Raw genomic sequence first — 55,105 nt, forward strand, 5'->3', positions numbered from 1 at the left:
GCACGACCTGGCTGCTGCGCTCCCCGCCGGGCTTGAGCAGCACGGGGTTCATGTGCGCGCTCGGCTCCACCCGGCAGGCCTGGGCCTGCATGGCCTGCGCCCGCCCGATCTCGGCGCCGTCCCGGGTCACGAAGGAGTTGAGCGACATGTTCTGCGCCTTGAAGGGCGCCACCTTGACGCCCTGGCGGACCAGCCAGCGGCAGATCCCGGCGGTGACGACGCTCTTGCCGGCGTCGGAGGTGGTACCGGCGACGAGGAGGCCACCGTTCATGAGGTACGTCCCTTCGTGACACCCGGGTTCTTGGCGGTGGCCCGGCGCGCGAGCAGCCGCGCGCCCGCGCACACGCCCAGCGCCAGCCAGCCCACGCGCCGGGACAGCCGTACCGCACGGTCGATGTCGCCGGAACCGGCCCGTACGGCGCGTCCCGCGGCGCCGTTGAGGACGGGCCGGTGCTCGACCCGCCCGCCGTAGGAGAGCGTGCCGCCGAGCCGCACGCCGAGGGCGCCCGCGAAGGAGGCCTCCACGGGCCCGGCGTTGGGGCTCGGGTGCCGTGCGGCGTCCGCCCGCCAGGCCCGTACGGCGCCGCGCGGGTCGCCGCCCGCCACGGTGGTCAGCACGGCGGTGAGCCGGGCGCCCGGCCAGCCCGCGAGGTCGTCGAGGCGGGCCGAGGCCCAGCCGTAGCGGCGGTACCTGGGCGACTTGTGGCCGACCATCGCGTCCAGCGTGTTCACGGCCCGGAAGCCGAGCAGCCCGGGCACCCCGGCCACCGCGCCCCAGACCAGGGCGCCCACCACCGCGTCCGAGGTGTTCTCGGCGACGGACTCCACGACGGCCCGGGCGATCCCGTCGGCGTCCAGCGCCTGCGGGTCCCGCCCGCACAGGTGCGGCAGCCGCGCCCGCGCCGCCTCGACGTCCCCGGCGTCCAGGGCACGGCCGACGGCGGTGGCCTCGCGGGCCAGCGAGGTGCCGCCGACGACCGACCAGGTGGCCGCGGCGGTCAGCGCGACGGAGGCGGCGGGGGAGCGGCGTACGGCGTGCGCGGCGGCCGAGCCGAGGACGACGGCGCCGCCGGCGCACACGACGGTGTGCAGGGCGCCCCGGCCCCGGTGGTCCCGCCACAGCACCTGTTCCACGGCGCCCGCGGCACGGCCGAACGCGGCGACCGGGTGTCCGCGGCGAGGATCGCCGAGGAGGAGGTCACCGAGGAGGCCGGCGGCGGCGCCGTACGCGAAGACGCGTCCGGCACGCACGGCTCAGCCGGCCGTGGGAAGGGGAAGTCGAAGCGTGTCGCTGGTGAGCCCGGAACGGCAGCCGCGCATGGCGATAGGTCCTCACTCAGGGTGTCCGCGCCCTGGTTCGAAGAGCACGGCGGCGAGAGTTCCTGGCTCCCGGGGATCCTGTCCCCGGTCACAGTGGCGGGACCGCGCCGGATTCGCACCGGGCTTCCTCTTCTGCCGCCGTAGATGGCCCCGGAAGTCCACCACGGCCCGCGAACACCCGTCAACCTGGCGTTGACCTGCGACGGGGGAGTGTGCGAAGGCCCACACCCGAGTGGTGTGCGCCGGCACGCGAAGAGGCGGGGCGCGGAACGGTTCGAGTCCGTCCCGCACCCCGCCCCGGGGGCGTGCGCCCGTGAGACGGGCGACGCTCAGGCGACGATCAGATAGATCCCGTACGCCACCGCCGCCGTGCAGGCCGCGAAGCACGCGTAGGCGCCGGTGACCGCGAGGGTCGCGGAGCCGCCCCGGGCGGTGGCCCGCTCCTGGCGGGAGAGGCCGACGATGCCGAGGGTGAACAGGCCCACCAGGGCCACCGTGACCACGAGGCTGACGCCGAAGACGGAGCCGAGGGCTGCCCAGTCGATGCTCATGGAGGTTCGCTTCCTTCGTACCCGGCAGGCGGGTTCAGACGGTGGTGGCGGCCGACGGGGCCTTGGGGTCGGGGGCGGCGGCCGGGGACGGGACGGTGGCCGCCAGTTCCTCGGTCGCGCCCGTCGGGGGCGGCGACACGGCGGCCATCGCCGTGGTGACCACACCGGCGGGCTCGGGCTGCCCCGGCCCCTCGGTGTCCACCGGGCCGCCGTCGACGACGTTGGTGTGGTCGACGACCTCGCGGCGGGAGATCCGCCAGATCGCGAAGCTGGAGGCGATCAGGAACACCGCGACGAGGGCGGTGCCCCAGTCGCCGGCGCGGCAGACCCATTCGGCGAGCGCGGCGACCAGGGCCGCGGCGGGCAGCGTCAGGCCCCAGGCGACGAACATCCGGGTGGCCGTGGACCAGCGGACCACGCCGCCCTTGCGGCCGAGGCCCGCGCCCATCACCGCACCGGAGACCGAGTGCGTGGTGGACAGCGAGAAGCCGAGGTGGGAGGAGGCCAGGATGACCGTGGCGGCGCTGGTCTGGGCGGCGAAGCCCTGCTGCGGCTGGAGGTCGGTCAGGCCCTTGCCCATGGTGCGGATGATGCGCCAGCCGCCCAGGTAGGTGCCGAGCGCGATGGCCAGACCCGCGCTGAGGATGACCCACACCGGCGGGTCGGAGTCGGGGGCGAGCGAGCCGCCGGCGATCAGGGCGAGGGTGATGATGCCCATGGTCTTCTGGGCGTCGTTGGTGCCGTGCGCCAGCGAGACCAGACCGGCGGAGGCGATCTGCCCGGCGCGGTAGCCCTTCGCGGCGGCCTTGCCGTCGGCCTTGCGGCCCAGCGAGTACGTCAACCGGGACGCGAGCAGCGCCGCGAGGCCGGCCACGATCGGGGCGGCGATCGCGGGCAGCAGCACCTTGGTGACGAGCACGTCGCCGTTGACCGCGCCGATGCCGGCCGAGGCGACGGCGGCACCGATCAGGCCGCCCATCAGGGCGTGCGAGGAGCTGGACGGGAGCCCGACCAGCCAGGTCAGGAGGTTCCAGAGGATCGCGCCGACCAGGGCGGCGAAGATGACCTCGGGACGGATGCCGGTCTCGTCGACGAGACCCTTGGAGATCGTGTTGGCGACCTCCACGGAGAGGAAGGCGCCTACAAGGTTGAGGACGGCGGACATCGCCACCGCCACCTTGGGCTTGAGCGCACCGGTCGAAATGGTCGTCGCCATCGCGTTCGCGGTGTCGTGGAAACCGTTCGTGAAATCAAACGCGAGTGCGGTTACCACCACAATCGCGAGGATCAGCGAGAAGCTTTCCATTTACCCAGGCAATCGTTCGAGGTCGTTGGCGCGACGAACGTAGGTAACCAGGGTGAACGGAAGATGAACTGGGCAGGGCGTCACGGTGACCGGAAGCGGTGTCACGGCCTCCCTCTGCGTGCCCGCCCCGCTGCTCTCCGGAGACGTCCCTGGCAGGATCACCGCGAGGGCGTTCGGCGACGGGACGTGAGGGGCGCGCGGGCGCCCGGGAGGAGACGGTGACTGTGACGCGATCGCGCGAGGAAGACGCCTGGGCGGAACTCGTCGCGGCGGCCCGCCGGACGGTCTCGGACGGGCTGGTGGTCGGCACCTCCGGCAACGTGTCGGTGCGCGTCGGCGACACGGTCCTGGTCACCCCGTCGGGCGTCCCCTACGACCGGCTCACTCCGGACCACGCGACCGGCGTCGACCTGGACGGACGGCAGGTGCTCGGCACCCTCGTCCCCACCAGCGAACTGCCCATGCACCTCGCCGTGTACCGCGCCGACCCCGGCGCCCGGGCCGTCGTCCACACCCACGCCGTGCACGCGACGGCGGTCTCGCTGCTCGTCCCCGAACTCCCGCCGGTGCACTACATGACCGCCGCCCTCGGCGGCCCCGTCCGGGTCGCCCCCTACGCGGCCTACGGCACCGCCGAACTCGCCCGCGGCATGCTCGAAGCCCTCGCCGACCGCACCGGCTGCCTGCTCCGCAACCACGGCACGATCACCTACGGCACCTCCCTCGACCAGGCCTACGACCGCACCGCCCAGCTCGAGTGGATGTGCCGCCTGTGGCTGACCGCGTCCTCGGTGCCGGGCCACTCGCCGTCCCTGCTGACGCCGGCCCAGCTCGCCGAGGTGACCGAACGCCTCCGGGGGTACGGGCAGCGAAGCTGACGCGCGGTGCGTGCCGGGCGGCTGCGCGGGTACCGGCTACGGGAACGAAGACCCCCGTCACCCACTGTCACGCGTCCACTGGCCGCCCGAGGACTCCACCAGGAGACTGGCCCCATGCGCACTGTCACCGCAACGGCAGCCGCCGTCACCGCAGCACTGGCGACCGGGGTGGCGAGCGTCGCCGCCGGCCGGCTCGCCAGCGACGCCGCGCTCAAGGCGCCCCCCGGCCGGCCGCTGCCCACCGAGCCACGGCTCACCGTGCACGGGACCGCCGCCGGGCAGATCACCCTCACCCGGCACCTGGCCGCCCTGCGCCCCGGCCGGTACGGGCTCGCCGGCGACGGCTCCCACGCCGTCCTCGGCCCCGTCCTGGACACCGCCGAGCACGGCGCCGACACCGTCGTACGCCGCCTCGAACGCGTCACGCACGGCACCCTCGCGACCGGCGACCGGGCCTGGTTCACCCCCAACCTGTACGTCGGGAACCCGGGCACGGCCCTCGACCTCGAGTACGCCGACGTCGAGGTCCCGGGGGAACTGGGGCCGCTCCCGGCCTGGTTCCTGCCCGGGGCCCGGCCGACCTGGATCGTCGCCGTGCACGGCCTGGCCGCCACCCGCGAACACGCGCTGAACCTGATCGCCCCCCTGCACCGCCGCAACGTCCCGGTGCTCGCCCTCGCCTACCGCGGCGACGTCGGCGCACCGCCCTCGCCCGACGGCCTGCACCACTTCGGCGAGACCGAATGGCGCGACCTGGACGCGGCCGTCCGCTACGCCCTCGACCACGGCGCCCGCCAGGTCGTCCTGCTCGGCTGGTCCACCGGCGCCACCATGGCGCTGCGCACCGCCGCGCTCTCGGGCGTGCGCGACCGGATCGCGGGGCTCGTCCTGGACTCCCCTGTGCTCAGCTGGGAGACCACCCTGCGCGCCCTGGCCGCCGCCCGCCGCACCCCCGGCGCACTCCTGCCGCTCGCCGTCCGGGCCGCGCAGGGCCGCGCCGGGCTGCACGCCGACCGGGACACCGGTACGGCGGGTCTGCACCGCCCGGCCGTGCCCACCCTGATCTTCCACGGCCCCGGCGACGAAGTGGCCCCCTGGCGCCTCTCCCGCCGCCTCGCCGACACGCACCCGCGCCTGGTCGCCCTCCACACCGTCCGGGACGCCCCGCACGGCGCCATGTGGAACGCCGACCCCGCGGACTACGAGGAGACCCTCCGCCGCTTCATGACCCCACTGGTATGACCCCCCGCCACGCCCCCTCCGCGCGACCCCCGACGGCCCCACGCCACGCCGCCTCCGCGCGACCCCCGACGGCCCCACGCCCCCTCAGCGCCACAGCCGCCGGCTCCACGCCCCACCCACCGTTCCCGCCCGTTCCCGCGCGCGTCGCTCCGGTTCCGTTCAGCGCCGTACCACTGGCCTGATCCGATGCCCGGACGCTGCGCCGGGCCCCCGCGTCCGCCGTCCCGGGAGGCCGCCGGGGCATTCCGTTTGGGTTTTCGGACCGTCAACCGGAAGACTGCACCCGTGACGTCCCGTATCCCGCGCGACTCCAGGCTTCGACTCGTCCGCCCGCGACCCCTGGCCGCCGCCCCCCAAGCGATGAATCAGCGGCGTCCGCGCCGCCCCGCGCCGCGCCCCCCGGAAGGCACACCGGCCCGCTCGGAGCTGGCCGGAATGGCGCGCTCCGGTCTTGCCGACGCGGCCCGTGTCGCCCGCTGGGCCGACTCCGCGCTCGGCCCCGGCCGCGGCAGCGCGACCGCCGACGGCAAGGCCACCCTGTCCGACGCCACCGCCGACCACGCGGCCCGCGAGCTGGGCCTGCCCGTGGCCAAGGTCCGCGCCGACTGGGACACCGCCCGTCTCGCCGGACTGGTCGAGGTGCACGGCGACACCGCCCGCCCCGGCTGGCGGCTGCGCGCCTGGAACCGCGACGACAGCGCCGTGCTGCGTGGCTGGGTCGCCCTGTTCGACGCCTGGTCGCTCGCCCACCCCGAGCCCGCCGGACAGGAGCCCGGCGCGGTCGCCGAGGTCGTCTCCGCGATGCCCCAGGTGCTCTCCTTCCTCCAGCTGTCCGCCGGACCCGTCCCCGTGGCACAGCTCCTGGACCTGCTGGAGCAGCGCGTCACCGAACTGCGCACCGAACGCTGCGAGGTGCCCTACGGTCCCCGGCTCGAACCCGGCACCCCGGGCGCCGAGCCGGACCCGGCCCCGGCCACCGACACCCCGCTCGCCCCCCTCCTGGACTGGGCCCTGCACGCCCTCGCCTCCGTCGGCGCCCTCACCTGCGGCGACGGACACGCCACGCTCACCCCGCTCGGCAGCTGGGCGGTCTGGGTCAAGCTGGAGCAGATCTGCGTCGCCGCGCAGAGCCCGGCCGGCAACATCGAGCAGTCGGCCGAGGGCATGCTCCGCGGCTGCGCACAGCTCCGCCCCAACGCCGCCCGCGCCGAGTACCGCGCCTGGCTCGCCGCCCGCCCCGTCGGCAGCGCCGTCGCCGAGCTGCTCGAGGCCGCCCGCGGCGAGGACGCCCTGCTGCGCGGCCTCGCCTTCGAGGCGCTGCGCGTCGTCGGGGCCCCCGCCGAGCCCGACGTCCGCGGCGTCGTCGACGAGTCGACGCTCAGGCCCTACGCCCTGCTGTGGCTGGCCGAGCACGACGGCGCCGACCCCGAGGACGCCCACGAGGTCCTCACCCGCCGGGAGGCCACCTGGCTGTGGGTCGACACCGCGGCGGCCGTTGCCGACCACGGGGAGGCCCCGCTGCTGGTGCGGCACCTGGAGTCGGCCGTGCAGGCCACCGTCCCGGCGCTGCTCGACGAGGTCCGCGCGGTCGGCCACCCCCGCACCGTGCAGGTCCTGGTGGCGCTGGCCGCCGCGCACCCCGACCCCGCCCTGGCCAAGGCCGTACGCCGGGCGGCCTTCCAGGTCCACACCGGGGGCAGCTGACCGGCCGGCCCCGACGGGCGAACCGCCGGAGGCTACCCGCGTACCTCCGGCGCGTACGTCCCGAAGCTCCAGACGTTGCCCTCCAGGTCGCGGGCCATGTAGTCCCGCGAGCCGTAGTCCTGGTCGGTCGGGGGCATCAGGATCTCCGCGCCGTGCTCCACCGCCCGCCGGTGATGGGCGTCGACGTCCGCCACCACGACGTACACCCCCGTGGGGCCGCCGCCCTTCATCGCCTCGTCGAAGCGGCTGCCGCTGCCCTTCGAGCCGAGCATGACCGCGCCGTTGCCCTGGGCCAGCTCGGCGTGGGCCACCGAGCCGTCCTCGCCCTCGTACACCGCGAGTTCGGTGAAGCCGAAGGCCTCGGTGAGCTGCCGGATCGCCGCCCTGGCGTCCGCGTACCGGAGTGTCGGGCAGATGCTGGGGCTGCCACCCGCGTTGCCTGTCATGCCGATCACTTCCCTGTGAGCCGGTGGTCCGTCCTGACTGGCCGGGTCCATGGCCCGAAGGCCGGTTTGGACTCGTTCGCCCAGTCTTGCACCGGCCACTGACAACGCTCGCGGGGAAAACCGGTTGCACCGCCCCGTTAGACTGGCCCTCATGGCCATTCTCCTCGTGCATTAGAGCGGCGGGAACCTCCACAGCCGCCCATCCCCGCCAACCACCCGCCCAGGAGTCTGACCGTGATCTCCGCCTCCGGCATCGAGCTGCGCGCCGGTGCCCGTGTCCTCATCGAGAGCGCCACCTTCCGCGTCGCCAAGGGCGACCGCATCGGCCTGGTCGGCCGCAACGGCGCCGGCAAGACCACCCTCACCAAGGTCCTGGCCGGCGAGGGCCAGCCCGCCGCGGGTGCCGTCACCCGCTCCGGCGAGGTCGGCTACCTCCCGCAGGACCCGCGTACCGGCGACCTCGACGTGCTCGCCCGCGACCGCATCCTCTCCGCCCGCGGCCTGGACACCCTGATCCGCAAGATGCGCGACAACGAGCAGCGCATCGCCAACGGCCAGGGCGCCACCCGCGAGAAGGCGCTCAAGCAGTACGAGCGCCAGGAGACCGAGTTCCTCACCAAGGGCGGATACGCCGCCGAGGCCGAGGCCGCCACCATCGCCGCCGCGCTCAACCTGCCCGACCGGGTGCTCGGCCAGCCCCTGCACACGCTCTCCGGCGGTCAGCGCCGCCGTATCGAGCTGGCCAGGATCCTGTTCTCGGACGCCGACACCCTGCTGCTCGACGAGCCGACCAACCACCTCGACGCCGACTCGATCATCTGGCTGCGCGACTACCTGAAGACCTACCGCGGCGGCTTCATCGTGATCTCCCACGACGTCGACCTGGTCGAGACGGTCGTCAACAAGGTGTTCTACCTGGACGCCAACCGCTCCCAGATCGACGTCTACAACATGGGCTGGAAGCTCTACCAGCAGCAGCGCGAGGCCGACGAGAAGCGCCGCAAGCGCGAGCGCCAGAACGCCGAGAAGAAGGCGTCCGCGCTGCACTCGCAGGCCGACAAGATGCGCGCCAAGGCCACCAAGACCGTCGCCGCGCAGAACATGGCCCGCCGGGCCGACAAGCTGCTGGCAGGCCTGGAGGCCGAGCGGAAGTCCGACAAGGTCGCCAAGCTCCGCTTCCCCGAGCCTGCACCCTGCGGCAAGACCCCGCTGACCGCCGAGGGCCTGTCCAAGTCGTACGGCTCCCTGGAGATCTTCACCGACGTCGACCTGGCCATCGACAAGGGCTCCCGGGTCGTCATCCTCGGACTCAACGGCGCCGGCAAGACCACGCTGCTGCGCCTGCTCGGCGGCGTGGAGAAGCCCGACACCGGCGAGGTGGTCGAGGGGCACGGGCTCAAGCTCGGCTACTACGCGCAGGAGCACGAGACCCTCGACCCCGAGCGCACCGTCCTGGAGAACATGCGCTCGGCCAACCCCGACCTCGATCTCGTCGACGTCCGCAAGACGCTGGGTTCGTTCCTGTTCTCCGGCGACGACGTCGACAAGCCCGCCGGTGTCCTCTCCGGCGGCGAGAAGACCCGCCTCGCCCTGGCCACCCTCGTGGTCTCCTCGGCGAACGTGCTGCTCCTCGACGAGCCCACCAACAACCTCGACCCGGCCAGCCGCGAGGAGATCCTCGGCGCGCTGCGCACCTACAAGGGCGCCGTCGTCCTCGTCACCCACGACGAGGGCGCCGTCGAGGCGCTCCAGCCGGAACGGATCATTCTGCTTCCGGACGGCGTCGAGGACCTGTGGGGCGCCGACTACGCGGATCTCGTCGCCCTCGCTTGATCGAATGGATGATCCACTGGTGATGGATCATTCGGCCGATCCGTGATCCGCCATCTGTGTGAGATCTCCTCATCAAGAGGTGTGTCCTACATCGAATTCACGGCCGGACCCCCATCCACCGGGGGTCCGGCTGTGGCGCCTTTCTGACCTGGAATTTCGCGGAGAAACTCGTTCGGCGGAACGGTCCCGTTTCTCTGGAATCAGGGATTCCGTATGTGGGGACACGCTCCTGTCGTCACAACCTTGTCTCATCAGCCTTGCCGAATGGGTGGCCATGAGCGCCTGGAGGGGTGATCATGAGGAGAACCAGAGCGCACTTCCCATGAGGAGGCACGGGTGGCCGAGACTCTGAAGAAGGGCAGCCGGGTTACCGGCGCCGCGCGCGACAAGCTCGCGGCAGACCTGAAGAAGAAGTACGACGCCGGTGCGAGCATCCGGGCGTTGGCCGAGGAAACCGGCCGCTCGTATGGCTTTGTGCACCGCATGCTCAGCGAGTCGGGCGTCACGCTCCGAGGGCGTGGCGGGGCTACCCGGGGCAAGAAGGCCACTTCGGCCTGACGTCCCGGGCGGCCCCCGACTCCGAAAGTGACGGTGGCCACCCGGTCGGTCGTCCGACCGTCCGGGTGGTTACTGTGCAGTCACTTAGCCCTGCCGTCGCACGGCGCACCGTCCGGCGCGCGGCGGGGACGACGACCGCACCTTTCGGAGGCGCCCCATGGCTTCGCCCGCCCACGACCCCGGTCCCGCACTCGACCAGGACGGCGTGCGGCTCACCGTCGACGACGCGATCGCCACGGTGACGCTGACCAACCCGGCCAAGCGCAACGCGCAGAGCCCCGCTCTGTGGCGGGCGCTCGCCGAGGCCGGCCGGCTGCTGCCGGGCTCCGTCCGCGCCGTGGTGCTGCGGGCCGAGGGCAAGTCCTTCTCGGCCGGGCTCGACCGGCAGGCGTTCACGCCCGAGGGCTTCGACGGCGAACCGTCGTTCATCGACCTGGCGCGGGGCGGCGACGCCGAGCTGGACGCGGCCATCGCCGAGTACCAGGAGGCGTTCACCTGGTGGCGGCGCAGCGACCTCGTGTCGGTCGCCGCCGTGCAGGGGCACGCCATCGGGGCCGGTTTCCAGCTGGCCCTCGCCTGCGACCTGCGGGTCGTCGCGGACGACGTGCAGTTCGCCATGCGTGAGACCAGCCTGGGCCTGGTGCCGGACCTGACGGGCACGCATCCCCTGGTGTCCCTGGTCGGGTACGCCCGCGCGCTGGAGATCTGCGCCACCGGGCGCTTCGTCGCGGCCGAGGAGGCCGTGAGCACCGGCCTGGCCAACCTCGCCGTGCCCGCGGACCAGCTCGACCCCGCCGTGCACGACCTGCTGTCCGCGATCCTGGCCGCACCGCGCGACGCGGTCGTCGAGACCAAGGCGCTGCTCCAGGGCGCCCGGACGCGGGACTACGAGGCCCAGCGCACCGCCGAACGGGCCGCGCAGGGACGCCGGCTGCGCGACCTGGCGGGCCTCGGGGAGTAGGGGCGCCGAGGCGCGGCTTCTCAGCCGACGTCCGTCCGTGTCACCACCACCGCCACCGACGGACGGTCCGCCACCGCCTCGGACACCGCCGCGCGGACCCGCCGGGCCACCTCGACGGCCCGGTGGTCCGCCCGCACCGCCAGCTCCACCCGGACGTGGCGGCGCGGCAGGGCACCCTCCTGCGGTGGCGGCTCGGTGAGGTGCACCGGACGGCCCAGTACGCCCGTCAGCCGCACCACGCCCGGCACCGCCAGCGCGGCCCGGGCGACGCGCCCCTCGTCCCCGCTCGCTTCGCTTCCGCCGTCGCCGTCGGTTTCGGTGTCGGCCATGCCGGCCGCGTCGGCCGTGTCGACGGGTCCCGGCTCGGGCCCGGCCTCCGGACCCGCCTCCGGCGTTTCGTCGAGCAGGCCGGTCACCCGCAGGTCCACGTCCACCGCCACGAGACCGAGCCGCGCGGCCGCCGCCTCCGCCAGCGCGGCCCGCAGGCGCGCGGCCGTCGCCGGCAGGGGCTCCGCGGCCGCCGCCGTCTGCCCCACGACCGCCGCGAAGTCGGCCGTCACCCGCAGCGGACCGGGCGGCAGCGCACCCGGCGGAAGCGGTACGGCGGGCTCGCGCACGTCGTCCGGGTCCGCGAGCCCGACCCGCAGGTCACCCGGACGCACCCCCGCCACTCCCCGGGCCGCCGCCAGCAGCACCTCCCGTGCCGCCCGCTCGGCGATCCAGGCACCGTCCCCCGGGCCGCCCAGGGGCAGCAGCCTGCCGAGACCCAACTGCTCCCGCACCGCCCGAGTCCACCGGTCTGCCGTAGTCATTGCCCCAGCCTGCCGCATCCGTGGCGCGAGTCGCCGCAACCCCGCCTAACGTGGGCAGAGGACTACGACCGGAAGGGACGTACGGCGATGAGCGACATGGAGAGCCACCGGAGCGGGCAGGACACGATCGAGACCCCCGGTACGGCCAAGGGCCAGACGATTCGGCGCGGCGGCGGAGACCCCGGCACCCGGGGACGCACCACCATCGCCGACGGTGTCGTCGAGAAGATCACCGGAATGGCGGCACGCGACGTCTCCGGTGTGCACGCGATGGGCAGCGGGATGTCGCGCACCTTCGGCGCCGTGCGCGACCGGGTGCCCGGCGGGACCAAGTCCGGCGTGACGCGCGGGGTGAAGGCCGAGGTCGGCGAGAAGCAGACCGCCCTCGATCTGGAGATCGTCGTCGAGTACGGCGTGTCGATCGCGGACGTGGCGCGGGACGTGCGGGAGAACGTGGTGGCGGCGGTGGAGCGGATGACCGGTCTGGAGGTCGTCGAGGTCAACATCGCGGTGAGCGACGTGAAGCTGCCCGACGAGGAGGACGAGGAACCGGAGCCCCGGATCAGGTGACACGGACGCTGACGGAACGCTGACTGAACGGTGAGTGAATCGGTGAATGAGGGGAGCGCACCATGAGCATGGCGGTGGTCGGCATGATCGCCGGCATGGCACTGGGCTTCGCCGGATACTTCGGCGGGTTCGGTGCCTTCCTGCTGGTGGCGGCCCTGGGGGCCGTCGGGTTCGTCGTCGGCCGCTTCGTGGAGGGGGACATGGACCTCGGTGACTTCTTCCGTACCCGCGACGACCGGCGGCGGTGACCGGCGTGAGCGATGGGGCCGGTGAGCTCCTCGAACCCCTGGCCCGCGTGGCACCGGGCGAGCGCGGCGCCACGCGGATCGCCGACCGGGTCGTCGCCAAGGTCGCCGCCCGGGCGGCGCGCGAGGCGCTCGGCCCGCTCCACCCGGACGCCGCACGGCCGTACGCGACCGTCGACGTCCACCACGACACCGCACACGTCCGGGTCCACCTCGAACTCGACTACCCCTGCGACATCGGCGCCCGCTGCGGCCAGGTGCGTCACCAAGTCGTCCAGCGGGTACGTGCGTTGGTGGGCATGGCGGTGCCGGAGGTCGCCGTCCAGGTGGAGCGGCTCCACCTGGCGGCTCAGTACGGCGCGAGGCACGGGAGGACGCGATGAGCGAGCCGCAGGGCTCCGGGACGGGAGAAGGCAGCACCCAGCGCCTGCCCGTCGTGGAACGCGACACCCACCCGGGTGCGGCACCGTCGCCGGACCGGCACGAGCCCGGCCCCCCGGACGCGTCCGGGAACGGACGGGCGGGCCGGTTCTGGTCCGTGCGCCGCGTCCCCGCCGGTCTCGTCGCGCTGCTGCTCCTGCTCCTCGCCGGGGCCTTCCTCTACGACGTCGTCGCCGTGCGCGCCGGCCGGTCCGCGCTCGGCTGGCGCCGCGACCTGGCCCGGCAACTCGCCGAACGGCCCGTCGACGACACCTGGGTGCTGGTCGGCGCGGGCGTCGCCGCGGCCCTCGGCCTCTGGCTGCTCGTGCTGGCCCTCACCCCCGGACTGCGCCGGGTGCTGCCGATGCGGCGCACGCACCCGGACGTACGCGCCGGGCTGCACCGGGACGCCGCCGCCACGGTGCTGCGCGACCGGGCCATGGAGGTCTCCGGGGTGCAGTCGGCGCGGGTGCGGATGCGCCGCCGCCGGGCCCGGGTACGGGCGCTGTCGCACTTCCGGGAGCTGGACGACGTACGGGCCGACCTGGACGGTGTGCTCGACGACGCGGTGCGCGGCCTCGGCCTGGCCCGGCCGCCCGCCGTGTCGCTGCGGGTGGCGCGCCCCGGACGGAAAGGGTGAACACGGTGCTCAGGACGGTGAACCGGGTACTGACCGCACTGGCGGGCCTGGTCCTGCTGGCCCTCGGCGGCGCGGTGCTGGCCGTGGGCTTCGACGCCCCCGCACCCTCCTGGTGGGTCCACCAGGGGCCGCACGACGTGCTGCTGAGCAACGCCGAACGGACCCGGTGGCGGGAGGCCGGCTGGTGGTGGCCGGTCGTCATCGCCGCGCTCGCGGTCCTGCTGCTGCTCGCCCTGTGGTGGCTGGTCGCGGTGGTACGCCGCCGCAGGCTCACCGAGGTCCTCGTCGACACCGGGGACGGCGAGGGCGCCACGCTGCGCGGCAGGGCGCTGGAGGACGTAGTCGCCGGTGAGGCGGACCGCGTGGACGGGGTCGAACGGGCAGGCGTCCGGCTCACCGGCCGCCGCGACGCCCCGGCGGCCCGCGTCCGGCTGCTCCTGGCTCCCCACGTGGACCCGGGCACGGCCCTGCACGACCTCACCACCCGGGCCCTGGCCCACGCCCGCGACTCGGCGAACCTCGCCTCCCTCCCGGCGGAGGTCCAGCTCCGCGGCGTCAAGCACGGGGCCGAACGGGTCAACTGAGGCAGCTGCCGCCCCGGGCACACCACGATCAGGGCTCGGGCCGGGTCACGGCGACCGTCGCGGGTTCCGTGCCGTACCGCCGTCCCGGGATCCGCGCCGCTACCGCCGTCGCCGCAAGCCCGTGCTGCTCGGGGTCCCGCGGTGGTCCGCAGCACGGAGCCCGGCCCGGCCGGTTCCTCAGAACCCGTGCCGCACGCCGCCGTCCACCGGCAGCATCACGCCCGTGATGTACGACGCCGCGGGGGAGAGCAGGAACGCCGACGCGCGGCCGAACTCCTCCGGGGCGCCGTAGCGGCGCAGCGGGATGCGGGACTCGGCGGCCGCCCTGGTCGCCTCCGGGTCGGCCGACAGCCCGTCCAGCTCGCGCACCCGGTCGGTGTCGACGCGCCCCGGCAGCAGGCCGACGACGCGGATGCCGCGCGGGCCCAGCTCGTCGGCGAGGGACTTGGCGAACCCCGCGAGCCCGGGGCGCAGGCCGTTGGAGATGGTCAGGCCGGGGATCGGCTCGTGCACCGAGCCCGACAGCACGAACCCGATCACCCCGCCGTCCGACAGCTCGGCCGCCGCCGCCCGGGCCAGCCGCACCGCGCCGAGGAACACCGACTCGAACGCCGACTGCCACTGCTCGTCCGTGGTGTCGGCGACGAACCCGGGCGGCGGCCCGCCCACGCTGATCAGCACGCCGTCGAAACGGCCGAAGCGCTCACGCGCGGTGGCGATCAGCCGCCCGGCGGCCTCCGGGTCGGCGTTGTCCGCGGCGACCCCGACCACCTCCGGGCCCAGCGCCGAGGCCGCCTCCGCGACGCTCTTCTCGTCCCGCCCCGTGACGACCACCTTCGCCCCGTCGGCGACCAGCTCGCGCGCGGCGGCGTTGCCCAGGCCCCGGGTGGCACCCGTGACGACGTACACCCGGTCCTTCAGTCCAAGATCCATGGCCCCTATCCTGCCCCCTCGCCCCCGAACAGGGCGAGGGCCGTGTTCACCAGGCCGACGTGGCTGAAGGCCTGCGGGAAGTTGCCCAGCTGGTGTCCGGCCACCGGGTCGTACTCCTCGGCCAGCAGCCCCACGTCGTTGGCGAGCCCCACCAGCCGCTCGAACAGCTCCCGGGCCTCCTTCGTCCGGCCCGTCGCGTGCAGGGCGTCCGCGTACCAGAACGAGCACACCAGGAACGTCCCCTCGCCGCCCGGCAGGCCGTCGACCTGGCGGCCCTCGGTGCTGTAGCGGCGGACCAGGCCGTCCCGGGTCAGCTCCGCGCCGATCGCGTCGACCGTGCCGATCACCCGCGGGTCGTCCGGCGGCAGGAAGCCCACGCGCGGGACGAGCAGCAGCGAGGCGTCCAGCTCCCGCGAGCCGTAGTACTGGGTGAAGGTGTTGCGCACCGGGTCGTAGCCCTTCTCGCACACCTCGCGGTGCACCTCGTCGCGCAGCGCCCGCCAGCCGTCGAGGTCACCGCCGCCCAGTTCGGGATGGTGCTCCAGCGTGCGCACCGCCCGGTCCAGGGCCACCCACGTCATCACCTTCGAGTGCACGAACTGCCGCCGCCCGCCCCGCACCTCCCACAGCCCCTCGTCCGGCTCCCGCCACACCGTGGCCAGGAAGTCCATCAGGGCGCACTGCAACTCCCACATCTGCGGCCGGGGGCGCATCCCCGCCAGCCGGGCCAGCGACAGGGAGTCCATGACCTCGCCGTACACGTCCAGCTGGAGCTGGTTCACCGCGTCGTTGCCGATGCGCACGGGTGCGGAACCGGCGAAGCCGGACAGCCACGGCAGCTCGGACTCGGGCAGCCGCCGCTCGCCCGCGACGCCGTACATGATCTGCAGGTCCGCCGGGTTGCCCGCGACCGCGCGCAGCAGCCAGTCGCGCCAGGCCTCCGCCTCCTCCAGGTAGCCCGCCGACAGCAGGGCGCCCAGGGTGAGCGTGGAGTCGCGCAGCCAGCAGAAGCGGTAGTCCCAGTTGCGCACGCCGCCCGGCTCCTCGGGCAACGAGGTGGTGGGGGCGGCCACGATGCCGCCGGTGGGCTTGTACGTGAGTGCCTTCAGCGTGATCAGGGAGCGGACCACGGCGTCCCGGTACGGGCCGTCGTAGCGGCAGCGTGCCGCCCACTCGCGCCAGTCCTCGACGCTGTGCTCCAGCGACATGTACGGGTCGATCAGCGGCGGCCGGGGCTCGTGCGAGGGGTGCCAGGTCAGCACGAACGCGACCTTGTCGCCCGCGGCGACGGTGAACTCGGCGTGCGTCCCGAAGTCCTGGCCCCAGCTGTGCACCTCGGGCTCGCTGCGCAGCCACGCCGAGTCGGGCCCGGCGACGGCCACCCGGTGCCCGTCGGCCCTGCGCACCCACGGCACGATCGAGCCGTGGTCGAAGCGCAGCCGCAGCACGCTGTGCACGGTGACCTCGCCGCTCAGGCCCTCCACGATGCGGACGAGGTCGGGAGCGCGGTCGCGCTGGGGCATCAGGTCGGTGACGCGGACCGCACCGTCCTCGGTCTCCCACTCGGTGTCCAGGACGAGGGTGTCCCGCCGGTAGGCACGCCGCGTGCAGCGCTCCGCACCCTTGGGGGCGATGCGCCAGTGGCCGTTCTCCTCGTCACCGAGCAGCTTGGCGAAGCAGGCGGCCGAGTCGAAGCGGGGCAGGCAGAGCCAGTCCACGGAGCCGTCCGTGGAGACCAGGGCCGCGGTCTGCTGGTCGCCGATGAGCGCGTAGTCCTCGATGTGGGGGTGCACGGGTTGACCTCTTCCCGGCCGGAGCCGGAGCAATCGGGTCCGCCCGCGCCCTCCCGCCGCGTGGCTACACCGTCGCGGGTTCCGGCTCCGCGGACTCCACGTCCTCGACGGTCTCCCGGTCGCGCTTCTCCCGGCGGACCAGGAACCACCAGCCGACCGGTACGGCCGCGGCGAACAGCCACCACTGGACGGCGTACGCGAAGTTCAGCGCGGCGTTCTCGTTGCCGGGCTTGCCGATCGGCTCCGGGGTGTCGTTCTTCGGCTCGGGAGTCTTCAGGACCACGTACCCGCCGAGCACCCGGGCGTCCAGGCGTTCGGCCTGCTGCTCGCTGTTGATGAGCATGATCTGCCGGTCCGGGAGACCTTCGAGGTCCTTGATACCGCTCGCCTCGGTCGTCTCGTCGGGCATCAGCCGGCCGGTGAGGGTCAGCTCGCCCCGGGGCGGTGCGGGGATCTTCGGGAACGCGGTCTGGCTCGGGCCGTCCGCGGGGATCCAGCCCCGGTTGACCAGCAGGACCTTGCCGTCGTTCAGCACGAACGGGGTCAGTACGTGGTAGCCGATGTTGTCGTCGCCGTCGGTGCGGCGGCGGACCACGACCTCGCGGTCCGTGTCGAAGCTGCCCTTCGCGGTGACGGTGCGGTACCGCTCACGCGTGGTGATCTTCTCGCCGGGCGCGGTCAGCGACTCCACGGGCACCGGTGACGCCTCGAGCGCGCGCGCGACCAGGTCGTTCCGGGCGGTGCGCTCCTCGTAGCGGTGCATCTGCCAGAAGCCCAGCTTGATCATCGTGGGGATGAGCAGCACGGCGAGCAGCGTGAGGATCACCCACTGGCGGGACAACAGGAAGCGGTACACCCCACGACGGTACAACTCGGTCGTGGGGCGTCACGCGGCGGGTACGGGCTCACGCCCGGCGGCTGTCCTCAGACCTTGTCGACGATCCCCGCCCTCCCCTCCGCGCGGGCGCAGTGGGCGCCGCAGAACCAGTGGCCGTCGACCTCGACACCCTGGCCGATGATCTGTACCCGGCAGTGCTCGCAGATCGGGGCCATCCGGTGGATCGCGCAGGAGAAGCAGTCGAAGACGTGCACCGCTCCCTGGGCGTGGACCTCGAAGGACATTCCGTAGTTGTTGCCGCAGACTTCACATGTCGCCATGCGCCACAGGGTGGGCCGTCGCCGCGAACGCGGGCCGGTGGGCGCCGGGCGAGTCGCCCGGAATCACCCGTCCGCACGGCCCCCGCGGCCCGCGCCCTCAGGGCTTGGCGTCCGCAGGTTCGACGTCCGCGAGCAGTTGCCCGAAGGCCGCCTCGTCCACCACCGGAGTCCCGAACTGGCGGGCCTTGACCACCTTGGAGGTGCCCGAGTCCGGGTCGTTGGTGACCAGCAGGCTGGTCAGCCGGGACAGGCTGGTCGCGACGTGCAGGCCCGCGTCGACGGCGCGGTCCTCCAGCAGGTCGCGCTCGACGGAGGTGTCACCCGAGAAGGCGACCCGCATGCCCTGCTTGAGTCGTTTGCCCTCTTCGTACCGGCCAGGGTTGGGATAGGGGCATGCGGGCCTTTTGCGGGCGGGGCGCCAACTGGTCGGCCGGTAGCTCCCGTAGCCCGCCTGCTGCCCGATCCGGGGCGCGGGCCGGTCCGACCACTCGGTCAGCGGCCGGCACTCGTGCAGCGGCAGCCGCACGTCCCCGGCCGCCGCGGCGAGCAGACTCGGCCGGAACGCCTCCGCCAGCACCCGCGCGTCGTCCAGCGCGTGGTGCGCCCGCTGCTGCACGACGCCGAAGTGCGCGGCCAGCGACTCCAGCCTGTGGTTGGGCAGCGGCAGGTCCAGTGCCTTGGACAGGGCGATGGTGCACAGGCGTTGACGCACCGGCGCCTCGCGCTCCGCGCGCGCGTACTCACGGGCGATCATCTGCCAGTCGAAGACCGCGTTGTGCGCGACGAGGACCCGCCCGTCGAGCCGGGCCGCGAACTCCTCGGCTACGTCCGGGAAGAGCGGTGCGTCCCGGAGCACGTCGCTGGTCAGACCGTGTATCCACACCGGGCCCGGATCGCGCTGCGGATTGACCAGGGTGTACCAGTGGTCCTCGACCTCGCCGCGGGCGTCCAGCCGGTAGACGGCCGCCGAGATGATGCGGTCGTCGCGGGCCAGGCCGGTGGTCTCCACGTCGACGACCGCGTAACCCTGGGGATACGCGGCCGGCCACGCCGTGGCGGACGGCGCTGCGGTCGTGCGGTCTTCGAGCATGGTCAATGAGGATACGGGCCCGGACCGACACTCCGGTCCCGCAGGGGCCCGCTGCCGTCAACGCCCGGGTGTCCGGGGAGCGTTGCGACACTCCGCTTGTGCCCTCGCCGACGCCCTCGCCGACGGGCTCACCAACGGATCGGCACCGGAAGGGCCGTCAGAAGCCCCGACACCGCCACCACCACGCCCAGCGCGACGACCTCCGCGCGCGCGGGGGAGCAGGCGGTCAGCGGGTCGGCCGCGCGGCTCAGCCGGATCCGGGCCCACAGCGCGAGAGCGGCGACGGCGGCCACCAGGAGCACCTTGGCCAGCAGGACCCGCCCGTAGGCGGTGTCCGTCAGCTGGTCCAGGATCGTGCCGGCCGGCATCCGGCGCAGCGAACTGCACACCCCGGTGGCCGTCAGGGCCGCCAGCAGAACGGCCGCCACGCGCGCGTAGAGCCCCAGCAGGGCCGGCCCCGCCTCCGTCGCCCCCCAGCGCCGCAGGGTCCGCAGAACGTAGAGCAGACCGCCCACCCACAGGGAGGCGCACGTCAGATGGACGAGGGTCAGCCCGGAGCCGAGCAGCGGGCTGTACTCGGTCGTGGGGTGCGCGCGGAGTGCGTCCGCGACGATCACCGCGGCCAGCGGCCACACCTGGAGCCCGGGCCGCCGTGAGGTCGCGCACAGCCAGGCCGCGAGGAATCCGTTGACCTCCAGCAGTGCGAGCTTGCCGTCACGGGACTCGTAGAGACCGCCGACGTCGATGTCGGCGACGGAGTCCGGCACCAGGTTGCCCGTGGCCACCACCGAGGCCAGCCCCAGCGCGGCTGCGAGACCGACGGCGGCCGCGTACGGCGACCAGCTGCGGGGCCGCTCCGGGGGAGCGCCGGGCAGCGACCGGGCCAGCCGGTTCGCGAAGAGTTCGCCGAGCGGAACGCTCAGCGCGGCGAAGAGCACCGCGCGCAGCAGGGCGATGCCACCGGTGCCGGGAGCCTCGGCCTCCCCGGTGCCGTGCAGCGCGGGGGAGGGGCCGAGCACGGGTATCAGCGCGCCCAGGGCCACCAGCACGAGTACGACGACCGTCCGGCCGGTGCCGGAGGGCCGTGAGTGGCGTCCGGTGTCGGTGGTCCGGAACGGGGGGCGTATCGAGGTCACCCCAGGATCTTCACCAAGTCACCAGATCCGGGCAAGTTCCGCCGGCGCCCTCACGAGTCCCGTGCCGTGTCGGTCGGGGGCGCGTCCTGCGGGTGGGACGCGGCCGACCACCACAGCCGCACCTCCTTGCGCACGTCCGTGGGGCGCAGCTCCCACCCCTGGGCGAGGGCGACTTCGGCGACGTACCGTCCGCCGACGCCGCGGTAGACGCGCCGCGGTATCTCGCACTCCACGGGCGGCCGCGCCTTCTTCCGCTCGCGCGGGGCGGAGGCCCGCTCGGTCCAGTTGCCCACGACCTTGTCGACCCGCGCCCGGTAGTAGGCGGCATCCCCCTCGTGCCGCAGCTCGGGCCACGTCACACACCAGGAACCCAGCCGGACGATGCCGTCGAGGACGTCGCCCGTGAACTTCACGTAGCCGCGTCCGAAGCCCTCACTGACCGCCGCGATCCCGTCGGCGAACAGGCCCACCACGAAGAGCACCACGGCGGCCGCCGGCCAGAGCACGCACAGCAGCGGGGCGACCAGCAGGGTCGCGACGAACCTCAGGGCCAGCGACCAGCGGGGGCGCACCGGTTCGGGCCCCCAGGCGGCGGGATCCTCGTACGTGTCCATGGCGAAGATACTGCCGCACGACGACGGGGGCGGCGGACCCGGTGGGAACCGGACCGCCGCCCCCGCATCACGCACGGGTACGCGTACCGGCTACCAGGTCACCGCGTCCAGCGCGTCGGCCATGCCCCAGCCGTAGAAGCCGTTGCGGTTCTTCGGGCCCTCGCACACCGCGTCGACCTTGCCGTCGCCGTCGATGTCGTACGGCTTGGTGCACGCCGTGGCGTCGGCCTCGGCGTACAGCAGGGCCTTCACCATGGCGGGGGAGGCGTGCGGGTGCGTCGACTTGATGAGGGCGGCGACGCCCGCGACGTGCGGCGAGGCCATCGACGTACCGGCCATGTAGCCCCACTTGCCGCCGGGCAGCGTGCCCAGGATCAGGCCGCTGGTGGCGGGCGGCTCCGGGGTCTGGTAGGCCGTCGAGTCGCCGCCGGGCGCGGCGATGTCGATGACGCCGAGGCCGTGGTTGGAGAAGGACGACTTGAGGCCCTTCGCACCGGTCGCCGCGACCGTCACGACACCAGGCAGCTGGGTCGGGATGTCCAGGCACTTCGACGGGTCGACGGTCCGGTCGCCGGGCGTGGTGTCGTTGGGCGAGGACGGGTCGGTGATCTCGTCGGAGCTGAGGTCGTAGTTCTCGTTGCCGGCCGCGGCGACGTTGACCGCGCCCTTCTTCTCCGCGTACCGGGAGGCCCGCGAGACGGCCTCGACGAGCGCCTTCTGGTCCGGGTCGTCCTTGCAGTTGAAGTACCACGGGTCGGTGTAATAGCTGTTGTTGGTCACGTCGACGCCGTGCTCGGCCGCCCACATGAAGCCGCAGACCACGGCCTCGGTGTAAAAGAAGCCGTCCGGGTTGGAGACCTTGATGCCGGCCACCTTCACCCCGGGTGCCACGCCGGTCATGCCGACGCCGTTCTTGGCGGCGGCTATCTCCCCGGCCACGTGGGTGCCGTGCGGGCTCTCCGCCGCGCTCGGCCGCCAGGCCCCGTCGGCGGTGTCCGGCTTGCCCGCCACGCAGTTGACCGACGCCTGCCGGTCGAAGTTCGGGGCGATGTCCGGGTGGGTGTCGTCCACACCGGTGTCGATGACGGCGACGGTCACCTTCTTGCTGCCCAGCGACTTCTCGTGCGCCTTGTCCGCCTTGATGGCGGGCAGGTCCCACTGGAGCGACTCCAGCGGGTCCTGGCCCGTGGCCTTCGCGGAGGCGGCCTCGGCGGCGGCCAGTTCCTCGCCGCCGAGCACCTGCGGCGCGCCCGTGTCCGTGGTGGCGGCCGAGGGCAGCGGCGCGGTGCGGGTGGCACCGGCCGACTGCACGCCGCGCACCTTGCGGACGGTCTTGGCGAAGTCGGGGTTGGCGGAGTGGACGACGATCACGCCGATCCGGTCGTACGACGTGACGATCGTGCCGCCCGCCTTGGCTATCGCCCGCCGCACGGTGGCCGACGGACGGTGCCCGGAGGCGACGTTGACGACGTAGCTGAGCGAGGTCGCGTCCGCCGCCGTCGAGGGCGCGGCCTCGGCCGCGGGGGTCGCGGCGGCCGGGGTGCCCGGCAGGAACGCGAGCGACGCGGCCACGGCCAGGCCCGCCGGAATCGCGAGGGCACGGCGGTGACGCGAGAGGGGAGCGGTCATGCGTGGTGTCTCCAGTCCGTCGGGAAAACTCGGGAAACGAGCCGGCGTCTGGAGCGCGGATCGCGCGCGAAACGCAGATGATCCATGGGTTCTCCACATCATCCGGCAGAACGGCACCTGCCCGGACACGGGTAATCGGGCAGGTACATGACGTAGTGGTGCAGGGTGAAGCTATCCCCCGAAGTCCCTGGCCAGCAATGACCCGCCGAGGACGACTTCGGAAAGTGCCACGGGTGTTGAACCGGTCCCCGCGGGGCGCCGTGTCGTTGGACAGGGAGCCCGAGCACGATCAGCCCCCTGCGAGAACACCGAGGTCCAAGCCGTCATGTCCGTCGTACGAGGAGACTCCGTGGCCACCGACGCACCGCCCCCCTCCAAAGAGGAGCCCCCCTCGCAAGAGGAACACCGACTCCCCTCCGCCGAGGAGTTCTCCGAAGTGCAGCAGAGCGCCGAGTTCGCCGAACTGCGCCGCTCCTTCCGCTCCTTCGCGTTCCCGCTGACCGTCGCCTTCGTCGCCTGGTACCTGCTCTACGTGCTGCTGTCGAACTACGCCGGCGGCTTCATGGGCACCAAGCTGTTCGGCAACATCAACGTCGCGTTCGTCTTCGGCATCGCCCAGTTCGTCACCACGTTCCTCATCGCCTGGTGGTACTCGCGGCACGCCGCCGCGAAGCTCGACCCCAAGGCCGAGGCCATCAAGACCCGGATGGAGGGCGGCGCATGAGCCCCGCACAGTCCGTTTTCGCCGCCGAGCTGGCCGCCAACGAGGCCAGCGAGCACCGGCCGCTCATCATCACGCTCTTCGCGGTCTTCGTCCTCGCCACGCTCGGCATCACCGTCTGGGCCGGCCGCCAGACCAAGGACGCGGCCGACTTCTACGCGGGCGGCCGCCAGTTCAGCGCCTTCCAGAACGGCCTCGCCGTCTCCGGCGACTACATGTCGGCGGCGTCCTTCCTCGGCATCGCCGGCGCCATCGCCCTCTTCGGCTACGACGGCTTCCTCTACTCCATCGGCTTCCTGGTCGCCTGGCTGGTCGCCCTGCTCCTGGTCGCCGAGCCGCTCAGGAACTCCGGCCGCTACACGATGGGCGACGTCCTCGCCTACCGCATGCGCCAGCGCCCGGTGCGCACCGCCGCCGGCACCTCCACGATCGTCGTCTCGATCTTCTACCTGCTGGCCCAGATGGCGGGCGCGGGCATCCTGGTCTCGCTGCTGCTCGGCATCACCTCCGACGCGGGCAAGATCCTCATCGTCGCCCTCGTCGGCATCCTGATGATCGTGTACGTCACCATCGGCGGCATGAAGGGCACCACCTGGGTCCAGATGGTCAAGGCCGTGCTGCTGATCGGCGGCACCATCCTGATCACCTTCCTGGTGCTGCTGAAGTTCGACTTCAACATCTCCGACCTGCTCGGCAAGGCCGCCGAGAACAGCGGCGCCGGCTCCGCCTTCCTGGAGCCCGGCCTCCAGTACGGCGCGAACGGCACCTCCAAGCTCGACTTCATCTCCCTGGGCATCGCCCTGGTGCTCGGCACCGCCGGCCTGCCGCACATCCTGATCCGCTTCTACACGGTGCCCAACGCCAAGGCCGCCCGTAAGTCGGTGAACTGGGCCATCGGCATCATCGGCGCCTTCTACCTGATGACCATCGCCCTCGGCTTCGGCGCCGCGGCGCTCGTCGGCAAGGACGAGATCATCGCGTCCAACCCGTCCGGCAACACGGCGGCGCCCCTGCTCGCGCTGCACGTCGGCGGCGTCGACTCGGCCTGGGGCGCGATCCTGCTCGCCACGATCTCGGCGGTGGCCTTCGCGACCATCCTCGCCGTGGTCGCGGGCCTCACCCTCGCCTCGTCCTCGTCCTTCGCGCACGACATCTACGCCAACGTCATCCGCAAGGGCCAGGCCACCGAGAAGGAGGAGATGCGGGCGGCCCGCTGGGCGACCGTCTTCATCGGCATCGTCTCCATCGCGCTCGGCGCCCTCGCCCGGGACCTGAACGTGGCCGGCCTGGTCGCCCTGGCCTTCGCGGTCGCCGCGTCCGCCAACCTGCCGACCATCCTCTACAGCCTCTTCTGGAAGAGGTTCACCACCCAGGGGGCCCTGTGGTCGATCTACGGCGGCCTGATCGTCGCCGTCGGCCTGGTGCTGTTCTCGCCCGTCGTCTCCGGCGACCCGAAGGCGATGTTCCCGGACGTCGACTTCGCCTGGTTCCCGCTGAAGAACCCGGGCATCATCTCGATCCCGTTCGGCTTCCTGATGGGCTGGCTCGGCACGGTCCTGTCGAAGGAGGAGCCCGACAAGGCGAAGTACGCGGAGCTGGAGGTCCGGTCCCTGACCGGCACCGGAGCCCACTGACCGCCCCCGCCCGACCGGTACCGGCGCGGCCGCTCGTAGATCCCTACGACGCGGCCGCGTCGCGCGTCGTGGGTTCGCTCCGATGTCGATGTCCGACCGGTCACGTAGGCTCGACGGTGTCGGAGGAGAGAAGTGCTCCGCCGATCCGCGTCGAGGGAGGGGGCCCACGTGCTCATCGACACCTACGGCCGAGTGGCCACCGACCTGAGGGTCTCGCTCACCGACCGCTGCAACCTGCGCTGCACCTACTGCATGCCCGAAGAGGGCCTGCAGTGGCTCGCCAAGCCCGACCTGCTCACGGACGACGAGATCGTCCGCCTCATCGACATCGCGGTCACCTCCCTCGGTATCGAGGAGGTCCGCTTCACCGGCGGCGAGCCGCTGCTGCGCCCCGGCCTGGTCGGCATCGTCGAGCGCGTGGCGGCTCTGGAGCCCCGCCCCCAGATGTCGCTCACGACCAACGGCATCGGCCTCAGGCGCACGGCCACGGCCCTGAAGGCGGCGGGCCTGGACCGGGTCAACGTCTCGCTGGACACCCTGCGCCCCGACGTCTTCAAGACCCTCACCCGCCGGGACCGCCACAAGGACGTCCTGGAGGGCCTGGCGGCCGCCCGCGAGGCCGGACTCACCCCGGTCAAGGTCAACAGCGTCCTGATGCCGGGGCTCAACGACGACGAGGCCCCCGACCTGCTCGCCTGGGCCGTCGAGCACGACTACGAACTGCGCTTCATCGAGCAGATGCCGCTGGACGCCCAGCACGGCTGGAAGCGCGAGGGCATGGTCACCGCCGGTGACATCCTGACCTCCCTGCGGACCCGCTTCGAGCTGACCGCCGAGGGCTCCGAGGAGCGCGGCTCGGCCCCCGCCGAACGCTGGCTGGTGGACGGCGGCCCGCACCGGGTCGGCGTCATCGCCTCCGTCACCCGCCCGTTCTGCTCGGCCTGCGACCGCACCCGCCTGACCGCCGACGGCCAGGTGCGCACCTGCCTGTTCGCCACCGAGGAGACCGACCTGCGCGCGGCCCTGCGCTCCGACGCCCCAGACGAGGAGATCGCCCGCATCTGGCGCCTGGCCATGTGGGGCAAGAAGGCGGGCGCGGGCCTCGACGACCCGACCTTCGTCCAGCCCGACCGCCCGATGTCGGCGATCGGGGGCTAGGACCGGGGCCCTTACGGCCTGCCGGAGTCCTCCGGGGCTTCCCACTCGGCGAGCGGGACCACGTCCTTCAGGAAGTTCCGCACCCCGAGGAACTGGGACAGGTGCTCGCGGTGCTCGTCGCACGCGATCCACGTCTTGCGGCGCTCCGGAGTGTGGACCTTCGGGTTGTTCCACGCCAGCACCCACACGGCGGGGGTGCGGCAGCCCTTGGCGGAGCAGATCGGGGTGGTTTCGTCACTCACGGTTTCGTCTCACAGATCCACGCACAGGGCCCGCACACAAGGCGACGCCGAGCAGCCACGGGGGGAGCTGCCCGGCGTCGGTCCGTCGCTCCGACGGGGGATGCGGAGCGCGTACGAAGTATGTCACGGCTCACCCATGGCCCGGCACCGGAACAACACGATTCATCTGAGCATTTCTTCGGCCTGGCGCGGAATCGACGCCGCCGCGCAGGGGGCGCGGCGGTCACGGTCGGCCGTGCGGCTCACCGGCCGCACCCGGCCCCGGATCGGCGGTCGCGCCCTCCGGGACGGATTCCGCCGCGCCGCTCCCGGCCCGCGGCGGCATGATCATCGGCGGGGTCGGCGCCGTCACGAACGTCGACGGCAGGGATGGCGCGTTCTCGCGCCCGGCGTTGGCGATCACGACCGCGATGTACGGCAGGGCGGCACCGAGGACCAGGGCCACGATCGCCACGTGCCGTTCCACGTTCCACAGGCAGACCGCGAGGATCACCGAGGCCGTACGGATCGACATCGAGATGATGTACCGCCGCTGCCGCCCGCGCACGTCCTCCTGGAGGCCCGTCCGGGCCCCGGTGATCCGGAACACCTCGGCACTGCCGCCGGCACTCTGCTTCCGCATCTGCTTCCACCATCCGCCCGCATCGGACTCTCCCCGCCCCGCTCTCGTCCGCGGCCGCTCGGGGACTCCGGTCCCGGACAACTCACCACGTTACGCCGCGCCTGCGCCGCTCACGAGACCGGGGCACCCCCGGTCCGGCCGTACCGGGTGCGCCTTCCGGCCGGGCGCCGGTCCCCCGTTCGGCCGTACGCGGCATGCGCCGTACGCCGTACGCCCGAACACTGGTGGCATTGCTCGCGTAGAGCCGGACGAGGAGGCAGCCATGGGCTGGTTGTGGGCGATCATCGTGGGATTCGTGCTGGGCCTGATCGCCAAGGCGATCATTCCCGGCAAGCAGCACATGCCGCTGTGGCTGACCACCATCTGCGGCATGATCGGCGCGATCATCGGCAACGCGATCGCCCGCGCGGCCGGCGTCGAGGCGACGGCCGGCATCGACTGGTGGCGGCACCTGTTCCAGCTGGTGGCGGCGATCATCGTGGTCGGCCTCGGCGACGCGGCCTACGCGTCAGTACGCGGCAACAGGCGACGCGAACGGGCCTGACCCCGCCCCGGACCCACCCCGTACGGCGAAGGGGCGTGCGCCGGCCGCCGCATGGCTGCCGGAGCACGCCCCTCGCGCGTGCGCCCGCTCAGGCGCCGGTGACCTCCACCGCGGCCAGGTTCTTCTTGCCGCGGCGCAGCACCAGCCAGCGCCCGTGCAGCAGGTCCTCCTTGGCGGGGACGGCGTCCTCGCCGCTGACCTTGGCGTTGTTCACGTAGGCGCCGCCCTCCTTCACCGTGCGGCGCGCGGCGGACTTGCTGGCCACCAGGCCCACCTCGGCGAACAGGTCGACGACCGGGGCCGGCTCGGCGACCCGGACGTGCGGCAGCTCGGAGAGGGCCGCGGCCAGCGTCGCCTCGTCCAGCTCCGCCAGCTCGCCCTGACCGAAGAGGGCCTTGGACGCGGCGATCACGGCGGCCGTCTGCCCGGCACCGTGCACCAGCGTCGTCAGCTCCTCGGCCAGCGCACGCTGCGCGGCCCGCGCCTGCGGACGCTCCTCGGTCTGCCGCTCCAGCTCCTCCAGCTCCTCGCGGGAGCGGAAGGACAGGATGCGCATGTACGTCGAGATGTCCCGGTCGTCCACGTTCAGCCAGAACTGGTAGAACGCGTACGGCGTCGTCATCTCCGGGTCGAGCCAGACGGCGCCGCCCTCGGTCTTGCCGAACTTGGTGCCGTCCGCCTTGGTCATCAGCGGCGTCGCGTAGGCGTGCACGGACGCGTCCGGCTCCAGGCGGTGCAGCAGGTCGAGACCGGCCGTGAGGTTGCCCCACTGGTCGCTGCCGCCCTGCTGCATCGTGCAGCCGTACCTCCGGTAGAGCTGGAGGAAGTCCATCGCCTGGAGCAGCTGGTAGCTGAACTCCGTGTAGCTGATCCCCTCGGAGGACTCCAGGCGCCGGGCGACGGAGTCCTTGGTCAGCATCTTGTTGACCCGGAAGTGCTTGCCGATGTCCCGCAGGAACTCGATCGCCGACAGGCCCTCGGTCCAGTCGAGGTTGTTGACCATCACCGCGGCGTTCTCGCCCTCGAAGGACAGGAACGGCTCGATCTGGCCGCGCAGCCGCTGGACCCAGCCCGCGACGGTCTCCGGCGAGTTCAGCGTGCGCTCCGCGGTCGGGCGCGGGTCGCCGATCTGGCCCGTGGCCCCGCCGACCAGCGCCAGCGGCCGGTGTCCGGCCTGCTGGAGCCGGCGCACGGTGAGCACCTGCACCAGGTGCCCCACGTGCAGGGACGGCGCGGTCGGGTCGAAACCGCAATAGAACGTGACGGGACCGTCCGCGAGCGCCTTGCGCAAAGCGTCCTCGTCGGTGGACTGGGCGAACAGCCCGCGCCACTTCAGCTCGTCGACGATGTCCGTCACGGTTCTCGTGTCTCCTTGAGTGGTCTCGCGAAATCAGGTACGAGGTTATACGCCCTGGCTGACAGAGCTCATATTGAAATCGGGGACCCGCAGCGCCGGCATCGCGGCCCTGGTGAACCAGTCGCCCCACTCCCTGGGCAGCGTCTTCTCCGTCCGCCCCGCCTCCGAGGCCCGCCCCAGCAGGCCCACCGGCGACTCGTTGAACCGGAAGTTGTTCACCTCGCCGACGACCTCGCCGTGCTCGACGAGGTAGACGCCGTCCCGGGTCAGCCCGGTCAGCAGCAGCGTCGCCGGGTCGACCTCGCGGATGTACCAGAGGCAGGTCAGCAGCAGCCCGCGCTCCGTGTTCGCGACCATCTCGTCCAGGGACCGGTCGGGGTCGCCGCCGTCCAGGATCAGGTTGCCGATCGCGGGCGCCACCGGCAGCCCGGTCAGCCCGGCGCTGTGCCGGGTGGTCGTCAGCCGGTGCAGCTCGCCGTCCCGGATCCAGTCGGTCGCCGCCACCGGCAGCCCGTTGTCGAACACCGACTGGTCGCCGCCCGACGAGTGCGCGACCACGAACGGCGCGCTCTCCAGCCCCGGCTCGTGCGGATCACTGCGCAGCGTCAGCGGCAGTGTGCCCAGCCGCTCGCCGACCCGGGTGCCGCCGGGCTTGGAGAACACCGTGCGCCCCTCGACCGCGTCCCGTCCGGAGGCCGACCAGTACTGGTAGATCAGCAGGTCCGCGACCGCGGTGGGCGGCAGCAGCGTCTCGTACCGTCCCGCGGGCAGCTCCACCCGGCGCTCGGCCCAGCCCAGCCGTACGGCCAGCTCGGCGTCGAGGGCCGCCGGGTCGACGTCCTTGAAGTCCCGCGTAGCCCGCCCCGCCCACGCCGACCGGGTACGGTCCGGCGACTTGGCGTTCAGCTCCAGCGTCCCGTTCGGCTGGTCGTGCCGCAGCCGGAGCCCCGTCGAGGTGCCGACGTAGGTCGAGGTCATCTCGTGGTTCGCGAACCCGTACAGCTCCCGGCCGCCCGCACGCGCGCGGGCGAACGCCTCGCCGAGCGCCGGCGCGAAGTCGGCGAACACCGCGGACGAGGTCTCGGCGGGCGCGTCGGTGAAGTCCGGCGCCGCCGCCCCGCCCGTGACCAGCGGCTGCGCGTCCTCGGCCGGACCGGCATTCCGCGCGGCGGCCTCGGCGGCCCGCACCAGGGGCTCCAGCTCGTCCAGGGTCACGGCCGAGCGCGACACCACCCCGGACGCCGTGCCCTCGCGCCCGTCCACGGTGGCGACGACGGTCAGCGTGCGCCCGCGCGTGACACCGTTGGTGGTCAGCGCGTTGCCCGCCCAGCGCAGGTTGGCGGTGGACTCCTCGTCGGCGATGACGACGCACCCGTCCGCCCGGGACAGCTCCAGCGCCCGCTCGACGGCCTCGTGCGGCTTGCTGCTGCGGACGCTCATCGACCGGCCTCCTGCGTGGTGTTCAGAATGTTGACTCCCTTGAAGAGGGCGGACGGGCAGCCGTGCGAGACGGCCGCGACCTGGCCCGGCTGGGCCTTGCCGCAGTTGAAGGCGCCGCCCAGGACGTACGTCTGCGGGCCGCCGACGGCCGCCATCGACCCCCAGAAGTCGGTGGTCGTCGCCTGGTACGCCACGTCCCGCAGCTGACCGGCGAGCCGCCCGTTCTCGATCCGGAAGAACCGCTGACCGGTGAACTGGAAGTTGTAGCGCTGCATGTCGATGGACCAGGACCGGTCCCCGACGACGTAGATCCCGCGGTCGACGCCCCCGATCAGGTCCTCGGTCGACAGCCCGCCCGGATCCGGCAGCAGCGACACGTTGGCCATCCGCTGCACCGGCACGTGCGCGGGGGAGTCGGCGTAGGCGCACCCGTTGGACCGCTCGAAGCCGGTGAGCCGCGCGATCCGCCGGTCGAGCTGGTAGCCCACCAGCGTGCCGTCCTTGACCAGGTCCCAGGACTGCCCCTCGACGCCCTCGTCGTCGTACCCGACGGTCGCCAGGCCGTGCTCGGCGGTGCGGTCGCCGGTGACGTTCATCAGCTCGGAGCCGTAGCGCAACTTGCCGAGCTGGTCGAAGGTGGCGAAGGAGGTGCCGGCGTAGGCGGCCTCGTAGCCGAGGGCGCGGTCCAGCTCGGTGGCGTGGCCGATGGACTCGTGGATGGTCAGCCACAGGTTCGACGGGTCGACGACCAGGTCGTACAGGCCCGCCTCGACGCTCGGCGCCCGCATCTTCTCGGCGAGCAGCTCCGGGATCTCGGCCAGCTCGGAATCCCAGTCCCAGCCGGTGCCGGTCAGATACTCCCAGCCCCGTCCGGCGGGCGGCGCCAGCGTGCGCATGGAGTCGAACTCGCCGCTGGAGTCGTCCACCGACACGGCGGTGAGCACCGGGTGCAGCCGCACCCGCTGCTGCGTCGTCACGGTCCCGGCGGTGTCGGCGTAGAACTTGTTCTCGTGCACGGTGAGCAGCGAGGCGTCCACGTGGTCGACCCCGTCGGCCGCCAGCAGCCGCGCGCTCCAGTCGGCCAGCAGGGCGGCCTTCTCCGCGTCCGGCACGGCGAAGGGGTCGATCTCGTACGCCGAGATCCAGGTCTTGTCGGCGTGCACGGGCTCACCGGCCAGCTCGACCCTCTCGTCCGACCCGGCCGCCTTGATCACCTGCGCCGACAGCTTCGCCATCGCCACCGCCTGCGAGGCGACCCTGGCGGCCGCGTCCAGGGTGAGGTCCACGCCGGACGCGAAACCCCACGTGCCGCCGTGCACCACCCGCACCGCGTACCCGAGGTCGGTGGTGTCCGAGGACCCGGCGGGCCTGGCGTCCCTGAGCCGCCAGGACGCGTTGCGCACCCGCTCGAGGCGGAAGTCGGCGTGCTCCGCGCCGAGCGCACGCGCACGGGCGAGGGCTGCGTCGGCGAGGGCGCGTAGGGGGAGTGCCGTGAAGGCTTGGTCGATGCTGTGAGGCACCTGCGTCTCTTTCTGTCGGCGTGACCGGTCGTCTGCCGCGACACCGGGGGCTGCGCCGCATCATGTCGCGTCGGCCGTCCGGCGACCACACCTTTCCCACCGCGCCCGGCACGGTTCTGTAGGGACCCGACAGACAGCCCCGTAAGCCACTGTGGGTGCCCGAGTCTCTGAGCGAGTCGGGGGACCGATAGATTTTCGAGGAAGCCGCCTGCTGTCGCCGTCCGCCGTACGGGTGACCGGGCGGGTGCGCCAGACCGCTATCGAAAGGGTGATCCGATGAGCCGCTCGGTTCTCGTCACCGGAGGAAACCGGGGCATCGGCCTCGCCATCGCCCGCGCTTTCGCCGACGCCGGCGACAAGGTCGCGATCACGTACCGCTCGGGTGAGCCGCCGGAGGGCTTCCTGGCCGTCAAGTGCGACATCACCGACACCGAGCAGGTGGAGCAGGCCTACAAGGAGATCGAGGAGACGCACGGTCCGGTCGAGGTCCTGATCGCCAACGCCGGCGTCACCAAGGACCAGCTCCTGATGCGCATGTCGGAGGAGGACTTCACCTCCGTCGTCGAAACCAACCTCACCGGCACCTTCCGCGTGGTCAAGCGCGCCAACCGCGCCATGCTGCGCGCCAAGAAGGGCCGCGTCGTCCTCATCTCGTCGGTGGTCGGGCTGCTCGGCTCCGCGGGCCAGGCGAACTACGCCGCCTCCAAGGCCGGCCTGGTCGGCTTCGCGCGCTCCCTCGCCCGTGAGCTGGGGTCGCGCAACATCACCTTCAACGTCGTCGCGCCGGGCTTCGTCGACACCGACATGACCAAGGTGCTCACCGACGAGCAGCGGGCGAACATCGTGTCGCAGGTGCCGCTGGGGCGGTACGCGCGGCCCGAGGAGATCGCCGCGACGGTGCGGTTCCTCGCCTCGGACGACGCCTCGTACATCACTGGAGCCGTCATTCCCGTTGACGGCGGACTGGGAATGGGTCACTGATCACCATGAGCGGAATCCTCGAGGGCAAGCGCGTCCTGATCACCGGTGTGCTGATGGAGTCCTCCATCGCCTTCCACGCCGCGAAGCTGGCCCAGGAGCAGGGCGCCGAGATCATCCTGACCGCCTTCCCGCGGCCGACGCTGACCGAGCGCATCGCCAAGAAGCTGCCCAAGCCCACCAAGGTCATCGAGCTGGACGTCACCAACGACGAGCACCTCGCCCGGCTCGCCGACGTCGTCGGCGAGGAGCTGGGCGGCCTCGACGGTGTCGTGCACTCCATCGGCTTCGCGCCGCAGGACGCGCTCGGCGGCAACTTCCTGAACACGCCGTTCGAGTCGGTCGCCACGGCCATGCACGTCTCGGCGTACTCCCTGAAGTCGCTGACCATGGCCTGCATGCCGCTGATGCAGAACGGCGGTTCGGTCGTCGGCCTCACCTTCGACGCGCAGTACGCCTGGCCGCAGTACGACTGGATGGGCCCGGCCAAGGCCGCGCTGGAGGCCACCAGCCGCTACATGGCCCGTGACCTGGGCAAGCAGAACATCCGCTGCAACCTGGTCTCGGCGGGCCCGATCGGGTCCATGGCCGCCAAGTCCATCCCGGGGTTCAGCGACCTCGCCGCCGTGTGGGACAGCCGTTCCCCGCTGGAGTGGGACCTGAAGGACCCGGAGCCGGCCGGCCGCGGCATCGTCGCGCTGCTGAGCGACTGGTTCCCGAAGACCACGGGCGAGATCATCCACGTCGACGGCGGGCTGCACGCCATCGGCGCCTGAGAAGACGCCACGCCCGAGGGCCCGCATCCCGTACGGGGTGCGGGCCCTCGCGTCGTCACGCAGGCGTGCGGTCCGGAGCGGCGCGGATCAGTGGTCCGCGGGCGGAGCGAACAGCGCCGGCCGGCACACGAACGGATAGGCCGCCGCCTCCTCGGCCGCCGTCGCCGCGTCGCCCGCGCGGATCGCGTCCACCAGCCGGGCGTGGTCCATGTGCATGGCCGGGGACATGCCCTCGCCCACGTCGCCGCGCAGCCAGTCCCGCATCACCTCGCCCAGGTCCGCGTACATCGCCGTCATCACGTTGTTGTGCGAGGCGGCCACGACCGCCAGGTGGAACGTGGCGTCCGCCGACACGAACGCCTCCGCGTCACCCGACTCCCAGGCCTCCTCCCGGCGCAGCAGCAGGCCGTCGATCTGCTTGAGGTCCTTCTCCGTGCGCCGCTCGGCGGCCAGCCGCGCGGCGGCGGACTCCAGCGTGGACCGCAGCTCGGCGATGTGCCGGGGGTCGGCGTCGGCGAAGCGGCGCTGCATCACGCCGGCCAGCTCGCTGGTCGCCACGACGTACGTGCCCGACCCCTGACGGATGTCCAGCAGGCCGTTGTGGGCCAGCGCGCGGACCGCCTCACGGACCGTGTTCCGGGCGACGCCGAGCTGCTCGACCAGCTCGGGCTCGGTGGGGATGCGGGAGCCGACCGGCCACTCGCCCGAGGCGATCTGCTGCCGTAGCGCCGCGATGACCTGCTCGGACAGTGCCGAACGACGGGGATGGCTCAGCGGCATGGCTCACCTGCGCACACGAGGGGACGAGCGAGTGGACAATCAATCATCCCATGATTCTATGATGGGTCTCATGGCTAGTGACGAAACCCGGACGGAGACACGTACGAAGACACGTACGGACACGCATACGGGGGCACGCACGCAGGAGCGTGTCGGGAACGGTGCGTCCGAGGTACCCGGCGAGGCGTCCGCCACGCACGCGTGGACGACCTGGACGACCCGTCTGCTCATCCTCGGCATCGTCCTGGCCGCGGTGAACCTGCGCCCCGCCATCACGAGCCTGGGCGCCCTCCTGGAGGAGGTCCGCGACGGGCTCGGCATGAGCGGCAGCATCGCCGGACTGCTGACCTCCGTGCCCCCGCTCTGCTTCGCCGTCTTCGGCGTCACCGCCCCCCGGCTGGCCCGCCGCTTCGGACCCGGCGCGGTGGTCTGCGCCGGCATGGTCGCCATCACCGCGGGCCTGCTGATCCGCCCGTACGCCGGCGGCACGGGCGGTTTCCTGGCCGCCACCGCCCTGGCACTGATGGGCATCGCGGTCAGCAACGTCCTGATGCCGGTCATCGTCAAGCGCTACTTCCCCGACCGCGTCGGTTCCATGACCGGCCTCTACTCGATGGCCCTCGCCTTCGGCACCTCCGTCGCCGCGGCGGCGACCGTGCCCCTGACCGACGCGCTGGGCGGCCACTGGCAGCCCGGCCTCGCCGTCTGGGCCGTGCTGCCCGCGCTGGCCGTGCTGCCGTGGATCCGCTTCGTGCGGAACCGCAAGGCGCCGTCCCCCACGGCGTCGTCCACGCCGCGGCCGGAGGGCGGGCGGTCCGCCGAGAAGCCCGCGGAACAGCCCCCGCTGCGGATCACCCGCAGCCGCACGGCCTGGGCGCTCGCCGTGTTCTTCGGCCTCCAGGCCACGGCCGCCTACATCACCATGGGGTGGATGGCGCAGATCTTCCGGGACTCGGGGGTCTCGGCCGGCACCGCCGGGCTGCTGCTCGCCGTGATCATGGTGATGGGCGTGCCGCTCGCCTTCGTCATCCCCCGGGTGGCGACCCGCCTGCCCCACCAGGGCCCGATCGTGGTGGTCCTGGGCGTGTGCGGGCTCGCCGGATACGCCGGTCTGTACTTCGCACCGGTCGGCGGCGCCTGGGCCTGGGCCCTGCTGCTCGGCGTCTCCAACTGTGCCTTCCCGCTGGCGTTGACCATGGTCGGCATGCGGGCCAGGACCGGGGCCGGCGTCGCCCAGCTGTCCGCCTTCGCGCAGAGCACCGGCTACCTGATCTCCATCCCGGGTCCGCTCCTGGTGGGCGTGCTCTACCAGCACAGCGGCGGCTGGGGGCTGCCGATCGCGCTGATGAGCGCGCTGATGGTGCCGCAGATCGTGGTGGGCGTCCTGGCGGGACGCGACCGCACCGTGGAGGACGAGGCGGGCCGCTGACCGGGCCGCACGGCGCGCGAGGCCCGCGGGTCCCGGCGGGCGGCCCGCCGGGAGCGGACCGCGCGGGGGATGCGAGACTTGCCGTATGCCAGTCCTCGACCCGAATCCCCAGCACGGCCAGAAGAAGATGCTGATCGTCTTCGGTGCCTTCCTCGCGATCTTCGTGATCATCGGCATCATCGCGACGATCGCCTCGCCGTGACCCCGCCCTCCGCGACCGGGTGGTGGGGTTAACCCCCCGTCCCCTAGGGGGTGAGGGTCAGGGTCAAGTGGGTGGACCTCCGGATGGGTTGGGCCCCGCGGATTCCGTAACTTCGAGATGTGCCCGCCACAGGCGGGCCGCGGAGCACGGACCAGGGACGCCCGAAGACCAGCGGAGGCACTCATGTCGGCCCCTACCCACACCCGGCCTCCCCGGACGACCCCGGGCGGCATGGACACCCGGCTGCCCTGGTGGGCCCTCGCCCTGCCCGTGCTCGCCTTCGTCGCGCTGCTCCTGCTGATACTCAATCCCGCCGACGCCCAGGCGGCCGCGGAGCAGCCCGCGACGGCCCACCTTCTGGAGCGGCTGGAGCAGCTGACCGGGCGCTGAGCGCCGACCGCAGGCTCCCGCACGCGTCCCGCGGTGAGCCCGCCTGTCAACTCCCAGAGCCCCATGGCCTGTTTCATGCGAAGCTGGATGACATGAGCGTCGCAGAACTCCGCAGGATTGTTCTCTTCCGGCATGCGAAAGCCGACTGGCCACAGGTGACCGACCACGAGCGGCCGCTCGCCGACCGGGGCCGCATGGACGCCGCGGAGGCCGGGCGCCGGCTCGCGGATACCGGCGTGCCCTTCGACCAGGCCCTGTGCTCCACCTCGGCCCGGACCCGCGAGACCTGGAAGCTCGCCGTCCAGGAGTTCCCGCACCGGCCGAAGACCGTCTACGAGGAGCGGATCTACGATGCCTCGCCCGGCGAGCTGATCGCCGTGCTCAACGAGACCCCCGACGACCTGCGGAACGTGCTGGTGATCGGCCACAACCCGGGCATGGAGGCGCTGACCGAGATCCTGGCCGGCTCGGCCGAGGACGAGGTCCGCGAGCGGATCAACCGCCGGGGCTTCCCGACCGCCGCCTTCGCGGTCCTCACCTTCACGGGCTCCTGGAAGGACGTGGAGCCCGGCCGGGCCGCCCTGGTCGACTACTGGGCGCCGACCGACTGACCCGCCGCCCCCACGTGACAGGGCCCGGCACCCTCGCGGTCCGGGCCCTCGCCGTGCCGGGCGTCCCCGGGGTCAGGGCCGACCGGGTCCGTCGCCGAGATCGTCGGCCAGCGTGTCCGCGGCCTCGACCTCCTCGCGGGTGATGCCCAGCAGGTAGAGCACGGTGTCGAGGAAGGGGACGTTCACCGCGGTGTGCGCCGCCTCGCGCACCACCGGCTTGGCGTTGAAGGCGACCCCGAGTCCGGCCGCGTTCAGCATGTCAAGGTCGTTCGCACCGTCACCGATCGCCACGGTCTGCGACAGCGGTACGCCCGCCGCGGCGGCGAACCGGCGCAGCAGCCGCGCCTTGCCCGCCCGGTCCACGATCTCCCCGGTGACCCGACCGGTCAGCCTGCCGTCGACGATCTCCAGCGTGTTGGCCTGCGCGAAGTCCAGCCCCAGCTGCTCCTGCAAGGCGTCGGTGACCTGGGTGAAGCCGCCGGAGACGACCCCCACCTGGTAGCCGAGCCGCTTCAGCGTGCGGATCAGGGTGCGGGCACCCGGCGTCAGCCGCACCTCGGCACGCACCTTGTCCACCACCGAGGCGTCAAGACCCGCCAGCAGGGCCACGCGCGCGTGCAGCGACTGCTCGAAGTCCAGCTCCCCGCGCATCGCGGCCGCCGTCACCTCGGCGACCTCGTCCTCGCACCCGGCGTGCGCGGCGAACAGCTCGATGACCTCGTCCTGGATCAGCGTGGAGTCCACGTCCATCACGACCAGGCGCTGCGCCCGGCGGTGCAGCCCCGCCGCGACGACCGCGATGTCCACGCCGAGCGCCGCGGCCTCGGTGGCCAGCGCCGTGCGCAACGGTTCGGTCTCCACGCCGGAGACCGCGAACTCGACGGCGGTCACCGGGTACTTGGCCAGCCGGAAGATACGGTCGATGTTGCTCCCGGACTCGGTGATCCGGGCCGCTATGGCGGCGGTCGCCTCGGCGGTGAGCGGGTGCCCGAGCACCGTGACCAGGGAGCGGCCGAATCCGCGCGGCCGGTTGTCGCCGATGCCGGAGATGATCTCCGCCTGCAGCTTCAGCGACTCCGCCCAACTGTGGACGGTCGCCCGCAGATCGCCCTCCAGACCGCGGGGCGGCTCGGTCACGAGCGCACACAGCACGATCCGGCCACGGGTGACGACCTGCTCGATGTCGACGACGTCGACCGAGTACGCGGCGAGAGTGTCGAACAGGCCGGCCGTGATGCCGGGCCGGTCCTTGCCGAAGATCTTGACGAGGAGAGTGGGAACGTCAGAGGTCTGCGAAGCGCTCATGGTGTTCCAACCGTATCCGGCACCCGGTGCCGCCCGCGCCTCAGGTCCGACTGGCGGACAGGAACGGCACCCCTTCCCGCCGGGGCGGTGGCGGAGTGGACCGGACCGTGGCTACCCGTCGCGGGGGCGCCGAGGCGGTGCGGGTGGCGGGGGCGGTGGAGGAGGAGGGCCCTCGCCCCAGGGCCTGGGCCGCGGCGGCCGCTCTCCCGGCCCCGGCGGCCTGCGCGGCGTTCCCGGGGGCGGGCCCAGCGGCCCGGCCACCGTGGGGGCGCCGTACACGTCGTCGTCGGACCGGCCGTCCGTCCCGCCGTCCGTCCCGCTGTCCGTCCCGCCGTCCTCCCGGCCCGCCCCGTCGCCGTACGACCCGGGGCCACCGCTCCGACGGCTCCCGCCGCCTCCCTGCCGCGCCGGGTCCGCTTGCCCCTGCCACGTGCTGCCGGGCGGCTGCTGTGCCCCGCACGCCGTATGCCCGGGCCCCGGCGGGGACCAGGCGTCGCGCGGTGGCGGGGCCGCCCCCGCCGGGCGGGCGTCTTCGGGTTCGCCCGTTCCCGGTGCCGTCGCCGGCGTCCGGCCGCGCCACCCCCTCCCACGACCGCAGGTACGGATTGGCGCCCGGGTCGGGCGGCCGGTGCGGCGGCGTACCCGGCCGGTACGGCCCCGGGACCGGGCCCGCATACTCCCCGACTCCAGCGCCGACGCCCTCCCGCACCGCCCCGGCACTGAGTGCCAAGCCTGTCGCCCGGGCCCCCGCCGCCCCGCTGGCGCACGCCAGCAGCGCCCCGGCGGCCCCCGCACCCGCGCCCCAGACGGCACCCAGCAGCAGGGCGGCACCGAGGTGTCCGTGCAGGTCGATGCCCGCGCCGAAGGCGTCGATGCCGAGCACCGACAGGGAGGCGTCCACGGAGACCTCCGTGAGCCGGGCCGACAGCGGCAGCGTCACCGCGGTGGCGATGCCCAGCCGCAGCGCACAGCGTCCGGCGAAGGCGAGGGGACGTGCGGCACCGGGCGTCACCGGTGTCCGTACCGCCGTCAGCACCCCGGCCAGCAGCATCATCAGTGCCGCGGCCGCCCCCAGCAGCCACACCCGTCCGTCCAGCTCCGCCAGCCGCCCCAGCGTGACCGGCCTTTCGGCCCCGGAGCCGAGCAGGTCGTCGAGGGGGGCCGGGAGCACCCCGGCCGGCTGACCGGTGGCCCGCCCGTCCCACGGCACGAACAGGCCGACCGGGACGCCGAGCCACACGCCGTTCGGCGCCCCCAGCAGCGCGGCCCCCGCGATCCGCCGGGGGTGGTCGTCGCCGATCGCCGCGTACGCCGCCGCCGCGAGTCCGGCCGCCACCGCCGTCAGCGCGACCGTGACCAGGGCGGACACGGCCGGCCGCACCACCCGGTGCAGGGCCTCGCACCCGCGCGGCAGCGGAGTGCGGCGCGAGGCCAGCACCGCGATCAGCAGCACCCCAGCGGACCAGACGAGACCGCCCAGCAGCGTGGGCGCGGTGTCGACGGTGAACCCGACGGCGGCCCGGGCGTCCACGAGGTCACCGACCCGGTCGGGCAGCAGCCCGCCGATGTCGCCCACGTCACCGAGCCCCGGAATCTCCAGCCCGCCGCTCCCGCCCCGGCCGGGCAGGTCGTCGAGCCCGAGCGAGGCGCCGTCGATCGTGACGACGTCGTGCCCCGCCCAGGCCAGTCCGCCCGTCATCGCCACGAACAGCGCGACCACCGCGCCCGCGCGCGCCAGGAGTTCGGCGGGCGAGACGAGGACTCCGGCCGCCCGCAGGGACCGCAGGAAGAAGAACGAAAGGAACAGCGCACCGACCAGCCCCACCCCCAGTGGCGTGATCTCGATGGCAGTGTGCGCCTCGGCCCCTTTCAGACCGAACGCGGACACATCACCGGCCGGTGTGACCGAACCACCCGCCCCGAGCGCCACGACCGCCGCGGTCATCGGCCCGAGTGAGCCCGCCGCGTCCGCGTCCAGCAGATGCAGCCCGAGCGCCGCCGTTCCCGCCATGCCGATCAACGCCCAGCTCACGGAGGCGATCGCGGACAGCAGTACGTCGCCCCACGGCACACCGGTGCCGTAGCCCTTGGTTCCGACGCTCGTGGACGCGCTCATGGCAGACCCCCCGATCCGCTGCGCGGTCAGGTTGCCGCGCATGTCCCCCTCGCGTGGAATACCACTCTCCGGGCAGGTTTCAACCCCGTCAACGGGAACGGCCGATGGGTGCATACGCACTTTTCACAAGGCCCGACTTTCGGTCAGGGCCCCGAGCCTGAAATAGTTCCCCCCGATGTTCGACATCCCTAGACTCCCCGCGACGGGGGTACATCGGGGGACAACTCAGTGGGGCATGGAGTGCCGGAACTCGTACTGGAATCCAATGGACGGACCTGGACGCTCGATCCGTCCCGGTCATACGCGCTAGGACGCGATCCGCAGGGGGAGCTTGTTTTCGACGACGCCAGGGTCTCCTGGCGACATGCCACGATCAGTTTCAACGGCCGCAGTTGGGTGGTCGAGGACCACGGCAGCACCAACGGCACGTTCGTGCACGGGCAGCGGGTCCAGCAGATGGAACTCGGTGCCGGCACGGTGCTGAACCTGGGCAACGCGACCGACGGGCCACGCGTGAGCCTGACCGGCGCACAGGCCCCGGCCGGCGCGCCGCAGGCCCAGCCGCAGCAGCAACAGCAGCAGCCGTACGCCGCGCAGGGCGCCAACGCGGGCTGGGCCCAGCAGGCGCCGCCCGCGCAGGAGCCGTTCCAGCAGCAGGCGCCGCCGCAGCAGTCGCCGCAGCACGGGCAGCAGCACCCGGCCCAGCAGGCGGGCTGGCAGCAGCAACAGCCACCGCAGCAGGTCGCGCCGCAGCAGGTCGCGCCGCACTTCCCCCAGCAGCAGGGACCAGGCGGCGCGGCGGGGGCGCCACCGGTCCACGGGGACCGCAGCCCGACCACGTTCCACCAGTTCTCGCTCGGCCGCGTCATGCGCATCGGCCGTGCCCTGGAGAACGACCTGGTCGTCTCGGACCTCCAGGTCTCCCGCAACCACGCGGAGTTCCACTCGACGCCCGACGGGCGCATGGAGATCCGCGACCTCGGCTCGCACAACGGCACGTACGTCAACGGCCAGCCGATCGCCAAGGGCGGCTCGCAGCTGCTCGGCCCGACCGACATCGTCGGTGTCGGCCACTCGACGTTCCAGATCGTCGGCGACCGGCTCGAGGAGTTCGTCGACACCGGTGAGGTCTCGTTCTCCGCCCGTCACCTGACCGTCACGGTCGACGGCGGCAAGCAGATCCTCAAGGACGTCTCCTTCGGCGTGCCCGAGAAGTCGTTGATCGCGGTCATCGGTCCGTCGGGATCCGGCAAGTCGACCCTGCTCAAGGCGCTCACCGGCTACCGGCCGGCCGACCAGGGCGAGGTCCTCTACGACAACCGGAACCTGTACAAGCAGTTCGCCGAGCTGCGCCAGCGCATCGGTCTGGTCCCGCAGGACGACATCCTGCACAAGGAGCTGACCGTCAAGAAGGCGCTCAAGTACGCGGCGAAGCTCCGCTTCCCGGCCGACACCACGGCCGCCGAGCGCGACGCCCGCATCGACGAGGTGCTGCGCGAGCTCAAGCTGGACATCCACAAGGACAAGAAGGTCACGTCCCTGTCCGGCGGCCAGCGCAAGCGCGTGTCCGTCGCCCTGGAGCTGCTCACCAAGCCGTCGCTGATCTTCCTGGACGAGCCGACCTCCGGCCTCGACCCGGGCATGGACCGGGACGTCATGCAGCTGCTGCGCGGCCTCGCCGACGACGGCCGCACCGTCCTCGTCGTCACCCACTCGGTGGCCGAGCTGGCGACCTGCGACAAGCTCCTGGTGATGGCGCCGGGCGGTTCCGTGGCCTACTTCGGCCCGCCCGAGGAGGCGCTGAACTTCTTCGGCTACGACACCTGGGCCGACGTCTTCTCCGCCTTCGAGAACTACCGCGACTACGACTGGGCGGGCCGCTGGAAGGGCTCGCAGCACTACCAGATGTACGCCGCGGACCTCGACGCCGTCGCGCCGCAGTCCGTACAGGTGCCGCCGATGCAGGCGATGAAGCCGCCGAAGCCGCAGGGCTGGATGTCGCAGTTCGTCACGCTGGTGCGGCGCTACACGTCGGTGATCGCCTCCGACAAGGGCTTCCTGGCCCTGATGGTGATCCTGCCCGCCGTGCTGGGCGCGGTCAGCCTGCTCATCGACGCGGACAAGGGCCTGCTGCCCAACCCCGCGAACCCGCAGACCGGCCGGATCATCCCGAACGGCACCGCCACCACGGTCCTGCTGATCCTCGCGGTCGGCGCCTGCTTCGCCGGTGCCGCGAACTCGGTCCGTGAGCTGATCAAGGAACGGGTGATCTACGAGCGGGAACGCGCGACCGGCCTGTCCCGGTCCGCGTACCTGATGTCCAAGGTCTTCGTGCTCGGCCTGATCACGGTGTTCCAGGGCCTGCTGGTCGGCGTGATCGGCTTCGCCAGCCGCGAGATCCCGGAGGAGGGGCTGGTCCTCGGCGGGATGACGCTGGTCGAGCTGTCCCTGCCGATCATGGCCCTCGGCTTCACCTCGATGATGTTCGGCCTGGTCATCTCGTCGCTGGTGAAGACCGCCGAGAAGACCATGCCGCTGCTGGTGATGTTCGCGATCATCCAGGTCGTCTTCACCGGCTGCCTCTTCGCCCTGAACGGCGCGGTCGGCGTCAACCAGTTCTCGTACCTGATGCCCTCGCGCTGGGCGGTCGCCGCGGCCGGTGCCACGCTGGACTTCAACAGGATCAGCCCGCCCGAGAAGGGCGCCGAGGCCGACCCGCTGTGGGAGCACACCGTCGGCGCCTGGGGCATGGACATGGTCGCGCTGATCGTCCTCGGCGTGATCTGCGGCTTCTTCGTCGCCCGCTTCCTGCGGCGGCACGAGCCCGAGGTCATGCGCAAGTAACCCGAGGTCCGGCGGGCCCGCAGGCCCGGCCCGCACGCCCCGAAGGGCGGCACCCCGTCAGGAGGGTGCCGCCCTTCGGCGTTGCGGTGCGGCGTCGGCGACGTCGTGAAGAGGTCCGCGCCGACCTCAGTACGCGCTGTCGACGTTGTCCATGGTGCCGTACTTGTCCGCGGCGTAGTTGCACGCGGCGACGATGTTGGCGACCGGGTCGTAGATGTTCTTGGAGGTCCCGGGGACGTGGTAGGCCGCGAACGTCGGCGGGATGACCTGGAGCAGGCCCTTCGACGGGATGCCGTTGATGGCGTTGATGTCCCAGTCGTTGATGGCCTTCGGGTTGCCGGAGGACTCCCGCATGATGTTGCGGTGGATGCCCTCGTAGGTTCCGGGGATGCCGTGCTTCTTCATGATGGACCGGGCCTCGCGGATCCAGCCGTCGAGGTTGTTCGGGTAGGACTTCGGCGCGGCCTTCTTGACCTCGGTGCGCTGCGCGGAGCGGCTGGTGGACTCCTTGGCCTCACGCTTGGCCGCGGCCTTCTTGGCGGCGGCCTTCTTCTCGGCGGTCGCCTTCTTGGCGGCCGCCTCCTTCTTGGCCTCGATGGCGGCGACCTTCTGGCTCGCGCCGGCGAGCTGGCCGGTGACACCGGCGTGCACGTCCTGGATCTGCTTGGTGCTGTACGCCACCTTGGCCGTGGGAGCGGCCTCGCTCGTGGTCGTCGTCTGGCCGCTGGCCGGGACGGCGGTGAGGGCGACGGCGGCGGCGCCGAGCGCGCCGACGCCGGCGATCGCGGCCTTCTGGGTGCGGTTCAGGGAACGACTGCGACCACGGGGAAGGATGTTCTTGAGCATGGCGGGATAGACCTCTTCGAATAGCGCGGAGGTCGCTCTCGTCCGGTGGGGACAGTTGGTGCTTCCGGCACAAACGCCGCGGGGGAGAACCCACGGCGCTGAGCGACGAGAGCAATTCTTAGCGGCCGCAAAATCCGGAGGCAAAGGTGTGACGTACGAAGCCGGGTAGTGGATCAGGGAACGGCAAAGCGGGGCAGATTGGACCATCTGCCCCGCTCAAAACGGACGAGTCGTTCTCCTACTCCCCTTCGTACGTGACGTGCGCCCTATGCGCGGGCTCACATCGACCCCCCACCTTTCTCACTGCTAGTTGCTGGAGCAATGCGATGTGTGAGTGGGTGTGCGCCGCCCTCCTACGGCAGGAGGAGATGGACGTCCCCGAACTCGTGCCACAGGTAGCGCCGCCGCACCGCAGCCTCGTACCCGCGGTCGATCGCCGCCCGCCCCGCCACCGCCTCCAGCATCAGCAGATGTGAGGCCTCGGGCTCGTGCAGGCCCGTCAGCAGGCCGTCCACCACCCGCACCCCGCGCTCCGGCGTCACCACCAGACCGGTCCACCCGGCCCGCGCCCGTACGACCCCGTCGGCCCCGGCCGCCGACTCCACCGCCCGTACGGCCGTCGTCCCCACCGCCACCACCCGCCCGTCACCGGCGCGCACGGCGTTGATCAGCCGCGCCGACGCCTCCGGCACGGCGAACCGCTCCGGATACGGCGGCTCGTGCGACTCCGCCGAGGCCACCCCCGTGTGCAGCGTCACCGGTGCGAACTGCACCCCACGGCTCACCAGCTCCGCCACCAGCCGCGCCGTGAAGGGCCGCCCAGCGCTCGGCATCTCCGCACTGCCCGTCCCGTCCGCGTACGGCAGCGCGAACACCGTCTGGTAGACGGACAGCGGCTGGTCCCGCTCCGTATAGGAGTAGCGAATGGGCCGCCCGTGCTCCCGCAGCAGCGCGGGCACCTCCACCCCCGACACCCGCGCCCACCACAACCGCTCCCCGCGCGCGCTCAGCGGCTCCTCCAGCACCAGCCGAGCACCACCCGGCAGCCGCACCTTCGTCCCCGCCAGGCCCCCGCAGTCGCGCCACTGCACCCCCTCTCCCTCCGCACGCGCGCGCGTGGTGCCCCTCCCGTCCGGTTCCCGCAGCTCCACCGCCCACCGGCCGTCGTCCCCGCGCGTGGAGAAGTGCACCACCACGCGCGCGTGCCCGACCCGGCCGTCCACGGCGGCCGCCAGCGTGGGCGAGGTGTTCACCACCAGCAGATCACCGGCCCGCAGCAGCCCCGGCAGCTCAGCGAACCCGTGGTGCGACACCTCGGTGCCCCGCGACACCAGCAGCCGCACGTCGTCCCGGTCGAGCCCCGGCCCCCGCTGCTCGGCCGGCACCCGGGCCGACAGCTCCTCCGGGACCCGCACCGCCAGTGGCGACTTCACCGCGCCTCCAGCAGCGCCGGAGCCCCGTAGCGCCCGCTCGCCGGACGCTCGTCCAGCAGCCGCAGCAGCCCCGGCACGACACTCGCCGGGTCCGGCCGCGGATCCTCGTCGTCCGGCACGGCCGCCGCGTACAGGTCCGTGGCCATGTCCCCCGGATCGACCGCCCAGACCCGCAGGCCCGGCTCCTCGGCCCCCAGCACCGCCGCCAGCTGGTCCAGGGCCGCCTTGGACGCCCCGTAGCCGCCCCACGTCTCGTACGCCTCGGCCGCCGCGTCGGAGCTGATCGTCAGCACCGCGCCCGCGGGAGCCTCCCGCAGCAGCGGCAGCGCCTCACGGACCAGGCCCAGCGCGGCCACCACGTTCACCTCCAGAGCCCGCCGCAGACCCTCCAGGGGCAGCTCCGCCAGCCGCACCAGCGGCTCCGCGCCCAGCGCGCTGGCATTGCTGACCAGCAGATCCACGCCGCCCAGCCGCCGGGCCTCCGTCACCAGCCCCGTCCGGTGCCAGGAGTCGGTGACGTCGCCGGGCAACGCCGCCACGCGCGTGCCGTACACCTCCAGCCCCCTCGCCGCCTCCTTGAGGACCTCGGCACTCCTCGCGTCCAGCACCAGGTCCCACCCCCGTGCCGCCAGGGCCTCGGCGAGTGCCCGGCCCAGCCCCTTGGACGCCCCCGTGATGATCGCAACCGGCATGACACACGTCCTCTTCGTCGTCCCCGCCGTCCGTCCGGCCGGCGTGATCCTCAACGTAGGAACCGGCCGCCGCCCCCGCCTCGGGCACGGGCCCCAACCTCCGAGGGCCCTTCGCCCTAGGCCGGCCGGACGGGACCCCGGACCTAGTCCCACCGCCCTAGGCGACGCCCGTCACCGGGCCGATCCCGCCCCCACCCGCCGCGGGTACCGTGAGGACATGAGCCACGGCCCCCGGTCCGGCCTCACCGCGGTGAGTTCCGCGCTGCTGGCCATGAGCAGGCACCTCGAGGTGCGCGACGTCCTCAAGACGATCGTCGCCTCGGCCCGCGAGCTGCTCGACGCCCAGTACGCCGCCCTCGGCGTCCCCGACGACCACGGCGGCTTCGCCCAGTTCGTGGTCGACGGCGTCAGCGACGAGCAGTGGAAGGCCATCGGCCCGCTGCCGCGCCAGCACGGCATCCTCGCCGCGATGCTCCACGAGGCCACCCCCGAGCGCCTCGCCGACGTCCGCAAGGACCCCCGCTTCGGCGGCTGGCCCTCCGCCCACCCCGACCTGGTCGACTTCCTGGGCCTGCCGATCCGGGACGGCGACGAGGTGCTCGGCGCCCTGTTCCTCGCGAACAAGAACTGTGAGAAGCCCGCGGGCGGCTGCGGCTTCACCGCGGACGACGAGGAACTGCTCGGCATCCTCGCCCAGCACGCCGCCATCGCCCTCACCAACGCGCGCCTGTACGAGCGCAGCCGCGAGCTGACCATCGCCGAGGAGCGCTCCCGCCTCGCCCACGAACTGCACGACGCGGTCAGCCAGAAGCTCTTCTCCCTGCGCCTGACCGCCCAGGCCGCCACCGCCCTGGTCGACCGCGACCCCGCGCGCGCCAAGGAGGAGCTGCACCAGGTCGCGACCCTGGCCGCCGAGGCCGCCGACGAGCTGCGCGCCGCCGTCGTCGAGCTGCGCCCCGCCGCGCTGGAGGAGGACGGCCTGGTCGCCACCCTGCGCACCCAGATCCAGGTCCTCGACCGGGCCCACGCCGCCCGCGTGACCTTCACCGGCCACGGCGTCAAAGCCCTGCCGGCCGCGCAGGAGGAGGCCCTGCTGCGCGTGGCCCAGGAGGCACTGCACAACGCCCTGCGCCACTCCGGGGCGGAACGCGTCACGGTGACCCTGCACCGGCGGGGCACCGCGACCGTCCTGCGGATCACCGACGACGGCGGCGGCTTCGACCCGCGCACGGTACGCCGCGCCGGACGCCACCTCGGCCTGGTCTCGATGCGCGACCGGGCCGGCGGCACCGGCGGCCGGCTCACCGTGCGGTCCGCGCCCGGCGAGGGCACCACGATCGAGATGGAGGTTCCCGGTGGCTGACGCGATCAGGGTGCTGCTCGTCGACGACCACCAGGTGGTCCGCCGGGGACTGCGCACCTTCCTGGAGGTACAGGACGACATCGAGGTGGTCGGCGAGGCCGCGGACGGCGCCGAGGGCGTCGACCGCGCCCAGGAGCTGAAGCCCGACGTGATCCTCATGGACGTCAAGATGCCGGGCATGGACGGCGTCGACGCGCTGCGCAGGCTCCGCGAGCTGGACAACCACGCGCGCGTGCTGGTCGTCACCAGCTTCACCGAGCAGCGCACCGTGGTCCCGGCCCTGCGGGCGGGCGCGGCCGGATACGTGTACAAGGACGTCGATCCCGACGCGCTGGCCGGCGCCATCCGCTCCGTCCACGCCGGGCACATCCTGCTCCAGCCCGAGGTCGCGGGCGCCCTCCTGAGCCAGGAGGAGAGCAGCTCCGGGCCGGGCAGGGCGGGCTCCCTCACGGAGCGGGAGCGCGAGGTGCTGGGCCTGATAGCGGACGGCCGCTCCAACCGGGAGATCGCGCGTGCGCTCGTCCTCTCCGAGAAGACGGTGAAGACCCACGTCTCGAACATCCTGATGAAACTCGACCTCGCGGACCGCACCCAGGCCGCCCTGTGGGCCGTGCGCCACGGCGTGGCCGGCTGACCGCGACCGACCGCCCCTGTACGTGGCGGGGCAGCGGAGGGTTCCCCTCCGGTCGGAGATTCATACCGTCGTGGGAATGTCCCCCATACGGCGCATCCTTCGAGGGGTCCGGCCGTTCTCCAGTGCGTGCTGCGGCGACTGTCGCGGCGATCGCAAGGAGGGGTTGTAAGTGAAGAACCTGAAGAAGGCAGCGGCCGTGACGATGGTGGCCGGTGGCCTGATCGCCGCCGGCGCGGGCATGGCCTCCGCCACCGACGGCGGCGCCCACGCCCACGGCAAGGCCGTCGGCTCCCCGGGCGTCGCCTCGGGCAACCTGGTCCAGGCGCCGATCCACATCCCGGTCAACGCCGTCGGCAACAGCGTCAACGTCATCGGCGTCCTGAACCCGGCCTTCGGCAACCTGGGCGTCAACCACTGACGTCGGTCGCAAACGATGCCTGCGGCCTCCCGGGACCACTGGGAGGCCGCATCGGCATGACACAGCCCGTCCGGCGATTGAGGACGAGGCCGTTCAGGCCGAGAGCGGGGGTCCGGGGGCGCAGCCCCCGGGACGGTCACACCAGCACGGAGCACAGGCCGGAAGAACGGTCACCGCATCCCCCGCTCCACCACAACGGAGTTGTACGCCGCGACCTGCGCCCGCCGAGCCACCCGCTCCACCGGCCTGAGCGCATCCCCCCGCGCGGCCATCTCGGACGCGCTCACCGCACCCCCGTGCCCGTTCTCCGACGCCAGCGACACCAGCATCCCCACCCGCTGCGCCAGCTCCAGCACCCGCACCGCCCGCGGCGGATACCCCGGAGCCAGTACCTCGCGCCCGGACGACCGCTCCGCCCGCGCCCGGTACGCCGCGACCGCCGCCTCCGCCACCGGCCCCGACCCGGCGACATCCAGCCGCGTCAGCACCTCCGTCGCGTCCCGCAGCGCCTCAGCCAGCTCCCGCTCCGCCTCCCCGAGCGAGGGCACGTCCGCCGGCGGCGCCTCCCGCACCGGCAGGCAGTGCCAGACGACCTCGACGTGCACGTCCCCCTCGGGCCCCGCCTCGTACACCTCCGGCACCAGCCCCAGCGCGGCCCCCTCACAGATCACCGCCTCCTCGGCCTCCAGCGCCCGCGCGTTGAACTCCGGCGGCCCGCTCAGCCCCAGCGGATGCCCCGGCGCCGGCAGCGCGATCCGCAGCCCGACCGCGCCGAGCGCCCGCAGCCGCCCCAACGCCAGCGTGAGTCCGACCGGCGCGGCTTCACCAGGCAGCCCCTCCACACGGTGCACCGCGTCCTCGCCCACGATCGCGACCGCGGCGTCGTCCGGCGAGACCAAATGGGCAATAAGGGCATTTCCCCAGGCGGCAAGGCGCCCTGCGCGTGGTTCCGAGAGCATGCCCCCACCCTAAGGACCGGACCGATGGAACGGTTACGCCGACCGGTGGCGTAGATTTCCTGGAGGGGCCTGCGCCCACCGGCGCCGCGGCCCGAGTCACAGGTGTACGCGACAGCCGAGACCGGCCACAATGCAAGGGGAGACAACGCGCTCATGAGCGATGTTCTGGAGCTTCAGGACGTAACCGTGGTCCGCGAGGGCCGGGCTCTGGTGGACCAGGTCTCCTGGTCGGTCAAGGAGGGCGAGCGCTGGGTCATCCTCGGTCCCAACGGCGCCGGCAAGACCACCCTCCTCAACGTCGCGTCCAGCTACCTCTACCCGAGCGGCGGCACCGCCACCATCCTCGGCGAGACCCTCGGCAAGCCCGGCACCGACGTCTTCGAACTGCGCCCGCGCATCGGCGTCGCCGGCATCGCCATGGCCGACAAGCTGCCCAAGCGCCAGACCGTCCTGCAGACCGTGCTCACCGCCGCGTACGGCATGACCGCCGGCTGGCAGGAGGAGTACGAGGACATCGACGAGCAGCGCGCCCGAGCCTTCCTCGACCGCCTCGGCATGACCGAGTACCTGGACCGCAGGTTCGGCACCCTCTCCGAGGGCGAGCGCAAGCGCACCCTGATCGCCCGCGCCCTGATGACCGACCCCGAGCTGCTCCTCCTCGACGAGCCCGCCGCCGGCCTCGACCTCGGCGGCCGAGAGGACCTCGTCCGCCGCCTCGGCCGACTGGCCCGCGACCCCATCGCGCCCTCCATGATCATGGTCACCCACCACGTCGAGGAGATCGCCCCGGGCTTCACCCACGTCCTGATGATCCGTCAGGGCAAGGTCCTGGCCGCCGGACCGCTGGAGCTCGAACTGACCTCCCGCAATCTGTCCCTCTGCTTCGGACTCCCGCTCGTCGTCGAGCAGGCCGGGGACCGGTGGACCGCCAAGGGGCTCCCGCTGTCCTGACCCGCCCCCCGTGCGCCCTGTCCCCGGTGGTCCCAACGGACCTACCATGACAGCGTGAACGACATCGACGCATGGGTGTGGTGGCTCGTCGCCGCGGCAGCGCTCGGAATCCCGCTCGTCGTGACCGCGATGCCGGAGTTCGGGATGTTCGCCGTCGGCGCGGTCGCCGCCGCCGTCGCCTCCGGACTGGGCGCGGACCTGGTCGTCCAGGTGCTCGTCTTCGTCATCGTCTCGGTCGCCCTCATCACCGTCGTACGGCCCATCGCCGCCCGACACCGCTCCCAACAGCCCCAACTGGCCACGGGAGTGGACGCTCTGAAGGGCAGACAGGCCGTCGTCCTGGAACGGGTCGACGGTGCCGGCGGCCGGATCAAACTCGCCGGGGAGGTCTGGTCGGCACGCGCCCTGGACACCGGGCGCGCCTTCGAGCCGGGCGAGGAAGTGGACGTCGTGGAGATCGACGGAGCCACGGCGGTCATCATGTGACCCCGACGTGCACAAGTGGCCCGAACGGCCTCCGCGCCGCGCGACGGTCTGTCAGACTCGACCAGCAAGATCCTCAACAGCCGTAAGATCAGCAGTAGTCAGGGTCAGCCAGATCAAAGGATCTGGTCAATAGGATCTGCCGGAGCGACGAGGCGGAGAAGGGGACGGACACCCACGATGGAACCGGTCATCATCGTCCTGATCATCCTGGTGGTGTTGGTCTTCATCGCCCTGATCAAAACCATCCAGGTCATCCCGCAGGCCAGCGCCGCCATCGTCGAGCGCTTCGGCCGCTACACGCGGACACTCAACGCGGGCCTCAACATCGTGGTCCCGTTCATCGACACCATCCGCAACCGCATCGACCTGCGCGAACAGGTCGTCCCCTTCCCGCCGCAGCCGGTCATCACCCAGGACAACCTGGTCGTCAACATCGACACCGTCATCTACTACCAGGTGACCGACGCCCGCGCCGCGACCTACGAGGTGGCCAGCTACATCCAGGCCATCGAGCAGCTCACCGTCACCACCCTGCGCAACATCATCGGCGGCATGGACCTGGAACGGACCCTGACCTCCCGCGAGGAGATCAACGCGGCCCTGCGCGGCGTCCTCGACGAGGCCACCGGCAAGTGGGGCATCCGCGTCAACCGCGTCGAGCTCAAGGCCATCGAACCGCCCACCTCCATCCAGGACTCGATGGAGAAGCAGATGCGCGCCGACCGTGACAAGCGCGCCGCGATCCTCCAGGCCGAAGGTGTCCGGCAGTCCGAGATCCTGCGCGCCGAGGGTGAGAAGCAGTCCCAGATCCTGCGCGCCGAAGGTGAGGCCAAGGCCGCCGCCCTGCGCGCCGAGGGCGAGGCCCAGGCCGTCCGTACGGTCTTCGAGGCCATCCACGCCGGCGACCCGGACCAGAAGCTGCTCTCCTACCAGTACCTCCAGATGCTCCCGAAGATCGCCGAGGGCGACGCCAACAAGCTCTGGATCGTCCCCAGCGAAATCGGCGACGCCCTCAAGGGCCTCTCCGGCGCCATGGGCAACCTCGGCGGCCTGGGCGGCGGTTCAGGCAGCGGAGGCGGCAACGGCGGCGCAAGCGTCCCGGCCCAGGAACGCCGCGAGAAGCCGTCGATCGACTGACGGTACCCACTGGACGCTGGGCGACTGGCGCGCCCCTCAGGGGGCGCGGGACCGTATCGACGTGCGGCTCCGCCGCGTGGGCGCGACCCGCCACGAACGGCACGCCCTCGGGGCAGAAAACCCAAGCCCCGACGGCGCAGCCGTCACGCAGCGTCCAGCACCAACCACTCCGGCAGCGCAGCGAAGTCGTCCCGAGCCAGCGCCAGCAACATCGCATCCGCGGGAGTCGGCTCGAACGGCTCCCGCAGCAACGGCATCCCCGCCTGCTCCGGAGTCCGGTTCGCTTTGCGGTGGTTGTCCTCCGCGCACGAGGCCACCGTGTTCAGCCAGGTGTCCTGCCCGCCGTGCGACCGCGGCACCACGTGGTCGACGGTCGTCGCCCGCCGCCCGCAGTACGCGCACCGGTGCCGGTCCCGGACCAGCACCCCCCGCCTCGACCACGGAGCCCGTCTTCGGAACGGCACCCGCACGTATTGGCACAGCCTGATCACCCGCGGCGCGGGTATGTCGAGCGCGGCTCCGCGCATGCGCAGCGAGGGGTGGGCCTGCTCGACGACGGCCTTGTCCTGGAGCACCAGAACGACGGCTCGGTTCAACGTCACCGTCGACAACGGCTCGAAGCTCGCGTTCAGCACCAGCGTGTCCCGCATACCAGCCCACCTCCCGTGCGCACCGGCCCACCCCCTGGCGGGCTGGGATCAACTCTGGCCGGGCACGCCGAGATGGACAACGCAATATAAAGATGCCCGCCCCTGATCCATTCCAAGACCAGGGGCGGGCAAACGTTCCATGAACGCTCAGCCGGGTCAGCTGTCGGCGGGCACCTCGTACTCACCGACCAGCTGGGCGCGCGCGATCGTGTGGAAGCGCAGATTGAAGCCGACGAAGGCGGGGGTGCCGTCCGCGTCCGGACCGAGCTTCTCCTGGTCCACGGCGTACACCGTGAACACGTACCGGTGCGGGCCGTCACCGGGCGGCGGCGCGGCCCCGCCGAAGTCCTTGCTGCCGTAGTCGTTGCGCGCGTGTACGGCACCCTGCGGCAGTCCCTCGAACGTGCCGCTGCCCGCCCCCACCGGCAGCTCCGTCACCGAGGCCGGGATGTCGAACACCACCCAGTGCCAGAACCCGCTGCCCGTCGGCGCGTCCGGGTCGTAGCAGGTCACGGCGAAGCTCTTGGTCTCGGCCGGGAAGCCCTCCCACCGCAGCTGCGGCGAGGTGTTCCCGGCCGCGTGGACCTGAGCGTCCTTGAGCGTCCCGCCCTCCCGGACGTCGTCGCTCGTGACGGTGAACGACGGCACGGGCGGGTGGAAGTCATGGGGGAGCGGACGCCGCTTCGACTCGGTCACCTCGGTACCTCCTGAATGGTCTGGTGCAGAGATGACCGAGCCTAGATCTTCTAGAACCAGTTGCGCTTGCTGCCGACCTCGGAGAGCCACTGGTTGAGGTACGCCGTCCAGTCGGTGCCCTGGTAGTCGTTCAGCCCGACCTTGAAGGAACGGAACGTGTCGCTGCCCTCGCTGAACAGCCCGGGCTTCTTGTCCATCTCCAGCACGACGTCCATCGCCTGCGCGTCGGCCACGAAGCTCAGCTCGACCTGGTTCAGCCCGCGGTACTGCTGCGGCGGGAAGAACTCGATCTCCTGGTAGAAGGGCAGCTGCTGCCGCGTACCCCGGATGTGGCCCCGCTCCATGTCCGCGCTCTTGAAGCGGAAGCCCAGACCGATGAACGCGTCCAGGATCGCCTTCTGCGCCGGCAGCGGATGCACGTTGATGGCGTCCAGGTCACCGGAGTCCACGGCGCGCGCGATCTCCAGCTCCGTGGTGACGCCGATGTTCATCCCGCGCAGTGCCTGCCCGTCGATCATGGTGATCGGCGTCTCCCACGGGATCTCCAGCCCGAAGGGCACCGCGTGCACCACGCCGGCCTTCAGCTGGAAGGCCCCGCCGAGCCGCACCTTCGTGAACTCGATGTCCTGCTTGTACTCCTGGTCGCCGCTCTCCACCTCGACCTTGGCCTGAAGCCCGACCGACAGTCCCTCGATCTCCTGGTCGACGGACCCGCCCTGGATCCGCACCTCGCCCTGGACGACACCCCCCGGAACGACGTTGCTCTCGCTCAGCACGGTCTCGACCGAAGCCCCGCCGGCCCCCAGACTCGCGAGCAGCTTCTTGAACGCCATGTCTCTCCCTCTCCAGGCTTACGTGTGGATCCTCGACCCATACAAACGCGATCCGACCGTGGCCGGTTCCGCGCCCCACACCCTGGCAAGGCGGACGCTCCCCGACCACCCCGCGCACGGTCCCGGCTGCGTTACGCTCGGACGGCATGATCGCGAGCCCCGACCGTACGCCCCTGCCCAGGGAATTCTTCGACCGCCCCGTCCTCGAGGTGGCCCCCGACCTCCTGGGCCGCATCCTGGTGCGCACGAGTCCGGACGGCCCGATCGCCCTCCGCCTGACGGAGGTGGAGGCCTACGACGGTCAGAACGACCCCGGCTCCCACGCCTACCGCGGTCGGACCCCTCGCAACGAGGTGATGTTCGGTCCTCCCGGACACGTGTACGTCTACTTCACCTACGGCATGTGGTTCTGCATGAACCTGGTGTGCGGCCCCGAGGGCAGGTCGAGCGCGGTTCTGCTCCGGGCCGGCGAGATCATCGAGGGTGCCGAGCTGGCCCGGACCCGTCGGCTCTCCGCCCGCAATGACAAGGAACTGGCCAAAGGCCCGGCCCGCCTCGCCACCGCCCTGGGCGTGGACCGGGCGTTGAACGGCACGGACGCGTGCACGTCCCGGGAGACGCCGCTGCGCATCCTGACGGGTACCCCCGTACCCGGTGACCAGGTACGGAACGGGCCCCGTACCGGCGTGGCCGGCGAAGGCGGCGTGCACCCCTGGCGCTACTGGGTCGCCGACGACCCGACGGTCAGCCCGTACCGGGCCCATGTCCCTAGGAAGCGCCGAAGTTGACTCCCCTTTGGGAGACGCGTAAGGTAGCCCGAGCCGCTTGACCCGGGTACGGCAATCGCCTGCAGCCGGAAGCGGCCAACCCACTACCTACGACTTCCCTCAGCGGGAGCGAATTCGGCATGTCCGC

Annotated in this window: 57 protein-coding genes, 1 pseudogene and 1 riboswitch (1 of these 59 cut by a window edge); of the genes and pseudogenes, 29 read left to right on the forward strand and 29 right to left on the reverse strand. The window is 72.5% G+C overall.

Annotated elements, in window-relative coordinates:
• The 4 genes from Sru02f_RS09760 to pitH all read right to left on the reverse strand — a co-directional run.
• Positions 1-271 carry the start of a cobyric acid synthase gene (locus Sru02f_RS09760; protein WP_109032027.1) on the reverse strand. The gene continues 1,238 nt to the left of window position 1, outside the view, so only the first 271 of its 1,509 coding nucleotides appear in the window; it begins with the start codon at positions 269-271; its stop codon lies beyond the left edge, outside the window.
• Positions 268-1,251, reverse strand: a complete 984-nt coding sequence (locus Sru02f_RS09765) for a cobalamin biosynthesis protein (protein ID WP_109032028.1) — start codon at positions 1,249-1,251, stop codon at positions 268-270. Before Sru02f_RS09765 ends, Sru02f_RS09760 begins: the two co-directional genes overlap by 4 nt.
• A gap of 106 nt (positions 1,252-1,357) precedes the next feature.
• Positions 1,358-1,498: riboswitch (cobalamin riboswitch) on the reverse strand.
• Positions 1,499-1,649: 151 nt separating this feature from the next.
• Positions 1,650-1,871, reverse strand: a complete 222-nt coding sequence (locus Sru02f_RS09770) for a hypothetical protein (RefSeq protein ID WP_109032029.1) — start codon at positions 1,869-1,871, stop codon at positions 1,650-1,652.
• A gap of 34 nt (positions 1,872-1,905) precedes the next feature.
• Positions 1,906-3,177 (reverse strand): low-affinity phosphate transporter PitH, encoded by a 1,272-nt coding sequence (gene pitH / locus Sru02f_RS09775; protein ID WP_109032030.1) that lies wholly within the window; start codon positions 3,175-3,177, stop codon positions 1,906-1,908.
• 218 nt (positions 3,178-3,395) lie between these two features.
• On the opposite strand from pitH, the gene Sru02f_RS09780 reads away from it, so the two are divergent.
• From Sru02f_RS09780 to Sru02f_RS09790, 3 genes are all read left to right on the forward strand, one after another.
• Positions 3,396-4,055, forward strand: coding sequence for a class II aldolase/adducin family protein (locus Sru02f_RS09780; RefSeq protein ID WP_109032031.1), 660 nt, complete (start codon positions 3,396-3,398; stop codon positions 4,053-4,055).
• 114 nt (positions 4,056-4,169) lie between these two features.
• The gene (locus tag Sru02f_RS09785; RefSeq protein WP_109032032.1) at positions 4,170-5,297 is read left to right on the forward strand and encodes an alpha/beta hydrolase family protein; all 1,128 of its coding nucleotides are present in this window, start codon (positions 4,170-4,172) and stop codon (positions 5,295-5,297) included.
• Positions 5,298-5,582: 285 nt separating this feature from the next.
• A complete protein-coding gene (locus Sru02f_RS09790; protein WP_167469531.1) occupies positions 5,583-7,001 on the forward strand; it encodes a hypothetical protein in 1,419 nt (472 codons plus the stop codon).
• 32 nt (positions 7,002-7,033) lie between these two features.
• On the opposite strand, the gene Sru02f_RS09795 is transcribed toward Sru02f_RS09790, so the two are convergent.
• Positions 7,034-7,447, reverse strand: coding sequence for a VOC family protein (locus tag Sru02f_RS09795; RefSeq protein WP_164278203.1), 414 nt, complete (start codon positions 7,445-7,447; stop codon positions 7,034-7,036).
• 234 nt (positions 7,448-7,681) lie between these two features.
• Between Sru02f_RS09795 and Sru02f_RS09800 the strand changes: the two genes are divergently transcribed.
• The 3 genes from Sru02f_RS09800 (at position 7,682) to Sru02f_RS09810 (ending at position 10,799) form a co-directional block, all read left to right on the forward strand.
• On the forward strand, positions 7,682-9,280 hold the full coding sequence (locus Sru02f_RS09800; protein ID WP_109032035.1) for an ABC-F family ATP-binding cassette domain-containing protein: 1,599 nt from the start codon (positions 7,682-7,684) through the stop codon (positions 9,278-9,280).
• Between the two features lie 336 nt (positions 9,281-9,616).
• Positions 9,617-9,838 (forward strand): helix-turn-helix domain-containing protein, encoded by a 222-nt coding sequence (locus Sru02f_RS09805; protein ID WP_003976983.1) that lies wholly within the window; start codon positions 9,617-9,619, stop codon positions 9,836-9,838.
• A gap of 157 nt (positions 9,839-9,995) precedes the next feature.
• The gene (locus Sru02f_RS09810) at positions 9,996-10,799 is read left to right on the forward strand and encodes an enoyl-CoA hydratase/isomerase family protein (protein ID WP_109032036.1); all 804 of its coding nucleotides are present in this window, start codon (positions 9,996-9,998) and stop codon (positions 10,797-10,799) included.
• Between the two features lie 20 nt (positions 10,800-10,819).
• On the opposite strand, the gene Sru02f_RS09815 is transcribed toward Sru02f_RS09810, so the two are convergent.
• Positions 10,820-11,611, reverse strand: a complete 792-nt coding sequence (locus tag Sru02f_RS09815; protein WP_109032037.1) for a nucleopolyhedrovirus P10 family protein — start codon at positions 11,609-11,611, stop codon at positions 10,820-10,822.
• An 87-nt stretch (positions 11,612-11,698) separates the two neighbouring features.
• On the opposite strand from Sru02f_RS09815, the gene Sru02f_RS09820 reads away from it, so the two are divergent.
• From Sru02f_RS09820 to amaP, 5 genes are all read left to right on the forward strand, one after another.
• Positions 11,699-12,181, forward strand: coding sequence for an Asp23/Gls24 family envelope stress response protein (locus Sru02f_RS09820; protein ID WP_109032038.1), 483 nt, complete (start codon positions 11,699-11,701; stop codon positions 12,179-12,181).
• 62 nt (positions 12,182-12,243) lie between these two features.
• Positions 12,244-12,429: a hypothetical protein gene (locus Sru02f_RS09825; RefSeq protein ID WP_109032039.1), complete on the forward strand. Its 186-nt coding sequence runs from the start codon at positions 12,244-12,246 to the stop codon at positions 12,427-12,429.
• The gene (locus Sru02f_RS09830; protein WP_109032040.1) at positions 12,426-12,809 is read left to right on the forward strand and encodes a hypothetical protein; all 384 of its coding nucleotides are present in this window, start codon (positions 12,426-12,428) and stop codon (positions 12,807-12,809) included. Before Sru02f_RS09825 ends, Sru02f_RS09830 begins: the two co-directional genes overlap by 4 nt.
• Entirely contained in the window at positions 12,806-13,486 is a 681-nt protein-coding gene (locus Sru02f_RS09835) for a DUF6286 domain-containing protein (protein ID WP_109032041.1), read from the forward strand. Before Sru02f_RS09830 ends, Sru02f_RS09835 begins: the two co-directional genes overlap by 4 nt.
• The gene (gene amaP / locus Sru02f_RS09840) at positions 13,483-14,070 is read left to right on the forward strand and encodes an alkaline shock response membrane anchor protein AmaP (protein WP_109032042.1); all 588 of its coding nucleotides are present in this window, start codon (positions 13,483-13,485) and stop codon (positions 14,068-14,070) included. The genes Sru02f_RS09835 and amaP overlap by 4 nt, the downstream gene beginning before the upstream one ends.
• A 177-nt stretch (positions 14,071-14,247) precedes the next feature.
• On the opposite strand, the gene Sru02f_RS09845 is transcribed toward amaP, so the two are convergent.
• The 8 genes from Sru02f_RS09845 to Sru02f_RS09880 form a co-directional block, all read right to left on the reverse strand.
• The gene (locus Sru02f_RS09845; RefSeq protein ID WP_109032043.1) at positions 14,248-15,003 is read right to left on the reverse strand and encodes an SDR family oxidoreductase; all 756 of its coding nucleotides are present in this window, start codon (positions 15,001-15,003) and stop codon (positions 14,248-14,250) included.
• Between the two features lie 5 nt (positions 15,004-15,008).
• Complete coding sequence (locus tag Sru02f_RS09850) at positions 15,009-16,796, reverse strand: glycoside hydrolase family 15 protein (RefSeq protein WP_109032044.1); 1,788 nt, start codon at positions 16,794-16,796, stop codon at positions 15,009-15,011.
• 64 nt (positions 16,797-16,860) lie between these two features.
• Complete coding sequence (locus Sru02f_RS09855) at positions 16,861-17,652, reverse strand: SURF1 family cytochrome oxidase biogenesis protein (RefSeq protein WP_109032045.1); 792 nt, start codon at positions 17,650-17,652, stop codon at positions 16,861-16,863.
• Between the two features lie 68 nt (positions 17,653-17,720).
• On the reverse strand, positions 17,721-17,954 hold the full coding sequence (locus tag Sru02f_RS09860; protein WP_051777537.1) for a hypothetical protein: 234 nt from the start codon (positions 17,952-17,954) through the stop codon (positions 17,721-17,723).
• 97 nt (positions 17,955-18,051) lie between these two features.
• Positions 18,052-19,044, reverse strand: coding sequence for a DEDDh family exonuclease (locus Sru02f_RS09865; protein WP_109032046.1), 993 nt, complete (start codon positions 19,042-19,044; stop codon positions 18,052-18,054).
• Positions 19,045-19,172: 128 nt separating this feature from the next.
• Complete coding sequence (locus Sru02f_RS09870) at positions 19,173-20,180, reverse strand: CopD family protein (protein WP_109032047.1); 1,008 nt, start codon at positions 20,178-20,180, stop codon at positions 19,173-19,175.
• 50 nt (positions 20,181-20,230) lie between these two features.
• A complete protein-coding gene (locus tag Sru02f_RS09875) occupies positions 20,231-20,794 on the reverse strand; it encodes a hypothetical protein (RefSeq protein WP_167469532.1) in 564 nt (187 codons plus the stop codon).
• A gap of 90 nt (positions 20,795-20,884) precedes the next feature.
• Positions 20,885-22,423, reverse strand: coding sequence for a S8 family serine peptidase (locus Sru02f_RS09880; RefSeq protein WP_109032049.1), 1,539 nt, complete (start codon positions 22,421-22,423; stop codon positions 20,885-20,887).
• 349 nt (positions 22,424-22,772) lie between these two features.
• Here Sru02f_RS09880 and Sru02f_RS09885 point away from each other — a divergent pair, with 349 nt between their 5' ends.
• The 3 genes from Sru02f_RS09885 to moaA all read left to right on the forward strand — a co-directional run bounded on the left by Sru02f_RS09885 (position 22,773) and on the right by moaA (position 25,936).
• Positions 22,773-23,147, forward strand: a complete 375-nt coding sequence (locus Sru02f_RS09885) for a DUF485 domain-containing protein (protein WP_003976999.1) — start codon at positions 22,773-22,775, stop codon at positions 23,145-23,147.
• On the forward strand, positions 23,144-24,778 hold the full coding sequence (locus Sru02f_RS09890; protein ID WP_109032050.1) for a solute symporter family protein: 1,635 nt from the start codon (positions 23,144-23,146) through the stop codon (positions 24,776-24,778). Before Sru02f_RS09885 ends, Sru02f_RS09890 begins: the two co-directional genes overlap by 4 nt.
• 168 nt (positions 24,779-24,946) lie before the next feature.
• Positions 24,947-25,936: a GTP 3',8-cyclase MoaA gene (gene moaA / locus Sru02f_RS09895; RefSeq protein ID WP_016325915.1), complete on the forward strand. Its 990-nt coding sequence runs from the start codon at positions 24,947-24,949 to the stop codon at positions 25,934-25,936.
• A gap of 11 nt (positions 25,937-25,947) precedes the next feature.
• On the opposite strand, the gene Sru02f_RS09900 is transcribed toward moaA, so the two are convergent.
• Together Sru02f_RS09900 and Sru02f_RS09905 are read right to left on the reverse strand one after the other, a co-directional pair.
• Positions 25,948-26,178 carry a hypothetical protein gene (locus Sru02f_RS09900; protein WP_109032051.1) on the reverse strand — a complete coding sequence of 77 codons (231 nt, stop codon included), beginning with the start codon at positions 26,176-26,178 and terminating at the stop codon, positions 25,948-25,950.
• 223 nt (positions 26,179-26,401) lie between these two features.
• Entirely contained in the window at positions 26,402-26,800 is a 399-nt protein-coding gene (locus Sru02f_RS09905; protein WP_174855079.1) for a DUF3099 domain-containing protein, read from the reverse strand.
• A 262-nt stretch (positions 26,801-27,062) separates the two neighbouring features.
• Between Sru02f_RS09905 and Sru02f_RS09910 the strand changes: the two genes are divergently transcribed.
• Positions 27,063-27,344 carry a GlsB/YeaQ/YmgE family stress response membrane protein gene (locus Sru02f_RS09910; RefSeq protein WP_003977004.1) on the forward strand — a complete coding sequence of 94 codons (282 nt, stop codon included), beginning with the start codon at positions 27,063-27,065 and terminating at the stop codon, positions 27,342-27,344.
• A gap of 88 nt (positions 27,345-27,432) precedes the next feature.
• Here the strand turns inward: Sru02f_RS09910 and tyrS are convergent, their stop codons facing one another.
• From tyrS to Sru02f_RS09925, 3 genes are read right to left on the reverse strand one after another with little or no spacing between them, the layout of a single operon-like run.
• Complete coding sequence (gene tyrS, locus Sru02f_RS09915) at positions 27,433-28,701, reverse strand: tyrosine--tRNA ligase (RefSeq protein WP_109032053.1); 1,269 nt, start codon at positions 28,699-28,701, stop codon at positions 27,433-27,435.
• A gap of 45 nt (positions 28,702-28,746) precedes the next feature.
• The gene (locus tag Sru02f_RS09920; protein ID WP_109032054.1) at positions 28,747-30,141 is read right to left on the reverse strand and encodes a metallopeptidase TldD-related protein; all 1,395 of its coding nucleotides are present in this window, start codon (positions 30,139-30,141) and stop codon (positions 28,747-28,749) included.
• Complete coding sequence (locus Sru02f_RS09925) at positions 30,138-31,661, reverse strand: TldD/PmbA family protein (protein ID WP_109032055.1); 1,524 nt, start codon at positions 31,659-31,661, stop codon at positions 30,138-30,140. Before Sru02f_RS09925 ends, Sru02f_RS09920 begins: the two co-directional genes overlap by 4 nt.
• A 276-nt stretch (positions 31,662-31,937) precedes the next feature.
• Here Sru02f_RS09925 and fabG point away from each other — a divergent pair, with 276 nt between their 5' ends.
• Positions 31,938-32,642, forward strand: a complete 705-nt coding sequence (gene fabG, locus Sru02f_RS09930; protein ID WP_003977008.1) for a 3-oxoacyl-[acyl-carrier-protein] reductase — start codon at positions 31,938-31,940, stop codon at positions 32,640-32,642.
• 5 nt (positions 32,643-32,647) lie between these two features.
• Positions 32,648-33,415, forward strand: a complete 768-nt coding sequence (fabI, locus tag Sru02f_RS09935; protein WP_003977009.1) for an enoyl-ACP reductase FabI — start codon at positions 32,648-32,650, stop codon at positions 33,413-33,415.
• Between the two features lie 87 nt (positions 33,416-33,502).
• Here the strand turns inward: fabI and Sru02f_RS09940 are convergent, their stop codons facing one another.
• On the reverse strand, positions 33,503-34,195 hold the full coding sequence (locus Sru02f_RS09940) for a FadR/GntR family transcriptional regulator (protein WP_109032056.1): 693 nt from the start codon (positions 34,193-34,195) through the stop codon (positions 33,503-33,505).
• Between the two features lie 58 nt (positions 34,196-34,253).
• On the opposite strand from Sru02f_RS09940, the gene Sru02f_RS09945 reads away from it, so the two are divergent.
• The 4 genes from Sru02f_RS09945 to Sru02f_RS09960 all read left to right on the forward strand — a co-directional run bounded on the left by Sru02f_RS09945 (position 34,254) and on the right by Sru02f_RS09960 (position 36,827).
• The gene (locus Sru02f_RS09945; RefSeq protein ID WP_174855080.1) at positions 34,254-35,624 is read left to right on the forward strand and encodes a CynX/NimT family MFS transporter; all 1,371 of its coding nucleotides are present in this window, start codon (positions 34,254-34,256) and stop codon (positions 35,622-35,624) included.
• Between the two features lie 85 nt (positions 35,625-35,709).
• Positions 35,710-35,826, forward strand: coding sequence for an SGM_5486 family transporter-associated protein (locus Sru02f_RS09950; RefSeq protein WP_011027990.1), 117 nt, complete (start codon positions 35,710-35,712; stop codon positions 35,824-35,826).
• 183 nt (positions 35,827-36,009) lie between these two features.
• Positions 36,010-36,216: a hypothetical protein gene (locus Sru02f_RS09955; RefSeq protein ID WP_109032057.1), complete on the forward strand. Its 207-nt coding sequence runs from the start codon at positions 36,010-36,012 to the stop codon at positions 36,214-36,216.
• Positions 36,217-36,308: 92 nt separating this feature from the next.
• Positions 36,309-36,827: a SixA phosphatase family protein gene (locus Sru02f_RS09960; RefSeq protein ID WP_109032058.1), complete on the forward strand. Its 519-nt coding sequence runs from the start codon at positions 36,309-36,311 to the stop codon at positions 36,825-36,827.
• 72 nt (positions 36,828-36,899) lie between these two features.
• On the opposite strand, the gene serB is transcribed toward Sru02f_RS09960, so the two are convergent.
• Both serB and Sru02f_RS09970 read right to left on the reverse strand, forming a co-directional pair.
• Positions 36,900-38,132, reverse strand: coding sequence for a phosphoserine phosphatase SerB (gene serB / locus Sru02f_RS09965; RefSeq protein ID WP_003977014.1), 1,233 nt, complete (start codon positions 38,130-38,132; stop codon positions 36,900-36,902).
• 40 nt (positions 38,133-38,172) lie between these two features.
• The gene (locus Sru02f_RS09970) at positions 38,173-40,248 is read right to left on the reverse strand and encodes a streptophobe family protein (RefSeq protein ID WP_373103433.1); all 2,076 of its coding nucleotides are present in this window, start codon (positions 40,246-40,248) and stop codon (positions 38,173-38,175) included.
• A gap of 240 nt (positions 40,249-40,488) precedes the next feature.
• Here Sru02f_RS09970 and Sru02f_RS09975 point away from each other — a divergent pair, with 240 nt between their 5' ends.
• Positions 40,489-43,092, forward strand: coding sequence for an ABC transporter ATP-binding protein/permease (locus Sru02f_RS09975; protein WP_167469533.1), 2,604 nt, complete (start codon positions 40,489-40,491; stop codon positions 43,090-43,092).
• Positions 43,093-43,218: 126 nt separating this feature from the next.
• Here Sru02f_RS09975 and Sru02f_RS09980 read toward each other — a convergent pair whose 3' ends face one another.
• From Sru02f_RS09980 to Sru02f_RS09990, 3 genes are all read right to left on the reverse strand, one after another.
• Positions 43,219-43,938, reverse strand: coding sequence for a transglycosylase SLT domain-containing protein (locus Sru02f_RS09980; protein ID WP_109032061.1), 720 nt, complete (start codon positions 43,936-43,938; stop codon positions 43,219-43,221).
• Between the two features lie 353 nt (positions 43,939-44,291).
• Positions 44,292-45,371, reverse strand: a complete 1,080-nt coding sequence (locus Sru02f_RS09985) for an S-adenosylmethionine:tRNA ribosyltransferase-isomerase (RefSeq protein WP_109032062.1) — start codon at positions 45,369-45,371, stop codon at positions 44,292-44,294.
• Complete coding sequence (locus Sru02f_RS09990; RefSeq protein WP_109032063.1) at positions 45,368-46,063, reverse strand: SDR family NAD(P)-dependent oxidoreductase; 696 nt, start codon at positions 46,061-46,063, stop codon at positions 45,368-45,370. Before Sru02f_RS09990 ends, Sru02f_RS09985 begins: the two co-directional genes overlap by 4 nt.
• A gap of 217 nt (positions 46,064-46,280) precedes the next feature.
• Here Sru02f_RS09990 and Sru02f_RS09995 point away from each other — a divergent pair, with 217 nt between their 5' ends.
• From Sru02f_RS09995 to chpE, 3 genes are all read left to right on the forward strand, one after another.
• Positions 46,281-47,426 carry a GAF domain-containing sensor histidine kinase gene (locus tag Sru02f_RS09995; RefSeq protein WP_109032064.1) on the forward strand — a complete coding sequence of 382 codons (1,146 nt, stop codon included), beginning with the start codon at positions 46,281-46,283 and terminating at the stop codon, positions 47,424-47,426.
• The gene (locus Sru02f_RS10000; RefSeq protein WP_109032065.1) at positions 47,419-48,060 is read left to right on the forward strand and encodes a response regulator; all 642 of its coding nucleotides are present in this window, start codon (positions 47,419-47,421) and stop codon (positions 48,058-48,060) included. The genes Sru02f_RS09995 and Sru02f_RS10000 overlap by 8 nt, the downstream gene beginning before the upstream one ends.
• 169 nt (positions 48,061-48,229) lie before the next feature.
• Positions 48,230-48,478, forward strand: a complete 249-nt coding sequence (gene chpE, locus Sru02f_RS10005; RefSeq protein ID WP_003977022.1) for a chaplin ChpE — start codon at positions 48,230-48,232, stop codon at positions 48,476-48,478.
• Positions 48,479-48,648: 170 nt separating this feature from the next.
• Here chpE and Sru02f_RS10010 read toward each other — a convergent pair whose 3' ends face one another.
• On the reverse strand, positions 48,649-49,437 hold the full coding sequence (locus tag Sru02f_RS10010) for a hypothetical protein (protein WP_109032066.1): 789 nt from the start codon (positions 49,435-49,437) through the stop codon (positions 48,649-48,651).
• 153 nt (positions 49,438-49,590) lie between these two features.
• Here Sru02f_RS10010 and Sru02f_RS10015 point away from each other — a divergent pair.
• From Sru02f_RS10015 to Sru02f_RS10025, 3 genes and pseudogenes are all read left to right on the forward strand, one after another.
• Positions 49,591-50,121: pseudogene (locus Sru02f_RS10015) on the forward strand (ABC transporter ATP-binding protein); the annotation flags it as partial.
• Between the two features lie 321 nt (positions 50,122-50,442).
• Entirely contained in the window at positions 50,443-50,874 is a 432-nt protein-coding gene (locus tag Sru02f_RS10020; protein ID WP_109032068.1) for an NfeD family protein, read from the forward strand.
• Positions 50,875-51,051: 177 nt separating this feature from the next.
• Positions 51,052-52,011: an SPFH domain-containing protein gene (locus tag Sru02f_RS10025; RefSeq protein WP_059301910.1), complete on the forward strand. Its 960-nt coding sequence runs from the start codon at positions 51,052-51,054 to the stop codon at positions 52,009-52,011.
• A gap of 143 nt (positions 52,012-52,154) precedes the next feature.
• On the opposite strand, the gene Sru02f_RS10030 is transcribed toward Sru02f_RS10025, so the two are convergent.
• The 3 genes from Sru02f_RS10030 to Sru02f_RS10040 form a co-directional block, all read right to left on the reverse strand.
• The gene (locus Sru02f_RS10030; RefSeq protein ID WP_007388340.1) at positions 52,155-52,661 is read right to left on the reverse strand and encodes an HNH endonuclease; all 507 of its coding nucleotides are present in this window, start codon (positions 52,659-52,661) and stop codon (positions 52,155-52,157) included.
• A 156-nt stretch (positions 52,662-52,817) separates the two neighbouring features.
• Positions 52,818-53,357: a YbhB/YbcL family Raf kinase inhibitor-like protein gene (locus Sru02f_RS10035; protein ID WP_109032069.1), complete on the reverse strand. Its 540-nt coding sequence runs from the start codon at positions 53,355-53,357 to the stop codon at positions 52,818-52,820.
• Positions 53,358-53,407: 50 nt separating this feature from the next.
• A complete protein-coding gene (locus tag Sru02f_RS10040; RefSeq protein WP_109032070.1) occupies positions 53,408-54,190 on the reverse strand; it encodes a sporulation protein in 783 nt (260 codons plus the stop codon).
• Positions 54,191-54,336: 146 nt separating this feature from the next.
• Here Sru02f_RS10040 and Sru02f_RS10045 point away from each other — a divergent pair, with 146 nt between their 5' ends.
• Positions 54,337-54,978, forward strand: a complete 642-nt coding sequence (locus Sru02f_RS10045; RefSeq protein ID WP_109032071.1) for a DNA-3-methyladenine glycosylase — start codon at positions 54,337-54,339, stop codon at positions 54,976-54,978.
• Positions 54,979-55,105 lie beyond the last annotated feature (127 nt).

The sequence above is a fragment of the Streptomyces rubrogriseus genome (assembly GCF_027947575.1).
GTDB classification, from domain to species: Bacteria; Actinomycetota; Actinomycetes; order Streptomycetales; family Streptomycetaceae; genus Streptomyces; species Streptomyces rubrogriseus.

What these genes read in the sequence shown, in the direction of transcription:
- Sru02f_RS09940 (WP_109032056.1), bottom strand. Translation starts at nt 34,195, where the DNA reads ATGCCGCTGAGCCATCCCCGTCGTTCGGCACTGTCCGAGCAGGTCATC.
- Sru02f_RS09795 (WP_164278203.1), bottom strand. Translation starts at nt 7,447, where the DNA reads ATGACAGGCAACGCGGGTGGCAGCCCCAGCATCTGCCCGACACTCCGG.
- Sru02f_RS09960 (WP_109032058.1), top strand. Translation starts at nt 36,309, where the DNA reads ATGAGCGTCGCAGAACTCCGCAGGATTGTTCTCTTCCGGCATGCGAAA.
- Sru02f_RS10040 (WP_109032070.1), bottom strand. Translation starts at nt 54,190, where the DNA reads ATGGCGTTCAAGAAGCTGCTCGCGAGTCTGGGGGCCGGCGGGGCTTCG.
- Sru02f_RS10010 (WP_109032066.1), bottom strand. Translation starts at nt 49,437, where the DNA reads ATGCTCTCGGAACCACGCGCAGGGCGCCTTGCCGCCTGGGGAAATGCC.
- fabG (WP_003977008.1), top strand. Translation starts at nt 31,938, where the DNA reads ATGAGCCGCTCGGTTCTCGTCACCGGAGGAAACCGGGGCATCGGCCTC.
- Sru02f_RS09950 (WP_011027990.1), top strand. Translation starts at nt 35,710, where the DNA reads ATGCCAGTCCTCGACCCGAATCCCCAGCACGGCCAGAAGAAGATGCTG.
- Sru02f_RS09860 (WP_051777537.1), bottom strand. Translation starts at nt 17,954, where the DNA reads ATGGCGACATGTGAAGTCTGCGGCAACAACTACGGAATGTCCTTCGAG.
- Sru02f_RS09970 (WP_373103433.1), bottom strand. Translation starts at nt 40,248, where the DNA reads ATGAGCGCGTCCACGAGCGTCGGAACCAAGGGCTACGGCACCGGTGTG.
- Sru02f_RS09990 (WP_109032063.1), bottom strand. Translation starts at nt 46,063, where the DNA reads ATGCCGGTTGCGATCATCACGGGGGCGTCCAAGGGGCTGGGCCGGGCA.
- Sru02f_RS09995 (WP_109032064.1), top strand. Translation starts at nt 46,281, where the DNA reads ATGAGCCACGGCCCCCGGTCCGGCCTCACCGCGGTGAGTTCCGCGCTG.
- Sru02f_RS09910 (WP_003977004.1), top strand. Translation starts at nt 27,063, where the DNA reads ATGGGCTGGTTGTGGGCGATCATCGTGGGATTCGTGCTGGGCCTGATC.
- Sru02f_RS09905 (WP_174855079.1), bottom strand. Translation starts at nt 26,800, where the DNA reads ATGCGGAAGCAGAGTGCCGGCGGCAGTGCCGAGGTGTTCCGGATCACC.
- Sru02f_RS09815 (WP_109032037.1), bottom strand. Translation starts at nt 11,611, where the DNA reads ATGACTACGGCAGACCGGTGGACTCGGGCGGTGCGGGAGCAGTTGGGT.
- Sru02f_RS09875 (WP_167469532.1), bottom strand. Translation starts at nt 20,794, where the DNA reads ATGGACACGTACGAGGATCCCGCCGCCTGGGGGCCCGAACCGGTGCGC.
- Sru02f_RS09770 (WP_109032029.1), bottom strand. Translation starts at nt 1,871, where the DNA reads ATGAGCATCGACTGGGCAGCCCTCGGCTCCGTCTTCGGCGTCAGCCTC.
- Sru02f_RS09810 (WP_109032036.1), top strand. Translation starts at nt 9,996, where the DNA reads ATGGCTTCGCCCGCCCACGACCCCGGTCCCGCACTCGACCAGGACGGC.
- Sru02f_RS09845 (WP_109032043.1), bottom strand. Translation starts at nt 15,003, where the DNA reads ATGGATCTTGGACTGAAGGACCGGGTGTACGTCGTCACGGGTGCCACC.
- Sru02f_RS09945 (WP_174855080.1), top strand. Translation starts at nt 34,254, where the DNA reads ATGATGGGTCTCATGGCTAGTGACGAAACCCGGACGGAGACACGTACG.
- Sru02f_RS09835 (WP_109032041.1), top strand. Translation starts at nt 12,806, where the DNA reads ATGAGCGAGCCGCAGGGCTCCGGGACGGGAGAAGGCAGCACCCAGCGC.
- Sru02f_RS09880 (WP_109032049.1), bottom strand. Translation starts at nt 22,423, where the DNA reads ATGACCGCTCCCCTCTCGCGTCACCGCCGTGCCCTCGCGATTCCGGCG.
- Sru02f_RS10045 (WP_109032071.1), top strand. Translation starts at nt 54,337, where the DNA reads ATGATCGCGAGCCCCGACCGTACGCCCCTGCCCAGGGAATTCTTCGAC.
- Sru02f_RS09865 (WP_109032046.1), bottom strand. Translation starts at nt 19,044, where the DNA reads ATGCTCGAAGACCGCACGACCGCAGCGCCGTCCGCCACGGCGTGGCCG.
- Sru02f_RS09955 (WP_109032057.1), top strand. Translation starts at nt 36,010, where the DNA reads ATGTCGGCCCCTACCCACACCCGGCCTCCCCGGACGACCCCGGGCGGC.
- Sru02f_RS09825 (WP_109032039.1), top strand. Translation starts at nt 12,244, where the DNA reads ATGAGCATGGCGGTGGTCGGCATGATCGCCGGCATGGCACTGGGCTTC.
- Sru02f_RS10025 (WP_059301910.1), top strand. Translation starts at nt 51,052, where the DNA reads ATGGAACCGGTCATCATCGTCCTGATCATCCTGGTGGTGTTGGTCTTC.
- serB (WP_003977014.1), bottom strand. Translation starts at nt 38,132, where the DNA reads ATGAGCGCTTCGCAGACCTCTGACGTTCCCACTCTCCTCGTCAAGATC.
- Sru02f_RS09890 (WP_109032050.1), top strand. Translation starts at nt 23,144, where the DNA reads ATGAGCCCCGCACAGTCCGTTTTCGCCGCCGAGCTGGCCGCCAACGAG.
- Sru02f_RS10030 (WP_007388340.1), bottom strand. Translation starts at nt 52,661, where the DNA reads ATGCGGGACACGCTGGTGCTGAACGCGAGCTTCGAGCCGTTGTCGACG.
- Sru02f_RS09820 (WP_109032038.1), top strand. Translation starts at nt 11,699, where the DNA reads ATGAGCGACATGGAGAGCCACCGGAGCGGGCAGGACACGATCGAGACC.
- Sru02f_RS09920 (WP_109032054.1), bottom strand. Translation starts at nt 30,141, where the DNA reads ATGAGCGTCCGCAGCAGCAAGCCGCACGAGGCCGTCGAGCGGGCGCTG.
- pitH (WP_109032030.1), bottom strand. Translation starts at nt 3,177, where the DNA reads ATGGAAAGCTTCTCGCTGATCCTCGCGATTGTGGTGGTAACCGCACTC.
- fabI (WP_003977009.1), top strand. Translation starts at nt 32,648, where the DNA reads ATGAGCGGAATCCTCGAGGGCAAGCGCGTCCTGATCACCGGTGTGCTG.
- Sru02f_RS09785 (WP_109032032.1), top strand. Translation starts at nt 4,170, where the DNA reads ATGCGCACTGTCACCGCAACGGCAGCCGCCGTCACCGCAGCACTGGCG.
- Sru02f_RS09980 (WP_109032061.1), bottom strand. Translation starts at nt 43,938, where the DNA reads ATGCTCAAGAACATCCTTCCCCGTGGTCGCAGTCGTTCCCTGAACCGC.